Source organism: Streptomyces sp. NPDC058653, from assembly GCF_042716895.1.
In the GTDB taxonomy this organism is placed as follows: Bacteria; Actinomycetota; Actinomycetes; order Streptomycetales; family Streptomycetaceae; genus Streptomyces.
The window spans coordinates 1-57671 of the sequence record NZ_JBHXRM010000008.1 but is presented as its reverse complement, the minus strand read 5'-3'; the positions used below and the strand labels follow the sequence as shown (position 1 = coordinate 57671).

Here is a 57671-nt window from a genome sequence, read left to right as displayed (position 1 = left end):
GAAGGCCGACGCGTCGCCCACGCCGAGCGGCTCGGCCGACGACAAGCCCAGTCCCTCGCCGAGCGAGCCCGCGACACCGCCCGCGGACCCCGCGACGGAGAAGCTCCAGGCGGACTTCGCGGCGCTCGACTGTACGAACGAGAAGGCGCGCGGCGTCCTCGGCGACACCGCCAAGCCGGACCAGCCGACCCTCGCCTGCGGTGAGAACGACGGCGTGTGGGAGAAGTACGTCCTCGGCCCGGCCGAGGTGGGCGGCAAGGACGTCGACGACGCCAACGCCACCATCAACCAGCAGACCGGCCAGTGGATCGTCCAGATGGACTTCACGGGCGGCGGCTCGAAGAAGTTCCAGGCGATCACCAGCAAGCTCTCGCAGCAGCAGGCGCCGCAGAACCAGTTCGCCATCGTTCTCGACGGCGAGGTCGTCTCCGCGCCCTCGGTGCGCCAGACGCTGAGCGCCAACGCCGAGATCTCCGGCAACTTCACCCAGGAGTCCGCGCAGGACCTGGGCAACATCCTGTCGTACGGCGCGCTCCCCCTGACCTTCCAGGAGGAGACCGTCACCACGGTCACCGCCGCTCTCGGCGGTGAGCAGCTGCACGCCGGTCTGATCGCGGGCGCCATCGGCCTCGCACTGGTGATCATCTACCTGGTGCTCTACTACCGGGGCCTCGCCATGATCGCCATCGTCAGCCTGCTGGCCTCGGCCGTCATGACGTACGCGATCATGACCCTGCTCGGACCAGGTATCGGCTTCGCCCTCAACCTCCCCGCGGTGTGTGGTGCGATCGTTGCGATCGGTATCACGGCAGACTCGTTCATCGTGTACTTCGAACGAATCCGTGACGAGATCAGAGAAGGCCGTACGCTGCGGCCGGCCGTCGAACGGGCCTGGCCGCGTGCCCGGCGCACGATCCTGGTGTCCGACTTCGTGTCGTTCCTCGCCGCGGCCGTGCTGTTCACCGTCACCGTCGGCAAGGTGCAGGGCTTCGCGTTCACGCTGGGCCTCACCACGGTCCTCGACGTCGTCGTGGTGTTCTTCTTCACGAAGCCGATCATGACCCTGGTCGCCCGCACGAAGTTCTTCTCGCGCGGCGGCTCCTGGTCCGGTCTCGACCCGAAGCGCCTCGGAGCGAAACCACCGCTGCGCCGCACCCGCCGTTTCAGCGCCCCCACCGACCCGAAGGAGGCGTGAGATGTCGCGACTCGGCGATCTCGGCGCCCGGCTCTACCGCGGCGAAGTCGGTTACGACTTCGTCGGGAAGCGGAAGTTCTGGTACGCGCTCTCGATCCTCATCACCATCACGGCCATCGCGGGCCTGGCGGTACGAGGGCTCAACATGGGCATCGAGTTCAAGGGCGGTGCCGTCTTCAACACCCCCAAGACGAGCATCTCCGTGTCGGAGGCCCAGGAGCACGCGGAAGCGGCGTCCGGCCATGACGCGATCGTGCAGAAGCTCGGCAACGGCGGCCTGCGTATCCAGGTCACCGAGCTGAACACGGCGCAGGCCGACAAGACGCAGACCCAGCTCTCCGAGGACCTGAACATCCCCAAGGAGAAGATCAACGCCGACCTGGTCGGGCCGAGCTGGGGCGAGCAGATCGCCAACAAGGCCTGGACGGGACTCGGGATCTTCATGATCCTGGTGGTGATCTATCTGGCGATCGCCTTCGAATGGAGAATGGCGGCCGCCGCGCTCATCGCGCTGATCCATGACCTCACGATCACCGTCGGTGTGTACGCGCTGGTCGGCTTCGAGGTCACACCGGGCACGGTGATCGGTCTGCTGACCATTCTCGGTTACTCCCTCTACGACACGGTCGTGGTCTTCGACAGCCTCAAGGAGGGGTCGAAGGACATCACCAAGCAGACGCGCTTCACCTTCAGCGAGGTGGCCAACCGCAGCATCAACTCGACCCTGGTGCGTTCCATCAACACCACCGTGGTCGCGCTGCTGCCGGTCGCCGGTCTGCTCTTCATCGGTGGCGGGTTCCTCGGCGCCGGCATGCTGAACGACATCTCGCTGTCGCTCTTCGTCGGCCTCGCGGCCGGCGCGTACTCGTCGATCTTCATCGCCACTCCGCTGGTCGCCGACCTCAAGGAGCGCGAGCCGCAGATAAAGGCACTGAAGAAGCGCGTGCTGGCCAAGCGGGCAGCCGCCGCGGCCAAGGGCGAGTCGGCCGACGCCGTGCAGGAGGACTCGGACGAGCCGGGTGACGACGAGCCGCACGACGAGGTGGTGGCGCCCCGCGCCGCCACGCCCGCCGCCGCGGTCGCGGGTCCCCGGAGCCACGGCGGCCGTGGCAGGGGCCGCCCTTCGGGGAAGCGTCGATGATCGACGACAGCACGAAGGAGCTGCTGCTCAGCCGTATCCGCGATGTGCCCGACCATCCGAAGCCGGGGGTGATGTTCAAGGACATCACCCCGCTGCTCGCGGACCCGAAGGCCTTCACGGCGCTCACCGACGCGCTCGCCGAGCCGGTCGTACGGCACGGGGCCACGAAGATCGTCGGTCTGGAGGCGCGCGGCTTCATCCTGGCCGCGCCGGTCGCGGTCCGCGCGGGCATCGGCTTCATCCCCGTCCGCAAGGCGGGGAAGCTGCCCGGGGCGACGCTGTCGCAGACGTACGACCTGGAGTACGGCAGCGCCGAGCTGGAGATCCACGCCGAGGACCTCCAGGAGGGCGACCGCGTCATCGTCATCGACGACGTGCTCGCCACCGGCGGCACCGCCGGGGCCTCGGTCGAACTGGTACGCCGGGCCGGCGCCGACGTGGTGGCCGTGGCCGTCCTGCTGGAGCTGGGCTTCCTCGGCGGCAGGGCCCGTCTGGAGCCCCATCTGCGGGACGCTCCGCTGGAGGCCCTGATCACGGTCTGAGCACCTCCGCCGCTACCTGGCAAAACCGAATAAAACGGACACCCCGGGAATTCCGCCCGGGGCGTCCGCGTTCTCACACTCGTCACCTCGGAAACTCTCCATGTCCCCGCGCCGTCAACGGTCCCGTGAGCAGCCGCGGCACGAGGTCGATACCATGGCCGTTCCGCACCCGACCGGGGGACCCCGGAAACCCACGAGGAGCGCTCTTGCCGGACGAGGCCCAGCCACTCGCCGCCGCCCAGCCCGATCCCCACACAGACCAGGCCATGGCGGCGCCTGCCCCGCCGCAGGATCAGGCGGACGGGTCGAGGACGGCTGCGCGGACGTCTGCCGAGCGCGACGGGTCCGGGCCGGGCGGCTCCGAGCACGGGACCACCCGGCACGAGAGCTCCGACCGCTCCGACCGCAACGCGTCCGAGCCCGTGCGGAGCCCGTCGAAGCCGGTGGACCCGGCTCCCGCCCCACCCTCCGCAGCCGCGGCCGGACCCGGCTCCGCCGCCAAGAGCCGGCTCCCGGTCCCCGTCACCGCGCCGAAGCCCCCGCCGGCCGCCCCCTCGCGCACCGGCGGCTCCTCCAACCGCGTACGCGCCCGGCTGGCCCGCCTCGGTGTGCAGCGCTCGTCGCCGTACAACCCGGTCCTCGAACCGCTGCTGCGGACCGTACGGAGCAACGACCCCAAGATCGACACCGCCGTCCTGCGCCAGATCGAGCGCGCCTACCAGGTCGCCGAGCGCTGGCACCGGGGCCAGAAGCGCAAGAGCGGCGACCCGTACATCACGCACCCCCTCGCCGTGACCACGATCCTCGCCGAGCTGGGCATGGACCCGGCCACCCTGATGGCGGGGCTGCTGCACGACACCGTCGAGGACACCGAGTACGGCCTGGACACCCTGCGCAAGGACTTCGGCGACCAGGTCGCCCTCCTCGTCGACGGCGTCACCAAGCTCGACAAGGTCAAGTTCGGCGAGGCCGCCCAGGCCGAGACCGTACGCAAGATGGTCGTCGCGATGGCCAAGGACCCCCGGGTTCTCGTCATCAAGCTCGCCGACCGGCTGCACAACATGCGCACCATGCGCTACCTCAAGCGGGAGAAGCAGGAGAAGAAGGCCCGCGAGACGCTGGAGATCTACGCGCCGCTGGCCCACCGCCTGGGTATGAACACCATCAAGTGGGAGCTGGAGGACCTCGCCTTCGCGATTCTCTACCCCAAGATGTACGACGAGATCGTCCGGCTCGTCGCCGAGCGGGCCCCCAAGCGCGACGAGTATCTGGCCATAGTGACCGACGAGGTCCAGTCCGATCTGCGCGCCGCCCGGATCAAGGCGACCGTCACCGGCAGGCCGAAGCACTACTACAGCGTCTACCAGAAGATGATCGTGCGGGGCCGGGACTTCGCCGAGATCTACGACCTGGTGGGCATCCGGGTCCTCGTCGACACGGTCCGCGACTGCTACGCGGCGCTCGGCACCGTCCACGCCCGGTGGAATCCGGTCCCGGGGCGGTTCAAGGACTACATCGCGATGCCCAAGTTCAACATGTACCAGTCGCTGCACACGACGGTCATCGGGCCCAGCGGCAAGCCGGTCGAGCTCCAGATCCGTACGTTCGACATGCACCGCCGCGCCGAGTACGGCATCGCCGCGCACTGGAAGTACAAGCAGGAGGCCGTCGCCGGAGCCTCCAAGGTCCGTACCGACGTCCCCAGGAACACCGGCAAGGGCGGCCAGGACACCGTCAACGACATGGCGTGGCTGCGCCAGCTGCTCGACTGGCAGAAGGAGACCGAGGACCCCAGCGAGTTCCTGGAGTCCCTGCGCTTCGACCTCTCGCGCAACGAGGTCTTCGTCTTCACGCCCAAGGGCGACGTCATAGCGCTGCCCGCCGGGGCCACCCCCGTCGACTTCGCCTACGCCGTCCACACGGAGGTCGGCCACCGCACCATAGGGGCGCGGGTCAACGGCCGGCTCGTCCCCCTCGAATCGACCCTCGACAACGGCGACCTGGTGGAGGTCTTCACCTCCAAGGCGTCGGGCGCGGGCCCCTCACGGGACTGGCTGGGCTTCGTCAAGTCGCCCCGGGCCAGGAACAAGATCCGCGCGTGGTTCTCCAAGGAACGCCGCGACGAGGCGATCGAGCACGGCAAGGACGCCATCGCCAAGGCGATGCGCAAGCAGAACCTGCCGATCCAGCGGATCCTCACCGGCGACTCCCTCGTCACGCTCGCGCACGAGATGCGCTACCCCGACATCTCCTCGCTCTACGCGGCGATCGGCGAGGGCCATGTCGCCGCGCAGGGCGTCGTCCAGAAACTCGTCCAGGCGCTCGGCGGCGAGGAGGCCGCCAACGAGGACATCGCCGAGAGCGCGCCGCCCTCGCGCGGACGCTCCAAGCGCCGCTCCAGCAGCGACCCCGGCGTGGTCGTCAAGGGCGTCGAGGACGTGTGGGTGAAGCTCGCCCGCTGCTGTACCCCGGTCCCGGGCGACCCGATCATCGGCTTCGTCACCCGTGGCAGCGGCGTCTCCGTCCACCGCGCGGACTGCGTCAACGTCGACTCGCTCTCGCAGCAGCCCGAGCGGATCCTCGAAGTCGAGTGGGCGCCCACCCAGTCCTCCGTCTTCCTCGTCGCCATCCAGGTCGAGGCGCTCGACCGGTCCCGGCTGCTCTCCGACGTCACCCGGGTCCTCTCCGACCAGCACGTCAACATCCTGTCGGCGGCGGTCCAGACCTCCCGCGACCGGGTCGCCACCTCCCGCTTCACCTTCGAGATGGGCGACCCGAAGCACCTCGGACATGTGCTGAAGGCCGTACGGGGTGTGGAGGGCGTGTACGACGTCTACCGCGTCACCTCGGCCCGCAGGCCCTAGGACACCCGGCGACGGAGCGCGAGCGGCCCGGCGGTGACTCCCACCGCCGGGCCGCTCCCTCGTAAGCGCGCGGTGTCAGCCGCCGAACTCCTGGAGACCCTTCAGAGCCTGGTCCAGCAGCGCCTGGCGGCCCTCGAGCTCCTTGGCCAGCTTGTCGGCCCTGGCGTTGTTGCCCGAGGCGCGCGCCGTGTCGATCTGCGTGCGCAGCTTGTCCACGGCCGCCTGGAGCTGGCCCGTCAGACCCGCGGCACGCGCACGCGCCTCCGGGTTCGTACGGCGCCACTCGTTCTCCTCGGACTCCTGAAGAGCCCGCTCGACCGTCTGCATCCGGCCCTCGACCCTGGGCCTGGCGTCGCGCGGCACATGCCCGACCGCCTCCCACCGCTCGTTGATGGCCCGGAACGCGGCGCGGGCCGCCTTCAGGTCCTTCACCGGGAGCAGCCGCTCGGCCTCGGCCGCCAGCTCCTCCTTGAGCTTCAGGTTCTCCGTCTGCTCCGCGTCCCGTTCGGCGAAGACCTCACCACGCGCGGCGAAGAAGACGTCCTGGGCGCCGCGGAAGCGGTTCCACAGGTCGTCCTCGGCCTCGCGCTGCGCGCGGCCCGCCGCCTTCCACTCGGTCATCAGCTCCCGGTAGCGCGCGGCCGTCCCGCCCCAGTCCGTCGAGCCCGACAGCGACTCGGCCTCGGCGACCAGCTTCTCCTTGGCCTTACGGGCCTCCTCGCGCTGGGCGTCCAGCGAGGCGAAGTGCGCCTTGCGGCGCTTGGAGAACGCCGAGCGCGCGTGCGAGAAGCGGTGCCACAGCTCGTCGTCGGACTTCCGGTCCAGCCGCGGCAGCCCCTTCCAGGTGTCCACCAGCGCGCGCAGCCGCTCACCGGCGGAGCGCCACTGGTCGCTCTTGGCCAGCTCCTCGGCCTCCGCGACCAGAGCCTGCTTCGACTCACGGGCCGCGTCCGTCTGCTTGGCCTTCTGGACCTTGCGCTCCTCACGGCGCGCCTCGACCGTCGCGACGAGGCCGTCGAGACGCGTACGCAGGGCGGCGAGATCGCCGACGGCGTGATGCTCGTCCACCTGCGCCCGCAGATGGTCGATGGCGGCCTGCGCGTCCTTGGACGAGAGATCGGTGGTCCTCACCCGCCGTTCGAGAAGGCCGATCTCGACCACCAGGCCCTCGTACTTGCGCTCGAAGTAGGCCAGAGCCTCTTCGGGAGAGCCTGCCTGCCACGATCCGACGACCTGCTCGCCCTCGGCCGTGCGCACGTACACGGTGCCTGTCTCATCGACACGGCCCCACGGGTCGCTGCTCACAGCGCCTCCTCCACCTGATGCCTGCGAGGGGTGCCCCCCGGGCATCATCCACAGTTTCCTGGACGGGCCTCGCCCGTCTTCCGCGACGCGAAAGCGGATCCGCAAAGACGGCCCCGCGCGTCGCACAACGCCAATCTAGGTGACCGGCGGCCCGGCTGTCCGCACTCCGCACGGCCGAAATTCGCGGGGTACCGCGCGGGGCCTTCGAAGGCCCCGCGCCGCGGGCCGTGCCGCCGGTCCACCGTCGTCACGTCTTGTCGACCGTGCCCTTCTCGATCGTGACGGTCTTCTTCGGTGCGCCGTCACCCTTGTTGTCACCGGTGACGCCGCCCGCCGCCACGGCCTTCACGGTCTTCAGGCCCTCGGCGTCCATCGTGCCGAAGGGCGTGTACGAGGGCGGCAGCTTGGTGTCCTTCCACACCAGGAAGAACTGGCTGCCGCCACTGTTCGGCTGGCCGGTATTCGCCATCGCCACCGACCCCGCCGGGTAGGTCACCGAGCCGTCCGCGCCGGGCTTGCCGAGGGCGTCGAGGTTCTCGTCCGCGATGGTGTAGCCCGGACCGCCCGTGCCGTCGCCCTTCGGGTCGCCGCACTGGAGCACGAAGATGTTCTCCGTGGTCAGACGGTGGCACTTCGTACCGTCGAAGAACTTCTTGTCCGCGAGGGACTTGAAGGAGTTCACCGTCTCGGGAGTCTTCGCGGCGTCCATCGCGATACCGATGTCGCCCTGGTTCGTCTTGAGGGACATCGTGTACTTCGCCTTGGCGTCGATCGCCATCTTCGGCCCCGCCGGCTTGCTCTCGGTCGGCGACGGGGGCGCGGACGGGCTGTCCTGCGCGACGTCCTTCTCACCGTTGTCGTCCGTCAGGCCCGCGATGGCCCACGCGCCGCCCGCCGCCGCCAGTACGACGGCCAGCGCGGAAGCGATGATCGCGTTACGGCGCCTGGCGCCCCTGCGGATCTCCGCCCGGCGCTGCTGCTGCCGCTCGAACTTCTCCCTGGCAAGCTGGCGCCGGCGCTGCTCGCTGTTGACCACCGGGTCGTCTCCTCGTGTCTTCGTGGGCCCTGTCGGGGCGGTGCTCGGACCGTGCTCGGAACTAAGTCCTACGAACGCTGACTAGCCCCGTACGGTATATGGGTTACCTGTGGAATGAGGAGCGCCGGTAGGCTCTGATCTGCTGCAATCTCCCGACGGACGACATTTGAGGACGATCGTGCTTATTGCCGGTTTCCCCGCCGGGGCCTGGGGGACCAACTGCTATCTGGTCGCCCCCGCCGCGGGTGAGGAGTGCGTGATCATCGACCCCGGCCACCAGGCGACGGAGGGCGTCGCGGAGACGGTCAGGAAGCACCGCCTCAAGCCGGTCGCCGTGATGGTCACCCACGGCCACATCGACCACGTCGCGTCGGTCGTCCCCGTCTGCGGCGCCCACGACGTGCCGGCCTGGATCCACCCCGCGGACCGGTACATGCTGAGCGATCCCGAGAAGGGCCTCGGCCGCGCCATCGGCATGCCGCTCATGGGCGAGCTCACGGTGGGAGAGCCCGACGACCTCAAGGAGCTGACCGACGGCGCCGAGCTGGAGCTCGCGGGTCTGCGCTTCGGCGTCGCGCACGCGCCCGGCCATACGAAGGGGTCGGTGACCTTCGGGCTGCCCGAGGCGGCGGACATCCCGCCCGTACTGTTCTCGGGGGACCTGCTGTTCGCCGGCTCCGTCGGACGATCGGACCTGCCCGGCGGCGACGCGGCCGAGCTGCTCGAGTCACTGGGCCGCGTGTGCCTGCCGCTCGACGACTCGACCGTGGTGCTGTCCGGCCACGGCCCCCAGACGACCATCGGCCAGGAGCGAGCCACCAACCCCTTTCTGCGCGAGGTGGCCGCAGGCCCCGGCAGCGGCCCGAGCGCCGCTCCGCGACGAGGAATGTGACGCAGCGAACCTCATGAACACCTTTCAGGCCCCCAAGGGCACGTACGACCTGCTCCCCCCGGATTCCGCCGTCTTCCTCGCGGTGCGCGAGGCGATCTCCGCGCCGCTGAAGAACTCCGGTTACGGCTACATCGAGACGCCCGGCTTCGAGGACGTCGAGCTCTTCGCCCGCGGCGTCGGCGAGTCCACCGACATCGTCACCAAGGAGATGTACACCCTCACCACCAAGGGCGGCTCGGAGCTGGCGCTGCGCCCCGAGGGCACGGCCTCCGTGCTGCGCGCGGCGCTCGAAGCCAATCTGCACAAGGCGGGCAACCTCCCCGTCAAGCTCTGGTACTCCGGTTCGTACTACCGCTACGAGCGCCCGCAGAAGGGCCGCTACCGCCACTTCTCGCAGGTCGGCGCGGAGGCCATCGGCGCCGAGGACCCGGCGCTCGACGCCGAGCTGATCATCCTGGCCGACCAGGCGTACCGCTCGCTCGGACTGACCGGCTTCCGCATCCTGCTGAACTCGCTGGGCGACAAGGAGTGCCGCCCCGTCTACCGCGAGGCGCTCCAGACCTTCCTCCGCGATCTCGACCTGGACGAGGACACCCGGCGGCGTATCGAGATCAACCCCCTGCGGGTCCTCGACGACAAGCGCCCGGCCGTACGGAGCCAGCTCACCGACGCCCCGAGGCTGCGCGACTATCTGTGCGACGCCTGCCGGGAGTACCACGCGGAGGTGCGCGCTCTGCTGACCTCGGCGGGTGTCGCGTACGAGGACGACGAACGGCTCGTACGGGGGCTCGACTACTACACCCGCACGACCTTCGAGTTCGTCCACGACGGTCTCGGCGCGCAGTCGGCCGTGGGCGGCGGCGGGCGCTACGACGGGCTCTCCGAGATGATCGGCGGCCCCGCGCTGCCGTCCGTGGGCTGGGCGCTCGGAGTGGACCGTACGGTGCTGGCTCTGGAGGCCGAGGGCATCACGCTCCAACTGCCGCCCGCCACCAGTGTGTTCGCGGTACCGCTCGGCGAGGAGGCGCGCCGGCTGCTGTTCGGCGTGGTCACCGAGTTGCGCAGGGCCGGGGTCGCGGCCGACTTCAGCTACGGCGGCAAGGGACTCAAGGGCGCGATGAAGAACGCCAACCGCTCGGGCGCGCGGTTCACGGTCGTCGCCGGTGAGCGCGATCTCGCCGAGGGCGTGGCGCAGGTCAAGGACATGGAGAGCGGCGAGCAGAAGCCCGTACCGCTCGACGGCCTGGTGGCCGACCTGACCGCCAGACTCGCCTGACCGACCCGGCATTGGACGACGGGCCCCGGACGCCTCAGGCGTCCGGGGCCCGTTCCGTGAGCCGTCAACCCGGCGGGCGCCGATTCGTCCTGCCGCACGCCTCGGATTCCGGAGCGCGCCGCCCGCCGCCGGGGCCGGAATCCCCGTGCCCGGCCGCCTCTCCCGGACGAGTGTCCGTACGTCCTTATGTCCGCCGAACGGTGGACACGGGGCCGAGTACGGCAGAATTGACCGGACCCCTCCGCAGGCCGCGGACCACGAGGCATGGAACGGCGATATGACGAGTACAGCGCTGGACGACGTGACCGCCGACCGGGCGGAGCACGGCGGCGCCCCCGGGCATTTCGGTGCGGGGCGGGTGCTGGCGTGGTTGTTGGTGGTGACGGGTGCGGCGGGTGTGGTGGCGTCGTGGGTGATCACGGTTGACAAGTTCAGGCTGTTGGAGGATCCGGGGTTCACGCCGGGGTGCAGTCTGAATCCGGTGGTGTCGTGCGGGAACATCATGAAGAGCGATCAGGCGTCGGTGTTCGGGTTTCCGAATCCGATGCTGGGTCTGGTGGCGTACGCGGTGGTGGTGTGTGTGGGTGCGGGGCTGCTGGCGGGGGCGCGGTTCCGGCGGTGGTTCTGGGTGGGGCTGAACGGCGGGATGCTGTTCGGTGTCGGTTTCTGTACGTGGTTGCAGTACCAGTCGCTGTACAGCATCGGGTCGCTCTGTCTGTGGTGCTCGCTGGCGTGGGTCGCGACGATCGTGATGTTCTGTTACGTGACGACGTTCAACGTCACGCACCGGGTTCTTCCCGCGCCGAGGTGGCTGCGCGGTGGGCTGGGGGAGTTCCACTGGGTGCCGCCGGTGCTGTGGATCGGGATCATCGGGATGCTGGTCCTGACCCGCTGGTGGGACTTCTGGACCAGCTGACCGGCCCGTACCGGGATCGCCCGGCCATCGGCGCCGATCACACTGTCGGTGGGCTGGCATAGGCTCTGAGATGTGGAGCCCGACCTCTTTACCGCAGCGGCCGAAGACCGCCAGGAGAAGGACCCGTCCAGCAGCCCGCTGGCCGTCCGGATGCGTCCGCGCGTCCTGGACGAGGTGGTCGGCCAGCGGCATCTGCTCAAGCCCGGCTCCCCGATGCGACGCCTGGTCGAACAGGCCGCCCAGGGCAGGGGACCCGCGGGCCCCTCGTCCGTGCTCCTCTGGGGCCCTCCCGGCACGGGCAAGACGACCCTCGCCCATGTCGTCTCCAAGGCCACCGACGCGCGTTTCGTCGAGCTGTCCGCGATCACCGCCGGTGTCAAGGAGGTCCGCGCCGTCATCGACGGCGCCCGGCGCGCCTCCGGCGGCTTCGGCAAGGAGACCGTCCTCTTCCTGGACGAGATCCACCGGTTCAGCAAGGCCCAGCAGGACTCCCTGCTGCCCGCCGTGGAGAACCGCTGGGTCACGCTCATCGCGGCCACCACCGAGAATCCGTATTTCTCGATCATTTCCCCGCTGCTCTCACGTTCCCTGCTGCTGACGCTGGAGCCGCTCACCGACGACGACCTGCGCGCCCTGTTGCGCCGCGCGCTCACCGAGGAGCGCGGTCTCGGCGGCGCGGTCTCCCTGCCCGACGACTCCGAGGCACATCTGCTGCGGATCGCCGGAGGGGACGCCCGCCGGGTCCTGACCGCCCTGGAGGCGGCGGCGGGCGCGGCGATCTCCAAGGGCGAGAAGGAGATCAGCCTCGCCACGGTGGAGGAGACGGTCGACCGCGCCGCCGTGAAGTACGACCGGGACGGAGACCAGCACTACGACGTGGCGAGCGCCCTCATCAAGTCGATCCGCGGCTCCGACGTGGACGCGGCGCTGCACTATCTGGCGCGCATGATCGAGGCGGGCGAGGACCCCCGGTTCATCGCCCGCCGGCTGATGATCTCCGCCAGCGAGGACATCGGCCTCGCCGACCCGACGGCCCTGCCCACGGCCGTCGCGGCGGCGCAGGCGGTGGCGATGATCGGCTTCCCGGAGGCCGCGCTCACCCTCAGCCACGCGACCATCGCCCTGGCGCTGGCCCCGAAGTCGAACGCGGCGACGCTCGCGATCTCCGCCGCGCTGGAGGACGTGAAGAAGGGGCTGGCCGGGCCCGTACCCCCGCATCTGCGCGACGGCCACTACAAGGGGGCGGCCAAGCTCGGCCACGCGCAGGGGTACGTCTATCCGCACGACGTGCCCGGCGGTATCGCCGCGCAGCGGTATCTCCCGGACGAGGTGGGGGACCGGCGGTACTACGCACCGACGCGGTACGGCGCGGAGGCGCGCTACGCGGACGTGGTCGAGAAGGTCCGCGAGCGCCTGCGCGGCGACGCCCCGTCGAACTGAGCCCTTCGACCGGGGACGAGCGGGGACGACCGGGGACGCGTGCGGGCGCCGATGCCCGGACGCCGGCCGGCGGGGCTCAGCTGCTCGCGGCCTCGAACAGCGCGTGCATGGCGCGGCGCAGTTCGGCCACGTCACGCACCGGCTCGGGGAAGTCGAAGCGGGCGTCGAAGCAGTTGACGCCGGTGAAGCGGACCCGGAGTCCGAAGCGGTCCACGCCGACCGGCACGGCCGCCGTCCCGCCGGTCCGCGCGCCGAGCAGCGAGCGCAGTGTCCCCACCTCGGCGCTGTGCGCGGCGTGCAGATGCTGGAGGAGCTCGGCCTCGTGCTCCGACAGCGGGTCCGGCAGGGCCGCGGCGAACGCGTCCGCCTCCACCGACTCCGCGCCCCACAGGTCGTCCACGTACGCCTCGCCGACCTCCAGCCGCAGTGTCGTCCGGCCGGGCTCGGCAGTCCCCGGTGCGCGGGTCAGCCAGCCGGAGACCCAGGCCCGGCCCCGGATACGGTGGGGGACGGAGACCGGGGCGACATCGGTGATCTCCAGCACCGCGGCCAGCTCGTCGGCCTGTGCGTGGGTCGCCGCCCGGACGACGGGGGAGTCCGCGGCGAAGGCCAGCAGCACGTCGCCCTCGCCGTCCACGCCCCGCGCGTCGGGCATCAACTGGTCGGGTCGGGGGGCGTCCAGGCCCGGGACGAGCAGCACGGATGAGCATGTACTCTGTACGAGAGTTCGTGTGCGCTCGGCTGCTGACGGCATCCGGGCGATTTCAAGCCCGCTGGGACGCGGCTGACCATGAGCTGATCGGACCTCCGTCGTATCGATGCCCTGCGCGTCGAGACTGTCTGTGATGCGCGTGGTGTTCCCAGGGCGACGAGACATGCGATCTCCTTTGAGTAAGGTGAGCCTAACCTAACCTACAACGGAGGTCTGGAGAACGTGCCTAACCAGTCGCGTCCCAAGGTCAAGAAGTCACGCGCGCTCGGTATCGCGCTGACGCCGAAGGCCGTGAAGTACTTCGAGGCCCGTCCCTACCCGCCGGGCGAGCACGGCCGCGGCCGCAAGCAGAACAGTGACTACAAGGTCCGTCTGCTGGAGAAGCAGCGTCTGCGTGCCCAGTACGACATCAGCGAGCGCCAGATGGCCCGCGCCTACGACCGCGCTCGCAAGGCCGGCGGCAAGACCGGCGAGGCCCTGGTCGTCGAGCTGGAGCGTCGTCTCGACGCCCTGGTCCTGCGTTCGGGCATCGCCCGCACCATCTACCAGGCCCGTCAGATGGTCGTCCACGGCCACATCGAGGTCAACGGCGGCAAGGTCGACAAGCCGTCCTTCCGCGTCCGTCCCGACGATGTCGTGATGGTCCGCGAGCGCAGCCGCGAGAAGGTTCCCTTCCAGGTCGCCCGCGAGGGTGGTTACGACACGGACGGCGAGACCCCGCGCTACATCCAGGTCAACCTGAAGGCGCTGGCGTTCCGTCTGGACCGTGAGCCGCTGCGCAAGGAGATCCCGGTCATCTGCGACGAGCAGCTCGTCGTCGAGTACTACGCCCGCTGATCACCCTCTGATCCAGGTGTGGTCGGCGCGGTCACTCGCGCCCAGCCCGCCGCTTCCCCGCCGATCCGGCAGGGGGAGCCGGCGGGCTCTCGCGTCTCCCGACCGCTCTCCCGACCGGCTTCGCGGCCTCCCCGCCGGCCGGTTCGACTCCCCGTCCCCGCCGCGGCCGGCGAGGTGGGTCCGCGACCGCCGTAAAGCGGTACGGGGAGTCACTCCGGGCGCGATAGGGTCGAGGGAGACCTTTCTCGGGTCGGCCGGGTCGTTCGAGATCCGGTGTGACCCGATCGACCCACAACAGACGCAGAGAGCGGTGCAGCGTGACCGGTGGAGAGGTTGCCGGGATCCTGGTGGCCGTCTTCTGGGCGGTTCTGGTCACCCTCCTCGCCGTGGTGCTCGTGAGGCTGGCGCAGACGCTCAAGGCGACCACCAGACTCGTCGCGGACGTGACCGACCAGGCCGTACCGCTGCTGGCGGACGCGTCGGCGACCGTACGCGCGGCACAGACCCAGCTCGACCGGGTCGACGCCATCGCCACGGACGTCCAGGAGGTCACCTCCAACGCCTCCGCGCTCTCCACGACCGTGGCGTCGACCTTCGGCGGCCCCCTGGTGAAGGTCGCGGCCTTCGGCTACGGCGTGCGGCGGGCGATGGGCCGCAAGACCCCCGCCGAGCCGGCACCCGCCGAGCGCAAGGCATCGGTACCGGCCGCGCGTGGCCGGCGCACGGTCATCGTGGGCAGGACCGTTCCGTCCGCCCGACGCAGCAGGAAGCAGAAGGGCTGAGGCAGCGATGTTCCGCCGTACGTTCTGGTTCACCGCGGGCGCGGCGGCCGGGGTCTGGGCCACCACCAAGGTCCACAGCAAACTCCGGCGGCTGGCGCCCGAGAGTCTCGCCGCGCAGGCGGCCGACAAGGCCGTCGACGCCGGACACCGGCTCAGGGACTTCGCCCTCGACGTGCGCGCGGGCATGGCCCAGCGCGAGTCCGAACTGGGCGAGGCGCTGGGGCTCGACACCCCCGTCGACCGCGAACTCCCCGCCCAGCGCCGCCTCGCCGTCGAAGGCCGTGTCGAACGCCGCCGCGACGACCACGGGCCCGGCGCCGACGCGTACGACCACCACGACCACAGCGACAGACTCGACTCGCGTACACCGCACAACCGGAATGAGGACCACTGATGGAGTCGGCCGAAATCCGCCGCCGCTGGCTGAGCTTCTTCGAGGGGCGCGGGCACACCGCGGTCCCCTCGGCGTCGCTCATCGCGGACGACCCGACTCTCCTGCTGGTCCCCGCGGGCATGGTCCCCTTCAAGCCGTACTTCCTCGGTGAGGTCAAGGCCCCCGCCCCCCGGCTGACCAGCGTGCAGAAGTGCGTCCGCACGCCGGACATCGAAGAGGTCGGCAAGACCACCCGGCACGGCACGTTCTTCCAGATGTGCGGCAACTTCTCCTTCGGCGACTACTTCAAAGAGGGCGCCATCACCCTCGCCTGGGAGCTGCTGACCACCCCGGTGGCCGACGGCGGCTACGGCCTCGACCCCGACAGGCTCTGGGTCACGGTCTATCTGGACGACGACGAGGCCGCCGACGTGTGGACGGACAAGGTCGGCTTCCCCGCCGAGCGCGTCCAGCGGCTGGGCAAGAAGGACAACTACTGGTCCATGGGCGTGCCCGGCCCCTGCGGTCCCTGCTCGGAGATCTTCTACGACCGCGGCCCGGAGTTCGGCGAAGAGGGCGGCCCGGCCGTCAACGACGAGCGCTACGTGGAGATCTGGAACCTGGTCTTCATGCAGTACGAGCGCGGCGCCGGCGAGGGCAAGGAGGACTTCCCGATCCTCGGCGAGCTGCCGTCCAAGAACATCGACACCGGCCTCGGCCTCGAACGTCTCGCCATGGTCCTCCAGGACGTCCACAACATGTTCGAGATCGACACGTCGATGGCCGTCATCGACAAGGCGACCGAACTGACCGGCGTCCGTTACGGAGCCGACGAGGCCTCGGACGTCTCCCTGCGCGTCGTCACCGACCACATGCGCACCTCCGTGATGCTCATCGGCGACGGTGTCACGCCCGGCAACGAGGGACGCGGGTACGTCCTGCGCCGCATCCTGCGCCGCGCCGTGCGCAACATGCGGCTCCTCGGCGCCACCGGACCGGTTGTCGCCGACCTGATCGACGTGGTCATCAGGTCGATGGGCCAGCAGTACCCCGAGCTGATCACCGACCGCAAGCGCATCGAGACCGTCGCCCTCGCCGAGGAGGCCGCCTTCCTCAAGGCCATCAAGGGCGGCACCAACATCCTCGACACGGCCGTCACCGAGACCAAGGCCGCAGGCGGCTCGGTCCTGGCCGGCGACAAGGCGTTCCTGCTCCACGACACCTGGGGCTTCCCGATCGACCTCACCCTCGAAATGGCCGCCGAACAGGGCCTCTCCGTGGACGAGGACGGCTTCCGCCGGCTCATGAAGGAGCAGCGGGACCGGGCCAAGGCCGACGCCAGGTCGAAGAAGACCGGTCACGCCGACCTCTCCTCCTACCGCGAGGTCGCCGACACCTCCGGCGCCACCGAGTTCACCGGGTACGTCAGCACCGAGGGCGAGTCGCGGATCGTCGGCCTGCTCGTCGACGGTGTGCCGTCACCCGCCGCCACCGAGGGCGACGAGGTCGAGGTCGTCCTCGACCGCACCCCGTTCTACGCCGAGGGCGGTGGCCAGCTCGCCGACCAGGGACGGATCCGGCTCGACACCGGCGCGGTCATCCAGGTCCGTGACGTCCAGCAGCCGGTCCCGGGTGTCTCCGTGCACAAGGGGTCCGTGCAGGTCGGTGAAGTCACGGTGGGCGCCCCGGCGTTCGCCGCCATCGACACCCGCCGCCGCCGCGCCATCGCGCGCGCCCACAGCGCGACCCATCTGACCCACCAGGCGCTGCGCGACGCCCTCGGCCCGACGGCCGCCCAGGCCGGCTCCGAGAACTCGCCCGGCCGCTTCCGCTTCGACTTCGGCTCGCCCGCCGCCGTACCGGGCACGGTGCTCACCGATGTCGAGCAGAAGATCAACGAGGTGCTCGGACGGGAACTCGACGTCCAGGCCGAGGTCATGTCCATCGACGACGCCAAGAAGCAGGGAGCCATCGCCGAGTTCGGCGAGAAGTACGGCGAGCGCGTCCGCGTCGTCACCATCGGCGACTTCTCCAAGGAGCTGTGCGGCGGCACGCACGTGCACAACACCGCCCAGCTGGGCCTGGTGAAGCTGCTCGGCGAGTCCTCGATCGGCTCCGGCGTGCGCCGTATCGAAGCGCTGGTCGGCGTGGACGCCTACAACTTCCTCGCCAGGGAGCACACCGTCGTCGCCCAGCTCCAGGAGCTGGTCAAGGGCCGCTCCGAGGAACTGCCGGAGAAGATCGCCGGGATGCTCGCCAAGCTGAGGGACGCCGAGAAGGAGATCGAGAAGTTCCGCGCGGAGAAGGTGCTGGCCGCCGCCGCCGGACTGGTCGAGGGCGCCAGGGACGTACGCGGTACGGCCCTGGTCACCGGCCAGGTGCCGGACGGCACCTCGGCCGACGATCTGCGCAGGCTGGTGCTGGACGTGCGCGGCCGGATCACCGGTGGCCGCCCCGCGGTCGTCGCGCTGTTCACGACCGTGGGCGGGCGCCCGCTGACGGTCATCGCCACCAACGAGGCGGCGCGTGAGCGCGGGCTCAAGGCCGGCGAACTGGTCCGCGCCGCCGCCAAGACCCTCGGTGGCGGAGGCGGCGGCAAGCCGGACGTCGCCCAGGGCGGCGGTCAGAATCCCGAGGCCATCGGCGACGCCGTGGCCGCCGTGGAGCGCCTCGTCGAGGGGACGGCCTGAGGACATGCCCGAGGACGCGGCCGAGGCCATGGCCGGAGAAGCGGCCGGAGACGTGGCGGGGTGACCGCCCTCGTGCGCCGGGGCCGAAGACTCGCCGTCGACGTCGGGGACGCCCGCATCGGGGTCGCCTCGTGCGACCCCGACGGGCTCCTCGCGACGCCGGTGGAGACGGTGCCGGGACGTGATGTCCAGGCCGCCCACCGCCGGCTCGTGCAGCTGGTGGAGGAGTACGAGCCGATCGAGGTCGTCGTCGGACTGCCGCGTTCGCTCAGCGGCGGCGAGGGCCCGGCGGCCGTCAAGGTGCGGGCGTTCGCGGAAGAGGTCGCCCGTAGGATCGCACCGGTCCCCGTGCGGCTCGTGGATGAGAGAATGACGACGGTGACCGCCGGCCAGGGACTGCGCGCCTCGGGTGTGAAGTCCAAGAAGGGCAGGTCCGTCATCGATCAGGTGGCGGCCGTCATCATCCTGCAGAACGCGCTGGAGTCCGAAAGAGCGTCGGGAGCGCCGCCCGGTGAGGGTGTGCGGGTTCAGACCTGAGACGCCTGATCGGGCGAAACCGGAACATACTTACGGTTATCTGTGTGCGAGGATGAAGGCCGCCTGATCGCGATACGGTAACGTTCCGCGCGATGCGGCGGGGATTCGAACAACTGCCGCACAGAGAGAGGCGTTACGGACACCGGGCCATCCGCGCCCGGCACCGCTCGCCTCGCGGCTCTAGGGGATCGATGACTGACTATGGCCGGGGTCGAGGCCCTGAACCGTGGCACCCCGAGGACCCCTTGTACGGGGACCAGGGGTGGGGAGCGCAGCAGGCCGCCGACGGCCACACTCCTTACGACGCTCAGCCTCAGGCTCAGCAGCCCCATCCGCAGCAGCAGTACGACCCCCAGTACGACGGTGGCGGCTGGGACACCGGCCAGCAGCAGTACGCGCAGCAGCCTCAGCAACAGCACCCCCAGCAGGGGCATCCGCAGCAACAGCAGTACAACCCCCAGTACGACGGCGGTGGCTGGGACACCGGCCAGCAGGTGTACATCCCGCAGCAGCACCAGCCGCAGCAGCACCCTCAGCAACACCCGGGGCACCAGCAGCAACACCCCCAGCAGCAGCCCCATTACCAGCAGCAACAGCAACAGCAGCAGTACAGCGAGCCGCAGTACGACCAGCAGCAGTACGCCGGACAGGGGCCCAACGACCCCCAGTACGGCGGGGGTTGGGACACCGGCCAGCAGGGGGCCATGCCGTACGGCGAGGGCCAGGGCGACCCCTACGCGGCCCCGCAGGGCGGCGGTTACGGCGGCGAGAGCCCCGACCCGTACGGCAACTCCGAGGCGTACCCCCAGCCCGGCCCCCCGGGACCCCGTCAGGCGGCGCCCCCGCCGCCTCCCCGGCCCGAGCCCGAGAACGACTGGGACGGTCCGCAGCCGGAGGAGACCCATCCGTTCTTCACCGGCGAGGACGGCGACGACGGCGGCCGGCGCCGTGAGCGGGACGACGACCGGAACGACGAGACGGACGACCGCGCGTACGACGACGAGGACGACGGCCGTCGCGGAGGCGGCGGACGTGACCGCCGCGGCCCGTCGAAGAAGAAGCGGCGCGGCGGCGGTGCCTGTCTGGTGGCCGGTCTGGTCCTCGTCGGCGCCACGGCGGGCGGCGGGTACTACGCGTACCAGTTCTGGCAGGAGCGCTTCGGTCCGCCCCCCGACTTCGCGGGCGCCGGTACCGGCTCGGTCCAGGTCGAGATCCCGCAGGGCGCGGGTCTCAGCGAGATGGGCAACCTGCTGAAGGCGAGCGGGGTGGTCAAGAGCGCGGGCGCGTTCGTCGAAGCGGCGGGCGAACACCCGAAAGGCAAGGCCATCCAGCCGGGTGTCTATCCGCTGAAGAAGGAGATGTCGGCCAAGGCCGCCGTCGAGCTGATGACCAACCCGGCCAATCTGAATTCGCTGACCATCGGTGAGGGCACGCGCGCGGTAAAGGTCTACGAGTTCATCGACACGAAACTCAAGCTCGAACCCGGTACTACCGCCGGTGTCGCCAAGGCGCAGGCCGGCAAACTCGGCCTGCCCGCCTGGGCGGACGACAACGAGGACATCAAGGACCCGCTCGAAGGATTCCTCTATCCCGCGCGGTACGACATCGGGGAGAAGACCAAGCCGGAGGACGTCCTCAAGCAGATGGTCGCCCGGTCCAACCAGGAGTACAAGAAGTACGATCTGGAGAAATCAGCCGCTGACCTCGGTCTGGAGTCCCCGCTCGATGTCGTCACCGTCGCCAGCCTGGTGCAGGCCGAAGGCATCACCCACGACGACTTCAAGAAGATGGCGGCGGTCGTCTACAACCGGCTCAAGCCGACGAACACCGACACCAACCAGAAGCTCGAATTCGACTCGACCTTCAATTACTTGAAGAACGAGAGCGAGATCGACATCTCCACCGCGGAGATCAGGAACCACGACGACCCGTACAACACGTACTTCTACAAGGGTCTTCCGCCGGGTCCGATCGGAAATCCGGGTGCTGACGCGCTGAACGCCACCAAGGCGCCGGACTCTGGTGGTTGGATGTACTTCATCTCCATCGACGGCAAGACCACCGAATTCACCAAGACCCTGGCCGAGCACCAGAAGCTGGTCGACAAGTTCAACGAGCGACGGAAGAATGCCAACGACTAGCACCACCGGGCGCAGGGCGGCCGTCCTCGGCTCGCCCATCGCCCACTCCCTCTCCCCGGTGCTGCACCGGGCCGCGTACGCGGAACTGGGTCTCACCCACTGGTCGTACGACCGCTTCGAGGTGGCCGAGGCGGGGCTTGCCCCGTTCCTCGCCGGTCTCGACGCGTCCTGGGCCGGGCTCTCGCTGACCATGCCGCTGAAGCGGGCCGTCATCCCGCTGCTCGACGGGATCAGCGGGACGGCGTCGTCCGTCGAGGCCGTCAACACTGTTGTCGTCGACGCCGACGGTCGACGCACCGGTGACAACACCGACATCCCCGGCATGCTCGCCGCGCTGCGCGAGCGCGGTGTCGCCGCGGTGGAGTCCGCGGCCGTCCTTGGCGCGGGGGCGACGGCGTCGTCCGCGATCGCCGCGCTCTCGCACGTCTGCGAGGGTCCGGTCACCGCCTACGTACGCAGCCGGGACCGCGCCGCCGAGATGAGCGGCTGGGGGACCAGGCTCGGCGTCGACGTCCGCACCGCCGACTGGGCGGAGGCCGCCGACGCGTTCGGCGCCCCGCTGGTGATCGCCACGACCCCCGCGGGCGCCACCGACGCGCTGGCCCCGCACGTCCCCGACCGTCCCGGCACCCTCTTCGACGTGCTGTACGACCCCTGGCCCACCGCGCTCGCCGCCGCCTGGTCCGCCCGGGGCGGTTCCGTGGTCGGCGGTCTCGACCTCCTCGTGCACCAGGCCGTCCTCCAGGTCGAGCTGATGACCGGCCGCGCGCCCGCGCCGCTCGCCGTGATGCGCGACGCCGGCGAGCAGGCGCTCGGGGCGCACAGCGTCTGACCAGCGGGCCCCGCGGAGCGCGGCGGCTCCGGCCGCCGCGCCCGTATCCGCAGGCTGGACGGAGTCACGGAGCGGGCGGCCGGTCATGGCAGGATCGGGACCCGAGGATGCGTACCGCAGTCGTACCGTCGAAGATGTCGAGATTCACCGAGGAGCACCGTTGAGCAGGTTGCGCTGGCTGACAGCGGGGGAGTCGCACGGACCCGCACTCGTCGCGACGCTGGAGGGCCTTCCCGCGGGTGTGCCGATCACCACCGAGATCGTGGGCGATCACCTCGCCAGGCGCCGTCTGGGCTACGGGCGCGGCGCGCGGATGAAGTTCGAGCGCGACGAGGTCACCTTCCTCGGCGGCGTACGGCACGGGCTGACCATGGGATCGCCGGTCGCGATCATGGTCGGCAACACCGAGTGGCCCAAGTGGGAACAGGTCATGGCGGCCGACCCGGTCGACCCCGAGGTGCTGGCGGGTCTCGCCCGCAACGAGCCGCTGACGCGTCCGCGCCCCGGCCACGCCGACCTCGCGGGCATGCAGAAGTACGGCGCGTCCGAGGCCCGGCCGATCCTGGAGCGCGCCAGCGCCCGGGAGACGGCGGCCCGGGTCGCCCTCGGCGCGGTCGCCCGCTCGTACCTGAAGGAGACGGCCGGGATCGAGATCGTCTCCCACGTCGTCGAACTGGCCACCGCCAAGGCGCCGTACGGCGTCTACCCGACCCCCGGCGACGTCGAGCGGCTCGACGCCGACCCCGTCCGCTGTCTGGACCCGGAGGCGAGCGAGGCGATGGTCGCGGAGATCGACCAGGCCCACAAGGACGGCGACACTCTCGGCGGTGTGGTCGAGGTGCTGGCGTACGGCGTGCCCGTCGGCCTCGGCTCGCACGTCCACTGGGATCGCCGGCTCGACGCCCGGCTCGCCGCGGCCCTCATGGGCATCCAGGCCATCAAGGGCGTCGAGGTCGGCGACGGCTTCGGCCTCGCCCGGGTGCCCGGCTCCCGGGCGCACGACGAGATCATGGTGACCGACGAGGGCATCAGGCGCGCCTCGGGCCGCTCCGGCGGCACGGAGGGCGGACTGTCGACGGGCGAACTGCTGCGCGTACGGGCCGCGATGAAGCCCATCGCGACCGTGCCCCGCGCGCTCGCCACCGTCGATGTCGCCACCGGCGAGGCCGCGAAGGCGCACCACCAGCGCTCCGACGTCTGCGCGGTGCCCGCCGCGGGCATCGTCGCGGAGGCCATGGTCGCGCTGACCCTCGCGGACGCCGTGGCCGAGAAGTTCGGCGGCGACAGCGTCCCCGAGACCCGGCGCAACGTCGAGTCGTACCTGAAGAATCTGGTGATCCGATGAGCGGCCCCCGGATCGTCCTCGTCGGCCCGATGGGGGTCGGCAAGACCACCGTGGGCGCGCTGCTCGCCGAACGTCTCGACACCGACTACCGGGACACCGACGCCGACATCGTCGCCGCCGAGGGCCGGGAGATCTCGGACATCTTCTTCGACGAGGGCGAGCGGCACTTCCGGGATCTGGAGCGGGAGGCCGTACGCACCGCGCTCGCCGAACACCGCGGTGTCCTCGCGCTCGGCGGCGGGGCGGTTCTCGACAAGGACACCCGCGAACTGCTCGCGGACCTGCCCGTCGTCTATCTCTCGATGGAGGCGAACGAGGCGGTCCGGCGCACCGGTCTGGGCCTGGCCCGGCCGCTGCTCGCCATCAACCCCCGCCAGCAGTGGAAGCTGCTGATGGAGGAGCGGCGCTCCCTCTACACGGAGGTCGCGCGCGCGGTCGTGCCGACCGACGAGCGGGCGCCCGAAGAGGTCGCCGAAGCCGTCATCGAGGCACTGGAGCTGGGCGCGGAGGCCGTCCCCGGCCCCGACCCGTCCACCAACCCGACCACCTCCGGCGCCGACCCTTCGGCCGGCGCGGGCACGGCCGGCACCGCTCCCGGCACCGGCACCGCTCCCGGCAAGGAGAACCAGGCATGACGACGGACCAGGACCGGACGGTCACCCGTATCCAGGTCGGCGGCGCCGGCCACGACCCTTACGAGGTGCTGGTCGGCCGGCAGTTGCTGGGCGAACTGCCCGCGCTCGTCGGCCCCCGGGCCAAGCGCGTCGCCGTACTCCACCCCGAGGCGCTCGCGGAGACCGGCGAGGCGCTGCGCCAGGACCTCGCGGACCAGGGGTTCGAGGCGGTCGCCATCCAGCTGCCGAACGCCGAGGAGGCGAAGACCGTCGAGGTCGCCGCCTACTGCTGGAAGGCGCTCGGACAGACCGGATTCACCCGCAGCGATGTCATCGTCGGCGTCGGCGGCGGCGCCACCACCGATGTCGCCGGCTTCGTCGCCGCGACCTGGCTGCGCGGGGTGCGCTGGATCGCCGTACCGACGACCGTCCTCGGCATGGTCGACGCGGCGATCGGCGGCAAGACGGGCATCAACACGGCCGAGGGCAAGAACCTCGTGGGCGCGTTCCATCCGCCCGCCGGGGTGCTGTGCGACCTCGCGGCGCTCGACTCGCTGCCGGTGAACGACTACGTGAGCGGTATGGCCGAGATCATCAAGGCGGGATTCATCGCCGATCCGGCCATTCTCGATCTCGTGGAGTCCGACCCCGAGGGGGCGCGTTCGCCCGCCGGACCGCACACCGCCGAGCTGATCGAGCGTTCCATCCGGGTCAAGGCCGAGGTCGTGTCCAACGACCTCAAGGAGTCCGGCGTACGCGAGATCCTCAACTACGGCCACACCCTCGCCCACGCCATCGAGAAGAACGAACGCTACAAGTGGCGGCACGGCGCCGCCGTCTCCATCGGCATGGTCTTCGCCGCCGAACTGGGCCGCCTCGCGGGCCGGCTGGACGATGCCACCGCCGAACGGCACAGCGCCGTGCTGAAGTCGGTCGGACTCCCGCTGACCTACCGCGGCGACCAGTGGCCCAAGCTGCTGGAGACCATGAAGGTCGACAAGAAGTCCCGCGGTGACCTGCTGCGTTTCATCGTTCTCGACGGTCTGGCCAAGCCGACCGTGCTGGAGGGGCCCGACCCGGCGGTGCTGCTCGCCGCGTTCGGGGAGGTGTCCGAGTGAGCCGTCGGGTCCTGGTCCTCAACGGCCCCAATCTGGGCCGCCTCGGTTCCCGCGAACCGGACGTCTACGGCTCCGTCTCTTACGCCGGTCTTGTGGAGACCTGCCAGTCGACCGGCAAGGAGCTGGGCCTCGACGTCGACGTACGCGAGACGAACGACGAGGGCGAGCTGATCCGCTGGCTGCACGAGGCCGCCGACGGATCGCTCCCGGTGGTGCTCAACCCCGGGGCTTTCACCCACTATTCGTACGGAATGCGTGACGCCGCAGCGCAGCGCACCGCGCCGCTGATCGAGGTGCACATCTCGAACCCGTACGCACGCGAGGAATTCCGCCACACCTCGGTCGTCGCGGCGGTCGCCAGTGGCACGATCGCGGGGTTCGGCATGGGCTCGTACCGGCTGGCGCTCCGCGCGGTCGCCGAGGAACTGGACGGCTGACGGGCAGGCCCGGCGGGCGGCCGGGCACTCGGGGCGGGCCCGGGACGTTACCTACGGAAGCGGCCGGGAACGGTACCGTTCGAAAGCAAGTCGGCCTGGCGGCCGAGCGATCAGCGTCAGACGTACGAGACGGAGTGGCACCGGATGCAGCACGCGATGGGGGCTCCGCTGCCGCCTCCCCATGGTTCGGCGCCCGGAGCGGGCGGACAGGGCGCGGGCGCGTGGGCGCACGGCTCCCCGCCGCACGGTCCGCCACCGCACGGCGCACCACACTCCGGCCCGCCGGCCGGCCCCCCCGCGCCCCACGGGCAACCACCCGTACCGGGCGCGGTGCCGTACGGCCCCCCGTCCGGGCCCGGCGGGCACCCGGGGCCCCACCCGCACGGCGGGCCCCGGCAACACGGCGCACCTCACCCGCACGGCGCACCACAGCCGCCTCAGGGGCCCCCGCCGCCCGGTCGGCCCACCGGGCCCCAGCACGTCCCCGGGGCGCCCCAGCAGGCGCCGGTGCCCCCGCAGGGCCCCCCGGTACCCCAGGCCCCACCGCCGCCGGACTCGACCGGGCACATCCAGCTGCCGCCCGGCGGCCCCGTTCCCCTGCCCGTGCCGCATCTCGCCGACAGCGGGACGGGCGCCGCCACCCTGGCCGTCCTGCTGATCGGCCCTGCCGGCGCGGGCAAGACGACCGTCGCCCGGCACTGGGCCGCGCGCCGGCAGGTCCCCACCGCGCACATCAGCCTCGACGACGTACGCGAGTGGGTCTGCTCCGGCTTCGCCGACCCGCAGTCCGGGTGGAACGAGCACTCCGAGGCCCAGTACCGCCTGGCCCGCCGCACCTGCGGCTTCGCCGCCCGCAACTTCCTGGCCAACGGCATCTCCTGCATCCTCGACGACGCCGTCTTCCCCGACCGCCCGGTCGTCGGACTCGGCGGCTGGAAGCGCCACGTCGGCCCCGGACTGCTGCCCGTGGTCCTCCTGCCCGGCCTGGAGATCGTCCTGGAGCGGAACGCGGAGCGCAGCGGCAACCGCCGGCTCTCCGACGAGGAGGTGGCGGGCATCCACGGCCGGATGGCCGGCTGGTACGGCTCCGGACTGCCGATCATCGACAACTCGAAGTACGACGTCGAGACGACGGCCCGGGTCCTGGACGACGTGCTCGCCCGGTCGATCGCCAGCCCGCCGGCCTGGTAGCGGGGACACCGGCTCTCCCCGCCCACCGGAGGGGGCCGCCTCCCGGCTCCCGGTGTCCCTTCCGTACGGCGTCCACGCCGCCCCGGTCGGACGCGTCGGCCGCGCCGAGCCGGGCCCGCGCTCATAGGCTCGATACATGTCAGAGGTGTATGCGGTCCGTCGCGGGCGGCTGCGCGACCGGTGCGCCGCGGCCGGCAGCGATGCCGCCCTGGTCTCCCTGCCCGCCAACGTCCGCTATCTCGCGGGCGGCGCACCACCGGGGGCGGTCCTGCTCCTCGGCGTCGCCGACCAGCGGGACGTACTCCTCTGCCCCCGCACCCCCAGCGGCGCTCCCGCCGACGGCCGCCCCGACGAAGGCCTGCGGCTGAGCGTCCTTCCCACCGCCGCGGGTGATCCGGCCGTCGCCGCCGCCGACCTCCTCGACTCGTCCACGGTCCGGACCCTCGCCGTCGAGGAGCACCATCTGACCGTCGCCCGCCACCGCGCCATCGGCTCGGTGGCACCCCGGCTGCTCCTCGGGGACCTCGGCTGCGCCGTGGAACAGGAGCGCACGGTCAAGGACGAGGGGGAGATCTCCCAGCTGCGGATCGCCGCCGAGATCTCCGACCAGGCACTGGGCGAACTGCTCGAATCGATCCTCGTCGGCCGCACCGAACGCCATCTCGCGCTGGAGCTCGAACGCCGGCTGGTCGACCACGGCGCCGACGGACCGGCCTTCCGTACCTCGGTCGCCACCGGTCCCAACGCGGGCCGCGCGGGCCACCGGCCCTCGGACCGCAGGGTCGAGGAGGGAGATTTCCTCTCCGTTCGCCTCGGCGCCAACTACCACGGATACCGTTGCGAGATCGGCCGCACGTTCGTCATCGGAACGTCGCCCGCCGACTGGCAGATCGAGCTGTACGACCTCGTGTTCACCGCACAACGAGCAGGTCGGGAGGCTCTGACGCCCGGTACCGCCTACCGCGACGTGGACCGCGCGGCCCGTCAGCCGCTGGAGTCCGCGGGGTACGGCGAGGGGCTCGCGGCCCGTACGGGACACGGTGTGGGGCTCGAAATCGACGAGGACCCGCAGTTGGCGCCCGCCGCCATGGGTAAACTGGACGCTTGTGTGCCGGTCACCGTCGAACCGGGGGTCCACCTTCCGGGCCGGGGCGGTGTCCGGATCGATGACACGCTCGTCGTCCGCCCCGAGGCGGACGGCGGACCCGAGCTACTCACCATCACGACCAAGGAACTGCTCGCGCTCTAGCCGTCCGGCAGGCTCTGCCGGCCGCGCCGGCGGCGCGCAACCGTGGTCCCACCCAGCTTCAGTCCAGGAGATTCCGCAACCGTGGCTTCCACGAACGACCTCAAGAACGGCATGGTGCTCAAGCTCGACTCTGGCCAGCTCTGGTCCGTCGTCGAGTTCCAGCACGTCAAGCCTGGCAAGGGCCCGGCCTTTGTGCGTACCAAGCTGAAGAACGTGCTCTCCGGCAAGGTCGTCGACAAGACCTTCAACGCCGGCGTGAAGGTCGAGACGGCCAGCGTCGACCGCCGCGACATGCAGTTCTCGTACATGGACGGCGAGTACTTCGTCTTCATGGACATGGGCACCTACGACCAGATCCACATCAGCCGGGAGATCGTCGGCGACGCCGCGAACTTCCTCCTGGAGGGCTTCGAGGCCACGGTGGCGATGTACGAGGGCAGCGCGCTCTACGTCGAGCTGCCCGCCGCCGTCGAGCTGGTCATCGAGCACACCGACCCCGGGGTGCAGGGCGACCGTTCCACCGGTGGCTCCAAGCCCGCCAAGCTGGAGACCGGTTACGAGATCGGTGTCCCGCTCTTCATCACGACCGGCGAGAAGATCAAGGTCGACACGCGCTCCGGTGAGTACCTCGGCCGGGTGAACAGCTAACCGTGGCTGCTCGTAACAAGGCCCGTAAGCGCGCCTTCCAGATCCTTTTCGAGGCCGACCAGCGCGGGGCGCCCGTGCGGACGGTCCTCGCGGACTGGCTTCGGCACGCCCGGACCGACGACCGCCAGCCGCCGGTCAGCGAGTACACGATGGAGCTCGTCGAGGGGTACGCGGAGTACGCCGAGCGCATCGACGAACTCATCTCCACCTACTCCGTGGGCTGGACGCTCGACCGGATGCCGGTCGTCGACCGGAACATCGTGCGGCTCGGCACGTACGAGCTGGTCTGGGTCGACGGAACACCCGACGCCGTGGTGATCGACGAGGCGGTACAGCTCGCCAAGGAGTTCTCCACCGACGACTCGCCGTCCTTCGTGAACGGTCTCCTCGGCCGCTTCAAGGACCTCAAGCCGAGCCTGCTGCGCGTCGACTAGCGCACGCCCCCAGCGGGGTCGGCACGGTCGATCGTGTCCTCAAGCGCCGGACGGGCCGCACACGCGGGCCGTCCGGCGCTTGAGTGCGGGTATCGGACGCCGTGCCCGGGCGGATCGTGGACGGAGAACCGGCGGCCTCCGGGTCCCGATCATGCGCCGTTGAGCCGAACGGGTGACACGCGGCCCCGGGGCACACCGTGCTCGGGGCCGTATCCGCGTTCGATCCGGGCGCTGCGCGAGGGTGATATCTCTCTCGCTCGGCCCGGGCCCCCGAAAGGGCCTCGGCCCCGCCCGGAGGGGCCTCGGCGGGGCCGGCAGAAGCCTTCGACACGCCGGAAGGGCGGCCCGCCGATCGCGGCCCGCCCTTCCGGATGTGACGTTTCTGCTGTTCTGTACCGCGGTGTCAGCCCTCCTCGTGGGCCACGGCACGGCGCGCGTCCGCGTCCAGCACACCCCAGCTGATCAGCTGCTCGGTCAGGACCGAGGGCGACTGGTCGTAGATGACCGCGAGGGTGCGCAGGTCGTCCTGGCGGATCGACAGCACCTTGCCGTTGTAGTCGCCGCGCTGGCTCTGGATGGTCGCCGCGTAACGCTGGAGAGGGCCGGCCTTCTCCTGCGGGACATGGGCGAGACGCTCCAGGTCCAGGACGAGCTTCGGCGGCGGCTCGGCGGCCCCGCCCGGCGTGGTGCCCGGCAGGAGCTCCTGGACCGGCACACCGTAGAAGTCGGCCAGCTCGGCGAGGCGCTGCACGGTCACGGCGCGGTCGCCGCGCTCGTACGACCCCACCACCACGGCCTTCCAACGGCCCTGGGACTTCTCCTCCACGCCGTGGAGGGAGAGGCCCTGCTGGGTGCGGATGGCGCGGAGCTTGGCCCCGAGCTGCTTTGCGTATTCGCTGGACATAAGGCTCCCCGGACGCTGGGACAATCTGCGGCTCCGCCGCGTGGCTGGTGACTCACTGTGAGGTTACGCAGCGTGACTTGGATGCGTCAAGCCGAATGGTCCGGACCCGCCCCGCCACAAGTCCGGAAAAGGCCGTTGGACCTGGTAATGTCGACGGCGCAAATCCGACGTCCTTTAACGTCCGTCCCGTGAGGCGGAGAAGGAGGTCCGTTTCTTATGGACACGCACAGCTCTGATGCCGCCCGCCCCGTGCTGGAGGCGCCCGACATCGCACGGGCACTGACCCGTATCGCCCACGAGATCGTCGAACGCGCCAAGGGCGCCGACGACGTGGTTCTGCTCGGCATTCCGACCCGTGGCGTCTTCCTGGCCCGGCGGCTCGGCGACAAGCTCGAAGAGATCACCGGCGGCAAGATCCCGGTCGGCTCGCTCGACATCACGATGTACCGGGACGATCTGCGGATGCGGCCCGCCCGCGCGCTGGCCCGTACCGACATCCCGGCCGACGGCGTCGACGGGCGCCTCGTGGTCCTCGTGGACGACGTGCTCTTCTCCGGCCGCACCATCCGCGCGGCCCTCGACGCGCTCGGCGACATCGGACGGCCACGCGCGGTCCAGCTCGCCATCCTCGTCGACCGAGGCCACCGCGAACTGCCCATCCGCGCCGACTACGTGGGCAAGAACCTCCCCACCTCGCTGCGCGAGACGGTCAAGGTGCTCCTCGCCGAGGAGGACGGCCGCGACACCGTGCTGCTGGGCCTGAAGAAGCCCGCCCCGGGGGAGCCCGCCCCGGCCGGCGAGCGGTAGCGCCGACACCCGCACGCCGCGGGCCGGTCCCCGGCCGCGGCGTCGGCGCGCCCCGATGCCGCCGAGCCCGTCCGGAACAGCCCGGACCCCGGAACCCGGAACCACCTCCACACAACGGAGCACCACCGATGCTGCGCCTTCCAGGGGCAAGCCCCCGTACCCCCGGCCATCTGATCTCCGCCGCCGACCTCACCCGCGACGACGCCGTGCTGATCCTCGACACCGCCGAGGAGATGGCCCGCGTCGCCGACCGGCCCATCAAGAAGCTGCCGACGCTGCGCGGCCGTACGGTCGTCAACCTCTTCTTCGAGGACTCGACCCGCACCCGGATCTCCTTCGAGGCCGCAGCCAAACGCCTCTCCGCCGATGTCATCAACTTCTCGGCCAAGGGCTCGTCGGTCTCCAAGGGAGAGTCGCTCAAGGACACCGCGCTGACGCTGGAGGCGATGGGCGCCGACGCCGTCGTCATCCGCCACGGGTCCTCCGGCGCCCCCTACCGGCTCGCCAACTCCGGCTGGATCGACGGCGCCGTCATCAACGCCGGTGACGGCACGCACGAACACCCCACCCAGGCGCTGCTCGACGCCTTCACGATGCGCCGCAGGCTGGTCGGCGCCGACGCGGGCATCGGCAGGGACCTCGAAGGGCGCCGGATCACGATCGTCGGCGACATCCTGCACAGCCGGGTCGCCCGCTCCAACGTCCTGCTGCTGGACACGCTCGGCGCGCTGGTCACGCTCGTCGCACCGCCGACCCTGCTGCCGATCGGCGTCGAGAAGTGGCCCTGCGAGGTGTCGTACGACCTCGACCAGGTGCTGCCCAAGTCCGATGCCGTGATGATGCTCCGGGTCCAGCGCGAGCGGATGAACGCCGCCTTCTTCCCCACCGAGCGCGAGTACTCACGGCGCTACGGGCTCGACGGCCAGCGCATGGCGCGGATGCCCGACAACTCGATCGTCATGCACCCCGGCCCGATGAACCGCGGTATGGAGATCACCGCCGAGGTCGCCGACTCCGACCGCTGCACCGCCGTCGAGCAGGTCGCCAACGGCGTCTCGACGCGGATGGCCGTCCTGTATCTGCTGCTGGGCGGCGCTGTGTTCAATTCAACGAGTGCGCCCGCCGTCACCCATTCCCGCGCGTCGTCCGCCACCGAGGAGAGCAAGTAACCATGAGCAAGACCCTGATCCGTGGCGCCAAGGTGCTCGGCGGCGAGGCGAGCGACGTCCTCATCGACGGCACGGTCATCGAGCGGGTGGGCATCGGCATCGACGCGGGTGACGCCACCGTCGTGGAGGCCGAGGGGCAGATCCTGCTGCCCGGTCTGGTCGATCTGCACACGCATCTGCGCGAGCCGGGCCGTGAGGACTCCGAGACCGTCCTCACCGGCACCAGGGCGGCGGCGGTGGGCGGCTTCACCGCCGTGCACGCCATGGCCAACACCTTCCCCGTCGCCGACACCGCCGGTGTCGTCGAGCAGGTCTGGCGGCTCGGCCGGGAGTCCGGCTACTGCGACGTGCAGCCCGTCGGCGCCGTCACCGTCGGCCTGGAGGGCAAGCAGCTCGCCGAACTCGGCGCCATGCACGACTCGGCCGCCGGTGTGCGGGTCTTCTCCGACGACGGCAAGTGCGTGGACGACGCGGTGATCATGCGCCGGGCCCTGGAGTACGTGAAGGCCTTCGACGGGGTCATCGCCCAGCACGCCCAGGAGCCCCGGCTCACCGAGGGCGCCCAGATGAACGAGGGCGTCGTCTCGGCGGAGCTCGGGCTCGGCGGCTGGCCCGCCGTCGCCGAGGAGTCGATCATCGCCCGGGACGTCCTGCTGGCCGCCCATGTCGGCTCCCGCGTCCACATCTGCCATCTCTCCACGGCCGGTTCGGTCGAGATCATCCGGTGGGCCAAGTCGAAGGGCTGGAACGTCACCGCCGAGGTGACCCCGCACCATCTGCTGCTGACCGACGAGCTCGTACGGTCCTACAACCCCATCTACAAGGTGAACCCGCCGCTGCGTACCGAGGCCGACGTCCTGGCGCTGCGCGAGGCCCTCGCCGACGGCACCATCGACTGCGTCGCCACCGACCACGCCCCGCACCCGCACGAGGACAAGGACTGCGAGTGGGCCGCCGCCGCCATGGGCATGGTCGGCCTGGAGACCGCCCTGTCCGTGGTCCAGCAGACGATGGTCGACACCGGTCTCATCGACTGGGTGGGCGTCGCCGACCGGATGTCCGTACGGCCCGCGCAGATCGGCCGTCTCGCCGGACACGGCCGTCCCGTCTCGGCAGGTGAGCCCGCCAACCTCACGCTCGTCGATCCCGATTACCGTGGAGTGGTGGACCCCGCGGGCTTCGCCTCCCGCAGCCGCAACACCCCCTACCAGGGCCGCGAGCTGCCGGGACGTGTCACGCACACCTTCCTGCGGGGCCGTGCCACGGTCGTCGACGGGAATCTGGCGTGAGCGCTGCACTGATCAATCTGGCCGCCGAGCAGAGGTCGGCGGAGGTGACCGACTGGTCCGCCCGGATCGGCTGGGTGGTGGGCCTGCTCCTCTTCGTCGCGCTCGTGTACTGGCTGATGCGCCAGGGCTGGAAGTGGCGCGGGAGCCTCCAGTCCGATCTGCCGGAGCTGCCCCAGGCGCCCGGAGGTTCGACGGCCGGGGACGTACGGCTGCGGCTCAGCGGCCGCTACCACGGCTCCACGACCGCCGGGCAGTGGCTGGACCGGATCGTCGCCCACGGCCTCGGCGTGCGCAGCCGGGTGGAGCTGACGCTCACCGACGCGGGCGTCGACGTCGTACGGCCCGGGGCCACCGACTTCTTCGTCCCGGCCGGCCGACTGCGCGCCGCCCGGCTCGACAAGGGCATCGCCGGCAAGGTCCTCGCCGAGGGCGGACTTCTGATCCTCACCTGGCAGCACGGCGACCGGCTGCTCGACTCCGGCTTCCGATCGGACCACGCGGCCGAGCACACCGCCTGGGTCGAGGCCGTCGACCTCATGAACCGGTCCACGACGACGCACGACGCACCGGTCCCGGCCGCCCACGCGCCGGCCGCCCCGCACACCGCACAGATCACGACGGAAGGCACCGCACGATGACCCTCTCCACCCGGGGAGCCGCCCAGGCTCCCGCCGTACTCGTCCTGGAGGACGGCCGCGGCTTCCGCGGCCGTGCCTACGGGGCCGTGGGGGAGACCTTCGGCGAGGCGGTGTTCTCCACCGGTATGACCGGCTACCAGGAAACCCTCACCGACCCCTCGTACCACCGCCAGGTCGTCGTCATGACCGCCCCGCACATCGGCAACACCGGTGTCAACGACGAGGACGACGAGTCCGGCCGGATCTGGGTCGCCGGCTATGTCGTACGCGACCCCGCCCGCACCCCGTCCAACTGGCGCTCCCGGCGCCCCCTGGACGAGGAGCTGGTACGGCAGGGCGTCGTCGGCATCAGCGGGATCGACACCCGCGCCCTCACCCGCCATCTGCGCGAGCGCGGCGCGATGCGCGTCGGCATCTTCTCCGGCCCCGCCCTGCCCGACGGATCTCCGACCGACCACGCGGCACTGGCCGAGCGCGTACGCCGGGCACCCGCGATGAAGGGCGCGAACCTCTCCGCGGAGGTCGCCGCCACCGAGACGTACGTCGTCCCGGCCATCGGCACCAAGCGGTTCACCGTCGCCGCCATCGACCTCGGCATCAAGGGCATGACGCCCCGCCGGATGGCCGAGCGCGGTATCGAGGTGCATGTCCTGCCCGCCACCGCGACCGTCGACGACGTCTACGCGATCGAGCCCGACGGCGTGTTCCTCTCCAACGGTCCCGGCGACCCGGCCACCGCGGATCTCACGGTCGTCAAGGCCGTGCTGGAGCGCGGCACCCCGCTCTTCGGCATCTGTTTCGGCAACCAACTCCTGGGCCGCGCCCTGGGGTTCGGCACCTACAAACTCAAGTACGGTCACCGCGGCATCAACCAACCCGTGCAGGATCGTTCCACCGGCAAGGTCGAGGTCACCGCGCACAACCACGGGTTCGCCGTCGACGCCCCGCTCGACCGGATCTCCGACACTCCCTACGGCCGCGCCGAGGTCTCCCACGTCTGTCTCAACGACAACGTGGTCGAGGGGCTCAGACTGCTCGACCGGCCGGTCTTCAGCGTCCAGTACCACCCCGAGGCGGCGGCCGGCCCGCACGACGCCGCGTACCTCTTCGACCGCTTCACGTCCTTGATGAACACCGTCCCGATGGAGGACCCGCGTGCCTAAGCGCTCCGATATCCGGTCCGTCCTGGTCATCGGCTCGGGCCCGATCGTCATCGGCCAGGCGGCCGAGTTCGACTACTCCGGTACCCAGGCCTGCCGCGTCCTCAAGGCCGAGGGCCTGCGCGTCATCCTCGTCAACTCCAACCCGGCCACGATCATGACCGACCCGGAGATCGCCGACGCCACCTACGTCGAGCCGATCACCCCCGAGTTCGTCGAGAAGATCATCGCCAAGGAGCGCCCCGACGCGCTCCTGCCCACCCTCGGCGGCCAGACCGCGCTCAACACCGCGATCTCCATGCACGAGGCCGGCGTCCTCACCAAGTACGGTGTCGAACTCATCGGCGCCAACGTCGAAGCCATCCACAAGGGCGAGGACCGCGACCTCTTCAAGGGCGTCGTCGAGGCCGTCAACGCCAAGATCGGCCACGGCGAGTCCGCCCGCTCCGTCATCTGCCACTCGATGGACGACATCCTGGCCGGTGTCGACGAACTCGGCGGCTACCCCGTCGTCGTACGCCCCTCCTTCACCATGGGCGGCGCCGGCTCCGGCTTCGCCCACGACGAGGACGAGCTGCGCCGGATCGCCGGACAGGGCCTGATGCTCTCGCCGACCACCGAGGTGCTCCTGGAGGAGTCCATCCTCGGCTGGAAGGAGTACGAACTGGAGCTGATGCGCGACAGGAACGACAACGTCGTGGTCGTCTGCTCCATCGAGAACTTCGACCCGATGGGCGTCCACACCGGCGACTCCATCACCGTCGCGCCCGCCATGACCCTCACCGACCGCGAGTACCAGCGGCTGCGCGACATCGGCATCGCGATCATCCGCGAGGTCGGCGTCGACACCGGCGGCTGCAACATCCAGTTCGCCGTCGACCCGGCCGACGGCCGGATCATCGTCATCGAGATGAACCCGCGCGTCTCGCGCTCCTCCGCGCTCGCCTCCAAGGCCACCGGTTTCCCGATCGCCAAGATCGCGGCGCGTCTCGCCGTCGGCTACACGCTCGACGAGATCCCCAACGACATCACCGAGAAGACCCCGGCCTCCTTCGAGCCGACCCTCGACTACGTCGTGGTGAAGGTCCCGCGTTTCGCCTTCGAGAAGTTCCCCGCCGCCGACGCCACCCTCACCACCACCATGAAGTCGGTGGGCGAGGCGATGGCCATCGGCCGCAACTTCACCGAGGCGCTCCAGAAGGCGCTGCGCTCGCTGGAGAAGAAGGGCAGCCAGTTCGACTTCACCGGCGACCTCGGTACCAAGGCCGAGCTGCTGGAGCTGGCGAAGGTCCCCACCGACGGCCGCGTCAACACCGTCATGCGGGCGATCCGCGCCGGTGCGAGCCAGGAGGAGGTCTTCGACGCGACGAAGATCGACCCCTGGTTCGTCGACCAGCTCTTCCTGATCAAGGAGTACGCGGACGAGCTCGCCGCAGCCGACCGGCTCAGCCCCGAACTCCTCGCCGAAGTCAAGCGCCACGGCTTCTCCGACGCCCAGATCGCCGAGATCCGGGGGCTGCGCGAGGACGTCGTACGCGAGGTACGGCACGCGCTCGGCATCCGCCCCGTCTACAAGACGGTCGACACGTGCGCCGCCGAGTTCGCCGCCAAGACGCCGTACTTCTACTCCTCCTACGACGAGGAGAGCGAGGTCGCGCCGCGCGAGAGGCCCGCGGTGATCATCCTCGGCTCGGGCCCCAACCGCATCGGCCAGGGCATCGAGTTCGACTACTCCTGCGTGCACGCCTCCTTCGCGCTGAGCGCGGCCCCGACCCCCGCCGGCGGCTACGAGACCGTGATGGTCAACTGCAACCCGGAGACCGTCTCCACGGACTACGACACCTCCGACCGGCTCTACTTCGAGCCGCTCACCCTGGAGGACGTCCTGGAGATCGTCCACGCGGAGACGCTGGCCGGGCCCGTCGCGGGCGTCATCGTCCAGCTCGGCGGCCAGACACCGCTCGGTCTCGCCCAGGCGCTGAAGGACAACGGCGTCCCCGTCGTCGGCACGCCCCCGGAGGCGATCCACGCCGCCGAGGACCGCGGCGCCTTCGGCCGGGTCCTCGCCGAGGCCGGGCTGCCCGCCCCCAAGCACGGCACGGCCACCACCTTCGACGAGGCCAAGGCCATCGCCGACGAGATCGGCTACCCGGTGCTGGTCCGGCCCTCGTACGTGCTGGGCGGGCGCGGCATGGAGATCGTGTACGACGAGACCCGGCTCTCCTCGTACATCGCCGAGTCCACCGAGATCAGCCCCACCCGGCCCGTCCTGGTCGACCGCTTCCTCGACGACGCCATCGAGATCGACGTCGACGCGCTCTACGACGGGACCGAGCTCTACCTCGGCGGCGTCATGGAGCACATCGAGGAGGCCGGCATCCACTCCGGCGACTCGGCGTGCGCCCTGCCCCCGATCACCCTCGGCGGCTTCGACATCAAGCGGCTGCGCGCCTCCACCGAGGCCATCGCGCGCGGGGTCGGCGTACGCGGTCTGATCAACATCCAGTTCGCGCTGGCCGGTGACATCCTGTACGTCCTGGAGGCCAACCCGCGCGCCTCGCGCACCGTGCCGTTCACCTCCAAGGCCACCGCCGTGCCACTGGCCAAGGCCGCCGCCCGGATCTCCCTGGGCGCCACCATCGCCGACCTCCGTACGGAGGGGCTGCTGCCCTCGGCCGGCGACGGCGGCACGCTGCCCCTGGACGCGCCGATCTCCGTCAAGGAGGCCGTCATGCCGTGGTCGCGCTTCCGCGACATCCACGGACGCGGCGTCGACACCGTCCTCGGCCCGGAGATGCGCTCCACCGGCGAGGTCATGGGCATCGACTCCGTCTTCGGCACGGCGTACGCCAAGTCGCAGGCGGGGGCGTACGGTCCGCTTCCCACGAAGGGCCGCGCCTTCATCTCCGTCGCCAACCGCGACAAGCGCTCGATGATCTTCCCCGCGCGGGAACTGGTGGCGCACGGCTTCGAACTGCTCGCCACCTACGGCACCGCCGAGGTCCTGCGGCGCAACGGCATCAACGCCACGATCGTGCGCAAGCAGTTCGAGGGCACCGGCCCGAACGGCGAGAAGACCATCGTCCAGCTCATCCACGACGGCGAGGTCGACCTCATCGTCAACACCCCCTACGGCACCGGCGGCCGGCTGGACGGCTACGAGATCCGTACGGCGGCCGTGGCGCGCGGCGTCCCCTGTCTGACGACGGTGCAGGCACTCGCCGCGGCCGTCCAGGGCATCGACGCCCTCAACCACGGCGACGTGGGCGTCCGTTCGCTCCAGGAGCACGCCCAGCACCTCATCGCGGCCCGGGAGGACTAGGCCCTGTGGGGAGAGTCGCGCCGCCGGGCAGGGCCCGCGGCGCGACTCACCCCGCACGCCCCGGAGCGCGTCCGGGGCAGTTCCCCCGGCGCGGGAGGGTGCTCTTTGCGTCGTCGGGGTCATTCGAGTGCGCCCGGTACGAGAATGATCCCTTCGACAGACGACGCCACGCGCCGGCGCCGCGCCCCGCCGCGTGCGCGGACGGTGCCATTCGTCAGACACGACCCAGAGGAGCCCCGCTCATGTACCGACTCTTCTTCCGGCTCTTCTTCCGGCGGATGGACCCGGAGCAGGCCCACCAACTGGCCTTCCGCTGGATCCGGTTCGTCGTCGGCGTCCCCGTCCTGCGTACCTTCGTCGCCGCCGCGCTCGCGCCCCGTTACGAGGAGCTGCGCACCGAGGCCTTCGGGCTGCGCATGCACGGCCCCTTCGGCCTAGCCGCGGGCTTCGACAAGAACGCCGTCGCCATCGACGCCATGAGCATGCTCGGCTTCGACCACGTCGAGATCGGCACGGTCACCGGCCGGCCGCAGACGGGCAATCCGCCGCAGCGTCTGTTCCGGCTGCCCGCCGACCGGGCGCTGATCAACCGCATGGGCTTCAACAACGACGGATCGGCCACCATCGCCCTGCGCCTCGCCACCCGCCGACCGGTCTTCCGTACCACCGTCGGCGTCAACATCGGCAAGACCAAGGCCGTAGGCGACGACGGGGCGATCGGCGACTACGTGACGTCGACCGAACGCCTGGCCGCCCACGCCGACTACCTCGTCGTCAACGTCTCGTCCCCCAACACCCCCGGTCTGCGTGACCTCCAGGCCGTCGACCAGCTGCGACCGCTTCTGACGGCCGTGCGCGAGGCCGCCGACCGCGTCGTCACCGAGCGGCGCGTCCCGCTGCTGGTGAAGATCGCGCCCGATCTCGCCGACGAGGACATCGACGCCGTCGCCGACCTGGCCGTCGAGCTGGGCCTCGACGGCATCATCGCCACCAACACCACCGTCGCCCGGCACGGCCTCGGCCTGAGGACGGCCCCGTCCCTGCTCGCCGAGGCCGGAGGACTCTCCGGCGCGCCCCTGAAGAAGCGCTCGCTGGAGGTCCTGCGCCGTCTCTACGCACGGGTGGGGGACAGGATCACCCTCGTCGGCGTGGGTGGCATCGAGAACGCCGAGGACGCCTGGCAGCGCATCCTGGCCGGCGCGACGCTCGTCCAGGGCTACAGCGCCTTCATCTACCAGGGACCGTTCTGGAGCCGGGGCATCCACAAGGGGCTCGCCGCCCGGCTGGCCACCAGCGGGTACGCCACTCTCGCCGAGGCCGTCGGCGCGGACACCAGGAAGGTACGCGCGTGAACACCGCCCACGTATCCGCAGCGACGACCGACGCCGAGCCCTTCGGCGCACGCCTGCGCCGCGCCATGGACACCCGGGGCCCGCTCTGCGTGGGCATCGACCCCCACGCCTCCCTGCTGCGCGACTGGGGCCTGAACGACGACGTCGAGGGGCTGACGGCCTTCACACGGACGGTCGTCGGGGCACTGGCCGACCGCGTCGCCGTACTGAAACCGCAGTCCGCGTTCTTCGAACGGTTCGGCTCGCGCGGTGTGGCCGTCCTGGAGAACGCGGTCGCCGAGGCGCGAGCCGCCGGGGCGCTCGTGCTGATGGACGCCAAGCGGGGCGACATCGGCTCCACCATGGCCGCGTACGCCGCGACCTACCTCGACAAGGACAGCCCGCTCTTCTCGGACGCCGTCACCGTCTCGCCGTACCTCGGCTTCGGCTCGCTGCGCCCCGCACTGGACGCGGCGGCGATCAGCGGCTCGGGTCTCTTCGTCCTCGCCCTCACCTCCAACCCGGAGGGCGCCGAGGTCCAGCGGGCCACCACCGCCGGCGGCCCCTCGGTGGCACAGGCGATGCTCGACCACATGGCGGCCGAGAACGCGGGCGCGGCTCCGCTCGGCTCGGTCGGCGCCGTCGTCGGGGCGACCCTCGGCGAGGCCGGGGTGAATCTCGCGATCAACGGTCCGCTCCTCGCCCCCGGCATCGGGGCGCAGGGCGCGACCCCCGCGGATCTTCCGGGAGTCTTCGGCGCGGCCGTCCGAAACGTGGTGCCGAGTGTGAGCCGGGGTGTACTGCGTGCCGGTCCCGATGTTTACGCCCTGCGTGCGGCCGCGGAGCGGTTCGCGGACGAGGTCCGGACGGCGGTCGGGGGCGCAGAAGCAGCGCGCTGAGGCGGGTCGAACGCGGATTCTGCGTTGATCCGGCGCGGATCCAGGAAGAAAAGCGGGTTGTTTTGCCAGGAATGTCCTGGTCGGGCGATGCTGACCAGGACTTTTCGGCTGTTCTCGCTGACGAGAGCGGTCTTCAACGCTAGTCTCCGTCGAGAGCCAACGTGCGGAGGTTTCGCTCGTTGCTCCCCTGGTGTGGGGCGTCCCCGTTCCTCACCGGTCCGTATCCGACAGTTCGACATCCGAGGTGACGTAGGCGTGGCTCTTCCGCCCCTTACCCCTGAACAGCGCGCAGCCGCGCTCGAAAAGGCCGCCGCGGCTCGCCGGGAGCGGGCCGAGGTCAAGAATCGACTCAAGCACTCCGGCGCCTCCCTCCACGAGGTCATCAAGCAGGGACAGGAGAACGACGTCATCGGCAAGATGAAGGTCTCCGCCCTCCTCGAATCCCTGCCCGGCGTGGGCAAGGTGCGCGCCAAGCAGATCATGGAGCGACTCGGCATCTCCGAGAGCCGCCGTGTGCGGGGTCTCGGCTCCAACCAGATCGCGTCGCTGGAACGCGAGTTCGGCGGCGGTGCCGCCTGACGTTCCCGGGCACTCCCGGGAACCTGGATAATCGCTGCATGGCACCAGAGGTACGTCCGCGGCTGACCGTGCTCTCCGGCCCCTCGGGGGTCGGCAAGAGCACGGTCGTCGCCCATATGCGCAAGGTCCACCCCGAGGTATGGCTCTCGGTGTCGGCCACCACCAGAAAGCCGCGCCCCGGCGAACGCAACGGCGTCCAGTACTTCTTCGTGGGCGACGAGGAGTTCGACAAGCTGGTCGCCAACGGTGAACTGCTGGAATGGGCGGAGTTCGCGGGCAATCGCTACGGCACGCCGCGTCGCGCGGTGCTCGAACGCCTGGAGGCGGGCGAGCCCGTCCTCCTGGAGATCGATCTCCAGGGCGCGCGGCAGGTCAAGGACTCGATGCCGGACTCGCAACTGATCTTCCTGGCGCCGCCGAGCTGGGACGAACTGGTCCGCCGGCTCACCGGCCGGGGCACCGAGTCGGCCGAGGTGATCGAGCGCCGGCTGGCGGCCGCGAAGGTGGAGCTGGCCGCCGAGTCGGAGTTCGACACCAGCCTGGTCAACACCTCCGTCGAGGACGTCGCTCGCGAGCTGCTAGCCTTGATGGCAGTTGTCTGACCTCTGTCTGCTTTCGCGCAGCCGTCGGCAGCACCCGGTATTTCCTGTATTTCCCTGATTTATCTTCGGAAGGCAAGAGAGTGTCCTCTTCCATTTCCACGCCCGAGGGCATCATCAACCCGCCGATCGACGAGCTGCTCGAGGCCACGGACTCGAAGTACAGCCTCGTGATCTACGCGGCCAAGCGCGCGCGTCAGATCAACGCGTACTACTCGCAGCTCGGTGAGGGCCTGCTCGAGTACGTCGGTCCGCTGGTGGACACACACGTCCACGAGAAGCCGCTCTCGATCGCCCTGCGTGAGATCAACGCGGGTCTGCTGACGTCCGAGGCCATCGACGGCCCGGCGCAGTAACGGCGACAGACTCCCTTCACCACAGGCCCGGCGGCGCGACCGCCGGGCCTGTGGTGTGTCATAGGGGAAGACGCATCCAACCGAACACGGGGAGACACGGTGGACCAGACGGAGCGGTCGGGAGGCAGGCCGAGGGTCGTCCTCGGGGTGAGCGGCGGGATCGCCGCGTACAAGGCGTGCGAGCTGCTGCGCCGTCTCACCGAGTCGGGCCATGACGTACGGGTCGTACCGACCGCGTCCGCCCTGCATTTCGTCGGCGCCGCGACCTGGTCCGCGCTCTCCGGCCACCCCGTCTCCACCGAGGTCTGGTCGGACGTCCACGAGGTGCCGCACGTGCGCATCGGCCAGTCCGCCGATCTCGTCGTCGTCGCCCCCGCCACCGCCGACATGCTCGCCAAGGCCGCCCAGGGTCTGGCGGACGACCTGCTGACCAACACCCTCCTCACCGCGCGCTGCCCGGTCGTCTTCGCGCCGGCCATGCACACCGAGATGTGGGAGCACCCCGCCACGCAGGCGAACGTCGCCACCCTGCGCGAGCGCGGAGCCGTCGTCGTCGAGCCCGCCGTCGGCCGTCTGACCGGCGTCGACACCGGCAAGGGGCGGCTGCCCGACCCCGACGCGATCTTCGAGGTCTGCCGCCGGGTCCTGGCGCGCGGGGTGGCCACGGCCGACCTGGCGGGGAGGCATGTCGTGGTCTCGGCCGGTGGCACGCGAGAGCCGCTCGACCCCGTGCGTTTCCTCGGCAACCGCTCCTCCGGGAAGCAGGGGTACGCGCTGGCCCGTACGGCGGCCGCCCGGGGCGCCCGCGTCACCCTTGTCGAGGCCAACACCGGGCTGCCCGACCCGGCCGGTGTCGACATCGTGCGCGTCGGTACCGCCGTACAACTGCGCGAGGCGGTCCTGAAGGCCGCCGCGGACGCCGACGCCGTGGTCATGGCGGCGGCCGTGGCCGATTTCCGCCCCGCGGAGTACGCCGCCGGAAAGATCAAGAAGAAGGACGGCGAGGAGCCCGCGCCGATCGTGCTGGTCCGCAATCCGGACATCCTCGCGGAGATCGGCGCCGACCGGCCGAGGCCGGGACAGGTGATCGTCGGATTCGCCGCCGAGACCGACGACGTGCTGGCCAACGGCCGCGCCAAGCTCCGCCGCAAGGGCTGTGATCTGCTGGTCGTCAACGAGGTGGGAGAGCGCAAGACCTTCGGCGCCGAGGACAACGAGGCCGTGATCCTCGCCGCGGACGGCGGTGAGACGCCGGTGCCGCGCGGTCCCAAGGAGGCGCTCGCCGACACGGTCTGGGACCTGGTCGTACCCTCGCTCGGGTCCGTCTAGACGAACGGAAAGTTAATTCTTGGTTCCCTCTTCCGGGTGGCCAAAAATAGCCCAAACCAGGTCTTCCAGGTCGGGATGGGGGGCGATCGGCGTAACGCAGGACGGAGTGAGCGCCTCAACTCGACTCCCAGAGTCCGAGACGCCTGGACCTTCTGGGCGACAGGGCGGATAAACTGGCCCAGGAACGACGACGGGGCGCAGCTCCTCCGGTCGTTCCGACAAGGATCTAGCCAGCAGCCGCTGCAACCCCAGGGAGCGATGTGTCGCGCCGTCTGTTCACTTCGGAGTCCGTGACCGAAGGTCATCCTGACAAGATCGCTGACCAGATCAGCGACACGATCCTCGACGCTCTCCTGCGTGAGGACCCCACCTCCCGGGTCGCTGTGGAGACGCTGATCACCACGGGTCTGGTCCATGTGGCCGGTGAGGTCACCACCAAGGCGTACGCGCCGATCGCGAAGCTCGTGCGCGACAAGGTGCTGGAGATCGGCTACGACTCCTCCAAGAAGGGCTTCGACGGCGCCTCCTGCGGCGTGTCGGTCTCCATCGGAGCGCAGTCCCCGGACATCGCGCAGGGTGTCGACACCGCGTACGAGAAGCGGGTCGGGGGTGTGGAGGACGAGCTCGACAAGCAGGGCGCCGGCGACCAGGGCCTGATGTTCGGCTACGCGTGCGACGAGACGCCCGAGCTGATGCCGCTCCCGATCCACCTCGCCCACCGGCTCTCCCACCGGCTCTCCGAGGTCCGCAAGAACGGGACCATCCCGTACCTGCGCCCCGACGGCAAGACCCAGGTCACCATCGAGTACGAGGGTGACAAGGCCACCCGCCTCGACACCGTCGTCGTCTCCTCGCAGCACGCGTCGGACATCGACCTGGACTCGCTGCTCGCACCCGACATCCGCGAGTTCGTCGTCGAGCACGTGATCAAGCAGCTCCTCGAGGACGGCATCAAGCTGGAGACCGAGGGCTACCGCCTGCTGGTCAACCCCACCGGCCGCTTCGAGATCGGCGGCCCGATGGGCGACGCCGGACTGACCGGCCGCAAGATCATCATCGACACCTACGGCGGCATGGCCCGCCACGGCGGCGGCGCCTTCTCCGGCAAGGACCCGTCCAAGGTCGACCGCAGCGCCGCCTACGCGATGCGCTGGGTCGCGAAGAACGTGGTCGCCGCCGGCCTCGCCGCGCGCTGCGAGGTCCAGGTCGCGTACGCGATCGGCAAGGCCGAGCCCGTGGGCCTGTTCGTCGAGACCTTCGGCACCGCCACGGTCGACGTCGAGAAGATCCAGCAGGCCATCACCACGGTCTTCGACCTGCGTCCGGCCGCGATCATCCGCGACCTCGACCTGCTCCGCCCGATCTACGCCCAGACGGCGGCCTACGGCCACTTCGGCCGCGAGGAGCCCGACTTCACCTGGGAGCGCACGGACCGCGTGGACGCCCTGCGCACGGCGGTCGGCCTGTAGGACGGCACAGCCGCTTCGACGGCGACGGGCCCCGGACACCCTGGTGTCGGGGCCCGTCGCCGTGCGCCGGAGCGCCCTGGTGACCAGCCCCGATGTCGGTGCCGTCTGGTAAGAATCTGGCTGTGAGCAGCGACGACGAGCGTCCCGACGAGCCGCCCGGGGAGGAGTCCTCGGAGGAGTCCGCCCTGGACGGCGGGGACGGCGGGGACGGTGGTGACGGGGACGGCGGGCCGGAGCAGCTCGCGCTCATCCGGGAGACCGTGCGGACCGCGAAGGTGCCCCGGGCCAAGCCGCGGACCTGGCGAGGGGCGCCGTTGGCGGGGGAGCTGCCGGTCGCCCGGGTGGTCGTGAACAAGGGCGTGCTGCATCTCGATCAGTTCTTCGACTACGCCGTGCCCGAGGAGCTCGACGAGGCCGCGCAGCCGGGGGTGCGGGTGCGGGTGCGGTTCGGGGCCGGGGCGCACCAGGTGCGCGGCGGGCGGCGCGAGGGCGGGCGGTTGATCGACGGGTTCGTCGTCGAGCGCCGGGCCGAGTCCGACTACGCGGGACCGCTCGCCGCGCTGGCCGGTGTGGTCTCCCCGGAGCGGGTGCTCGACGCCGAGCTGCTCGGGCTCGCGCGGGCGGTCGCCGACCGCTACGCGGGCAGCCTCGCCGACGTACTGCAACTGGCCGTGCCGCCGAGGAACGCGCGCGCGGAGGCCAAGGAGTCGCCCGGCCCGCTGCCCGCGCCCGGCCGCCCGGAGGCGGGCACCTGGGAGCGGTACGGGAAGGGGCCGGCCTTCCTGGAGGCGCTCTCCGACGGCGGCGCCCCGCGAGCGGTGTGGATCGCCCTGCCGGGGCCGCACTGGGCCCAGGAGCTGGCGCGGGCGGTCGCGGCGACGCTCGCGTCCGGGCGCGGGGCTCTCGTCGTCGTACCGGACGGCCGGGTGGCGGCGCGCGTCGACACCGCGCTCACGGAGCTGCTCGGCGAGGGACACCACGCGCTGCTCACCGCCGAGGCGGGGCCCCAGAAGCGGTACGGCCAGTGGCTCGCCGTCCGGCGTGGCTCGGTCCGGGCCGTGGTGGGGACCCGCGCGGCGATGTTCGCCCCCGTGCGGGACCTCGGGCTCGTCGCCATCTGGGACGACGGCGACTCCAGCCACAGCGAGCCGCACGCGCCGCAGCCGCACGCCCGTGAGGTCCTGCTGCTGCGCGCCGCCCACGAAGGGTGCGCCTTCCTCCTCGGCGGTACGGGCTGCACCGTGGAGGCGGCCCAACTGGTCGAGACCGGCTGGGCGTTGCCCCTGACCGCCGACCGTGAGCGGTTCCGGACGGCCGCGCCCCTCGTACGGACCGTCGGCGACGGCGAGCTGGCACGCGACGAGGCCGCGCGCGCGGCCCGGCTGCCGAGCCTCGCCTGGCAGGCCGTCAGGGACGGGCTCAGGACCGGCCCCGTCCTCGTCCAGGTCCCCCGGCGCGGGTATGTGCCCCGGCTCGGCTGCGAGCGCTGCCGCGCGCCCGCCCGCTGCCGCCACTGCGCGGGCCCCCTGGAGGCGTCCGGGCAGCGGGAGTTGCACTGTGCCTGGTGCGGGCGCGACGAGCCCGCGTGGCGCTGCGCGGAGTGCGGCGGTACGCGGCTGCGCGCCAGCGTCGTCGGGGCGCGGCGTACGGCCGAGGAGCTGGGCCGGGCGTTCCCGGCGGTCCCGGTGCGTACGTCCGGCCGCGACCACATCCTCGACTCCGTGCCCGGCCGCCCCGCGCTGGTGGTGAGCACGCCGGGCGCCGAGCCCGTGGCCGAGGACGGCTACGCGGCGGCGCTTCTCCTCGACGGCTGGGCGATGCTGGGCCGGCCCGACCTGAGGGCGGGGGAGGAGGCGCTGCGGCGCTGGCTGCACGCCGCGTCGCTGGTTCGGGGCCAGGGCGACGGCGGCACGGTCGTGGTCGTGGCCGAACCGACGCTGCGCCCCGTGCAGGCGCTCGTGCGCTGGGACCCGGTGGGCCACGCCCAGCGCGAGCTCGCGGAGCGGGCGGAGCTGGGTTTTCCCCCGGTCTCCCGGATGGCCGCGGTCTCCGGCAGGCCCGACGCGGTCGCCGCGTTCCTGGCCTCCGCCGAACTGCCGCCCGACGCCGAGGTCTTGGGGCCCGTACCGCTGCCGGTCACCGACCCGGCCCGGCCCCGCAGGACCGGCGATCCGCCGCCGGGCGAGATCTGGGAGCGCGCGCTGCTGCGGGTGCCCCCGGGCAGCGGCGCGGCGCTGGCGGCGGCCCTGAAGTCGGCCCAGGCGAGCCGTATGGCACGCGGTGGCGGCGACCCGGTCCGGGTCCGCATCGATCCCCCGGACATCGGCTGACCGGGCCGGGGCCGGGCCGGACGATCCGTCGTCGGGCGCCCGCACCGCCGCCCGGTGTCCGGGACCGACCCGACCGGCGGTGTCAGCCGTTGCGCGGCCCGGGGAACGCCCCCGGGCGGGCCTCCTCGCGCAGCGGCTGCGCGGCGGCGGCCACCGTCGGCTGCGGTGGCATCGACCTGGCCGCCGGTACGGCCGGGACGGCGCCGGGCGCCGGGGCCCCCAGGGGCGGCGCGGCGTCCTGCGGGCGGTCGCCCTCGGCGGCGGCGGCCTGCTGGGCCGCCCGCCTCGTACCGTAACGGCGGTGCACCGCCTGCTTGGTGACACCGAGCGCCGAGCCGACCGCGTCCCACGAGAAGCCCAGCGAGCGATCGAAGTCCACGGCCGCCGTCACCAGGCTCTCGACACTGTCCCGCAGCTCCTGCGCGAGACGGACGGTCGGGGCCGGCGCGCGGCCGTAGACGACGAAGCCCGTCGAGGGGCCTGAACGGCGCGGTCGGTAGACGTTGCCCAACTGGGCTGTGAGAGTGCGCAATGCGTCCACCTGCCGGCGGACGCGCTCGATGTCCCGCACCAACAGGTGCAGATTTGCCCGGGCTTGTGCGTCGTGGGTTGCGTGGTCGGCCATGAACAAGCCTCTCGAACCGGCGTTGAAACGGATCGGGCCGCACCGGGCGGCCCGTTTGTGGTCAATCTCCCTTGACAACGCGCCACCCGCCGTTGTGGTCACGCTGCGGGGGCGTATACGCACAAGTGCGGGGCGCGCGGGCTCCCGTACGCCCCCATCCGTCCGACGCCCGTCGGGCCCATAGACTGGTGCGCCGTCCGTCGTCGACCGCGCCGCCACCCCGCCGCCCGCACGACTGGCTCCGAGCCGCACGAGAGAGCGAGGAAGTCCCGCAGTGAAGCTCGTCTTCGCAGGCACCCCCGAGGTCGCAGTCCCAGCCCTGGACGCGCTGATCGCCTCCGACCGGCACGAGGTCGCCGCCGTCGTGACCCGCCCCGACGCGCCCTCCGGACGCGGCCGCAGGCTCGTCGCCAGCCCCGTCGCGGAGCGCGCCGAAGAGGCGGGCATCGAGATCCTGCGGCCCGCCAAACCCCGCGACGAGGAGTTCCTGGCCCGGCTGCGGGAGATCGCGCCCGACTGCTGCCCCGTCGTCGCCTACGGGGCGCTGCTGCCCCGGGTCGCGCTCGACGTGCCCGTCCACGGCTGGGTGAATCTGCACTTCTCTCTGCTGCCGGCCTGGCGCGGGGCGGCCCCCGTGCAGCACGCCGTCATGGCCGGTGACGAGACGACCGGCGCCGCCACCTTCCTCATCGAGGAGGGGCTGGACTCGGGTCCGGTGTACGGCGTGATCACCGAGGACGTACGGCCCACCGACACCAGCGGTGACCTGCTGACCCGCCTCGCCTTCGCCGGCGCCGGGCTGCTCGTCGCGACCATGGACGGCATCGAGGACGGCACCCTCAAGGCCGTACCGCAGCCCGCCGAAGGCATCACCCTCGCCCCCAAGCTCACCGTCGAGGACGCGCGGGTCGACTGGGCCGCGCCCGCGCTGCGCGTCGACCGTGTCGTACGCGGCTGCACCCCCGCCCCCGGCGCCTGGACGCTCTTCCGCGGCGAACGCCTCAAGCTCATCCAGCTCGCGCCGGTGACCGACCGCACCGACCTGGCGCCGGGGGAGCCCGCCGTCGGCAAGAACTCCGTGCACGTCGGGACCGGTTCGTACGCCGTCGAACTGCTCTGGGTCCAGCCGCAGGGCAAGAAGCCGATGCGGGCCGCCGACTGGGCGCGCGGCGTCCGCATCGCGCCCGGCGAGCGGCTCGGCGCGGCCGACGGGGCCGCGGACGTACGCTGAACGGGTGACGCGCAGGTGTGCGGCATGATCGACCCACACGCGTAGCACCTTTGCGGAAGCGCCTTTCCAACTGCGGAGCACCTTTGAACGAGCAGGCCCGTCGCCGTCCCCCCAAGCCCTACCGCCGTCCCAAGAAGGATCCCGTGCGGATCCTCGCCTTCGAGGCGCTGCGGGCCGTCGACGAACGCGCCGCCTACGCCAACCTCGTCCTGCCGCCCCTCCTCAAGAAGGCCAGGGAGGCGGGCGATTTCGACACGCGCGACGCGGCGCTCGCGACCGAGCTGGTCTACGGCACGCTCCGCCGCCAGGGCACCTACGACGCGATCATCTCCGCCTGCATCGACCGTCCGCTGCGCCAGGTCGACCCGCCCGTCCTCGACGTGCTGGCCCTCGGCGCGCACCAGTTGCTCGGCACCCGCATCCCCACCCACGCCGCCGTGTCGGCGAGCGTGGAGCTGGCCCGCGTGGTGCTCGGCGACGGGCGGGCGAAGTTCGTCAACGCCGTCCTGCGGAAGATCGCCAAGGACGACCTCGACGCCTGGCTGGAGCGGGTCGCACCGCCGTACGACGAGGACGCCGAGGACCATCTCGCCGTCGTCCACTCGCACCCCCGCTGGGTCGTCTCGGCGCTCTGGGACGCGCTCGGCGGCGGCCGGGCGGGCATCGAGGACCTGCTGGAGGCCGACAACGAGCGCCCCGAGGTGACGCTCGTCGCCCGCCCCGGCCGGATCTCGCCCGACGAACTGCTCGACACCCTGGGCGAGGACTCCGGCCTGCCCGGACGCTGGTCCCCCTACGCGGTCCGGCTCACCGAGGGCGGGGAGCCGGGCGCCATCGACGCCGTACGCGAGGGCCGGGCAGGGGTCCAGGACGAGGGCAGCCAGCTCGTCGCCCTCGCGCTCGCCAACGCGCCGCTGGAGGGCACCGACACCCGGTGGCTCGACGGCTGCGCGGGACCCGGCGGCAAAGCGGCACTGCTCGGCGCGCTGGCGGCCGGGCGCGGCGCGCGGCTGCTCGCCTCGGAGAAGCAGCCGCACCGGGCGCGCCTCGTGGAGCGCGCGCTCGCCGGCAACCCCGGCCCGTACCAGGTGATCAGCGCCGACGGCACCCGCCCGCCGTGGCGGCCCGGCGTCTTCGACCGGGTGCTGGTCGATGTCCCGTGTACGGGACTGGGCGCCCTGCGCCGCCGCCCCGAGGCCCGCTGGCGGCGCCGCCCCGAGGACCTGGAGGGCTTCGCGCCGCTCCAGCGCTCACTGCTGCGCGAGGCGCTGAACGCCGTACGCGTGGGCGGAGTCGTCGGCTACGCCACCTGCTCCCCGCACCCCGCGGAGACACGCGCCGTCGTGGAGGACGTGCTGAAGGGCCGGGGCGGTCCCGCCGTGGCGGCCGAGTGGGTCGACGCGCGGCCGCTGATGCCCGGTGTCGCGGCGCTGGGCGAGGGACCCGACGTCCAGCTGTGGCCGCATCTGCACGGCACGGACGCGATGTACCTGGCGCTGCTGCGCCGTACGGCCTGAGAGCCGCTCCGCCGGGCCCGGGAACGGGCACTCAGCCGAGTGTCTCCATCAACTCCGTGACATAGGCGGCCAGCCGCTCCTCCACCACGCGCGTCGTCAGCTCCGTCCTCCCCGCCTCCCGCCACGGCCGCGACACCGGCCCCACTTCCTCGGAGAACGCCAGCCCGTCCCGCACCAGCCAGTACAGCCGCTCGCCCGAAGTCGCCGCCAGGACCCCGCCGGCCTCCTCGTACGCCTCGGCGAACCGCATCCCCCACGCCGGGCCGTGCAGCAGCGCCAGATTGGTGGAGCAGTGCGCCACATCGAGATCCGCCGGACCCCAGGAGGCCGCCGCCCAGTCGACGACGCCGGTGATCCGCGCGCCCGCCGGCCCGGAGGGCGGCATGTCGAACAGCACATTGCCGGGGTGGAAGTCCCGGTGCAGGAAGCGCCCTTCGTACGGCGGCGCGGGCCCGCGGATCACGTCGACCGCCGCCGCCCAGGCCGCCGCGTCGGCGCCCTCGGGGGTCACGACGGTGTCGGCGGTCGTCGACGTCACGTACCTCCCGGGCCGCTCGACGGGCCGCAGCGCGTGGATCGCCACGAGCTGACGGGCCAGCAGCGGGACGCGCTTCTCCACCGCCTCGTCATCCAGGACCGTCCGGCCCGCCAGATGCGTCATGAGGAGCGACGGGTACTCGCCGTGCGCGGCGGTCGGATCCACCGCGACCAGCCCGGGAGCCGGCACGCCGGTCCCCGCGAGCTGGGTCAGGGCGCCGGCCTCCCGGTCCAGCGAGTCCTCGGCGTGCTCCACGTCGACGAAGGTCCGCAGCACCAGGTACCGGCTGCCGCCGTCGGGCGCGGCGACGGTGAGCCTCCGCATCTCGGCGGTGATGCCGCCGTGCAGCGCCTCGCTGCCCACGATCCGTTCGCCGGCCTCCAGGTGCCGGTTCACCCAGGCCAGCGCCCGTGGCCGGAGGCCCGCCGTCTCGTCGTGGTCGGTCACCGTGGCACCCCATCATCCGGACGGCGGCACGCGCAAAGGCATTCCCCGGAGGACGTCGCGGCCCAGATACGCCGCCAGCCGGTCGTTCCCGTCGGCGTGCTCCGGCGCACGCTGTTCGGGTGCGAACGAACCGCCCGCCGTCCGGGGGAGCGAGCCGTAGATCTCCCGCACCGACGGCAGTACGGCGGCGGCGATCCCCGGCGCGAAACCGGTCGGCTGCCCCGTCGCTCGCGCGAGGTCCCAGCCGTGGACCAGCATCTCGATGAGCAGCTGCTCCACCATCCGCCAGCCGGGGGCGGGACCGAAGCGCTCCTCGGGCAACCCGGGCCTGCGGAACGCCGTCAGCGTCTTCCCGGCGGCCTCCCGGAAGGCGGCCACATGGTCCGTGCCCAGATGGTCCGCCTCGGGGCCGGCCTCCGGCGGGGCGCCCGTCGCCAGTCCCGTCCACATCAGGTTCTCCCACACCAGATGGTCGAGCAGCGCGCGTACGTCCCACCCCGCGCACGGCGTGCGATCGCCGAACCGGTCCGGACCGACGCCCGCCACCAGCTTCTCGACCTCGCCCAGCACCGTTGCGCAGGTCTCCACGATCCGGTCCGGCCGCAGGAACTCCGCCACGTCCCCCTCCTGGGAAGGAGCGCTCCCGTAGAGGGCCTCGTGCCGGGCGGCGAGCGCCCCCGGCGCCGGATTCGCCCGCAGGGCCGTCATCAGCCACTCGCCCGCCGCCGCCAGACCGGGCCGTACCGGCAGGCCGTTGATGAGGCAGGTCAGCTGCCAGTACCGCTCGACCCCGGGATCGGACGCCATCTCCAGCTGCGCCAGCAGCAGCCCGCGCGCCTCCGTGCCGTCCGCCGCCGGTACGCTCCCGTCGGCCCCCGGCGTGCCCTTCTGGGCGGGCAGCCACTCGGCGACCACCGCGGCGACCACCTCGTCCGCCGCGGGCGAGTCCGCAGGAAGCCCCTGCGCCAGGGCCGCCGACACCGTCCGTACCCAGAAGTCCGTCACCCGCTCGGCCTCCCGCACCTGGTCCTCCTCGTACACCGAGGGGGAGTGCTCGGCGGCGTACGCGGCCATCCCGCGCAGCCCCGCCGACACCGCCGGATCGCGGACCAGGGAACTGAGCTCGAACCACGCGTCGACCTGCTCGGCCGTGGGATCGGCGGGCAGCTCGGGCATCGCGGCCAGCAGGGCGCCGCGGTAGCCGGGCGCGTCGATCCCGTTCAGCGCACCCGTCACGAAGGAGCGGACGGTCTCCTCGCGCTCGGCCGCCGACATCCGCGCCAGCTCGGTCAGCACCCTCAGCTCCTCGGCCGTCGACCCGCGCCGCCCGGCCGAGCGCAGCACCGCCTGCTGGAGCCGGAGCGTACGGATCCGCGCTTCGAGCGCGTCGGCGTGGACGGCCGCCGTCTCGGCGAGGCCCCGCTCCCGGTCGAGCACGCTCCGGATCTCGGGCAGACCGAGACCCAGCTCGCGGAGCGTGCGGGCGAGGTCGAGCCGGGCCACGGCCTCCGGGCCGTACTTCCGGTAGCCGGACGGCGAGCGGCCGGCCGGCGGCGCGATGCCGAGATCCGACCAGTGGCGGACGAGTTTGACCGGCAGACCGGTGCGGGCGGCGAGCTCGCCGATGCCGAATTCCGGAGGTTCGGGTGCGGTGTCGTTGCGCATACGGCCACTCTCGGGTCTCCCACGGAGGGAGAGTCAACGGCGCATCGGGCCCACGGCCCGCCCGAGGACAGCGACTGTCCCGCTGAATCGCGAGGTTTGCGCGGACTGTGCCCCTCCCTCCGGCCCGATGCCGCACATCGGGCCGGGAAGGGGCCGAGAACGGGCGGGGAAGCCGCCCGGAGCATGGCAGGCTTGGCACATGGCCCAGATCAACCCCAGCATCCTGTCCGCCGATTTCGCACGACTGGCCGAAGAGGCGCGAGCCGTCGAGGGCGCCGACTGGCTCCACGTCGATGTCATGGACAACCACTTCGTGCCCAATCTGACCCTCGGTGTGCCGGTGGTCGAGGCACTCGCCCGCGCGACGGAGACCCCGCTGGACTGCCATCTGATGATCGAGGAGCCCGACCGCTGGGCGCCGCGGTACGTCGAGGCGGGAGCCGGCTCCGTCACCTTCCACGTGGAGGCCGCCGCCGCCCCCGTACGGCTGGCGCGCGAGATCCGCGCCAAGGGCGCCCGCGCGTCGATGGCACTGAAGCCCGCGACGCCGATCGAGCCGTACGAGGACCTGCTTCCCGAGCTCGACATGCTGCTGATCATGACCGTGGAGCCCGGCTTCGGCGGCCAGGCCTTCCTGGACATCATGCTGCCCAAGATCCGCCGCACCAGGGAGCTGATCTCCAAGCACGGTCTGGAGCTCTGGCTCCAGGTCGACGGCGGTGTCTCCGCCGAAACGATCGAACGGTGCGCCGACGCGGGCGCCGATGTCTTCGTCGCCGGTTCCGCGGTGTACGGGACGGACGACCCGGCGGCGGCCGTACGAATGCTGCGCCACCAGGCCGACGAGGCGACCGCCTCGGCCGGCTGGGCATGCGCCCACTGACCCACAACTTCACACGGCCACCTGGCCACAGCTAAATGAACGCCGCCCAACCGGGCTGATCAAGGACCGCCGAATCTGACAGGATGAGAGCGCGTCCAGTGTGAACAGCAGTGAGGAGATCGCGGTGCCTGGTATGTCGGCGGGTCGGCCGGCCCTGCGCATGGGACCCGCGGAATTGGTGCAGGCGGCGGCCATGGCCCGGCGCTTCTATCTGGAGGGCAAGTCCAAGATCCAGATCGCCGAGGAGTTCGGCGTCAGCCGCTTCAAGGTGGCCCGGGTCCTGGAGACCGCCCTCGAACGCGATCTCGTGCGCATCGAGATCCGCGTCCCCGCCGAACTGGACGCCGAGCGATCCGACGCCCTGCGCGCCCGCTACGGGCTGCGGCACGCCGTCGTCGTGGAGTCGCCCGCCGAGACCGCCGACGAGTCGCCCGACCCCGAGAACCTCGGCGAGGTCGCCGCCGACCTCCTCGGCGAGCTGGTCGTGGAGGGCGACATCCTCGGCCTCGCCTGGGGCCGCTCCACCATCCACATGGCTGCGGCCCTCGACCGGCTGCCGCCGTGCACCGTCGTCCAGCTGACCGGCGTGTACGACGCGGGCACCGCCGAGCGCGGCTCGGTCGAGGCCGTACGGCGCGCCGCCCAGGTCTCCGGCGGCGAGGCGCACCCGATCTACGCCCCGATGTTGCTGCCCGACCCGGCGACGGCGGCGGCTCTGCGCGCCCAGCCCGGTATCGCCCGCGCCTTCGACTACTTCGACAAGGTGACCGTCGCCGCCGTCTCCATCGGCTCCTGGGAGGCGGGGATCTCCACGGTCCACGACATGCTCACCGACGAGGAGCGCTCGCACTACGCGTCCCTCGGCGTCGAGGCCGAGATGTCCGCGCACCTCTTCGACGCGGAGGGCCGACGGGTCGGACGCGACCTGGGCGAGCGGTGCATCACCGTCGAGGCCGACCGGCTGCGCCGTATCCCCGAGGTCGTCGCGATCGCCGGGGGCCAGCGCAAGGGCGCGGCCATCGGCTCCGTCCTGAGGTCCGGACTGGTGACGAGCCTGGTCACCGACACCGCGGCGGCGGACTTCCTGCTGAACGAGTTCGAGCCCGGCCCGCGCCCGGCCCTGGAGCGCGCGGACCCCGACGGCGAGTAGATCCCCCGCCCGCGGCTCACGGCGCCCTCGGCCGAGGCCCGACGCCCCGCAAGGCCACGAGGGCCACGAGGGCTACGAAGGCCCCGAGAACCACGAGCCACGAAAGCTACGAACGGCATCGACGCCGGTCGGCCGATGATACGGAAAGCACTCCGCCGGTTCGCCCAAAGCGCCCGCCATCGGCGATGATGACGTAGGAGCCGCAGCCGGGACCCTCACCGGTCGGGGCTGACTCCCCACCCGCCCTTCCGATCGACCGCAGGTGAGAGAGTCCCTATGCGTTTCCTCAATGATCTGAAGCCGCCGTACGACCTGACGTACGACGATGTGTTCATGGTGCCGAGCCGCTCGGCCGTCGGCTCCCGGCAGGGCGTGGACCTCACCGCCCCCGACGGCACCGGCACCACCATCCCGCTCGTCGTCGCCAACATGACCGCGATCGCGGGCCGACGGATGGCGGAGACCGTCGCCCGGCGCGGGGGACTCGTCGTCATCCCGCAGGACATTCCGATCGAGGTCGTCACCGACGTCGTCTCCTGGGTCAAGAGCCGGCATCTGGTGCTCGACACCCCGATCGTCCTCGCCCCGGCACAGACCGTGGGTGACGCCCTCTCCCTGCTGCCCAAGCGGGCGCACGGCGCCGGAGTGGTGGTGGACGAGGGGCGGCGCCCCGTCGGCGTCGTCACCGAGCACGATCTGACCGGGGTCGACCGCTTCACCCAGCTCTCCGAGGTCATGTCGAAGGACCTGCTCCTCCTCGACGCCGACATCGACCCGGCCGAGGCGTTCGACCGGCTCGACGGCGCCAACCGCAAGCTGGCCCCGGCCGTCGACGCCGAGGGCGGACTGATCGGCATCCTCACCCGTAAGGCCGCCCTGCGCGCCACGCTCTACACGCCCGCCACCGACGCGGAGGGCCGGCTCCGTATCGCCGCCGCCGTGGGGATCAACGGCGACGTCGCGGGCAAGGCCAAGCAGCTTCTCGACGCGGGCATCGACACCCTCGTCGTCGACACCGCGCACGGCCACCAGGAGTCGATGCTCACGGCGATCAGGGCCGTGCGGGCTCTCGACCCGAGGGTGCCGGTCGTCGCGGGGAACATCGTGGCCGCCGAGGGAGTGCGCGATCTCGTCGAGGCGGGCGCCGACATCGTCAAGGTCGGTGTCGGCCCCGGCGCCATGTGCACCACCCGCATGATGACCGGCGTCGGCCGGCCGCAGTTCTCCGCCGTACTGGAGTGCGCGGCCGAGGCGAGGAAGTACGGCAAGCACGTCTGGGCCGACGGCGGAATCCGCCACCCGCGCGATGTGGCGATGGCGCTGGCCGCCGGCGCGTCGAACGTGATGATCGGTTCCTGGTTCGCCGGTACGTACGAGTCGCCCGGCGACCTCCAGCAGGCCGCCGACGGACGGCTCTACAAGGAGTCGTTCGGCATGGCGTCCGCGCGCGCCGTACGGAACCGTACGAGCGAGGAGTCGGCGTACGAACGGGCCCGCAAGGCGCTCTTCGAGGAGGGCATCTCGACCTCGCGGATGTTCCTCGACCCGGCGCGGCCGGGTGTCGAGGACCTGATCGACTCGATCATCGCCGGGGTCCGGTCCGCGTGCACCTACGCCGGGGCGAACTCGCTGGAGGAGTTCGCGGAGAAGTCGATCGTCGGTGTGCAGAGCGCGGCGGGTTACGCGGAGGGCAAGCCCCTCCACGCGAGCTGGAGTTAGGGACCGGGCCGGGCGGTTCCGAAAAAAATCTGCCGCCCGGCAATCGATGTTCGAGTCCCTGCGCCCACCCCCTCTGACCAGGCAACTTTCCGTCTTGTACGAGCCGTGGCGGCGCTCCTCGGGCCCCGTCGACCCCGATTGGCATATCCCGGTCACGATCTGGGGGACATGAGCGGGTTGGGTCTGGGTACACGCGCTGTGCACTGTCCAAGAGAGCAGGGGAGGACACAGTGGCCACGGCGAGCGCAGTCCCGACCGACACCACTCGGTACGGAACCCATCAGGCCGATATGGCGGAATTGGGGCTTCCGTATGTGGAATGCCCAGGAGACGTGGCCCCCAAGGACGCACGGGAGATCTCCCGGGTCTTCTTCGTCCGGCTGGCGGAGCTGGAGGAAGGCACCCACGAGCACCAGTACGTCCGCAACACCCTGATCGAACTCAACCTGGCCCTGGTGCGGTACGCGGCGACGCGCTTCCGCAACCGCTCGGACCAGATGGAGGACATCGTCCAGGTCGGCACCATCGGCCTCATCAAGGCGATCGACCGCTTCGAACTCAGCCGCGAGGTGGAGTTCGCGACCTTCGCCGTCCCTTACATCGTCGGTGAGATCAAGCGCTTCTTCCGGGACACGAGCTGGGCCGTCCATGTGCCGCGCCGTCTTCAGGAGCTGCGGATCGACCTGGCCAAGGCGACGGACGAACTGTCGCAGCGGCTGGACCGCGCCCCGACCACGGCCGAACTCGCGGAGTATCTCGACCTCGACACCGAAGAGGTCATCGAAGGCGTCGTCGCGAGCAACGGCTACACGGCCGGTTCGATCGACATGCCCTCCGACGACAGCGTGGAGTCCTCGTCGCCCCTCTCCGACCGACTCGGCGCGCCCGACGCGCAGTTGGAGGTCGCGGAGAACGTACAGGCGCTCAAGCCGCTGATCGACGAACTGGACGACCGCGAGAAGTGGATCCTCCAGATGCGGTTCGGCGCGGAGATGACGCAGTCGGAGATCGGGCGGGAGCTCGGCGTCTCCCAGATGCATGTGTCGCGACTGCTGTCCCGGATCACCGGACGGCTGCGCGAGGGGTTGCTGGCCGTGGAGTGAGCGGGCGGCCGGCGTCCGCCGGTCACGCTCGCCGACCACGTGCGGACGGTGGAGGGGATGCCCCG

At 71.3% G+C, this 57671-nt stretch carries 50 protein-coding genes (1 of these 50 running past the window's edge); 43 read left to right on the top strand and 7 right to left on the bottom strand.

The genetic code is table 11. From position 1 onward, the window contains the following. The 4 genes from secD to ACFWU9_RS09560 all read left to right on the top strand — a co-directional run. Positions 1-1195 carry the 3' portion of a protein translocase subunit SecD gene (gene secD / locus ACFWU9_RS09575; protein ID WP_384316058.1) on the top strand. 584 nt of this gene lie to the left of the window's left edge, so only the last 1195 of its 1779 coding nucleotides appear in the window; its start codon lies off the left edge, out of view; it ends in the stop codon at positions 1193-1195. Position 1196: 1 nt separating this feature from the next. Beyond that, positions 1197-2336 carry a protein translocase subunit SecF gene (secF, locus tag ACFWU9_RS09570; RefSeq protein ID WP_384316056.1) on the top strand — a complete coding sequence of 380 codons (1140 nt, stop codon included), beginning with the start codon at positions 1197-1199 and terminating at the stop codon, positions 2334-2336. Beyond that, positions 2333-2878 (top strand): adenine phosphoribosyltransferase, encoded by a 546-nt coding sequence (locus tag ACFWU9_RS09565; RefSeq protein WP_384316054.1) that lies wholly within the window; start codon positions 2333-2335, stop codon positions 2876-2878. The genes secF and ACFWU9_RS09565 overlap by 4 nt, the downstream gene beginning before the upstream one ends. Positions 2879-3084: 206 nt before the next feature. Continuing rightward, complete coding sequence (locus ACFWU9_RS09560; RefSeq protein WP_384316052.1) at positions 3085-5742, top strand: RelA/SpoT family protein; 2658 nt, start codon at positions 3085-3087, stop codon at positions 5740-5742. Positions 5743-5817: 75 nt separating this feature from the next. On the opposite strand, the gene ACFWU9_RS09555 is transcribed toward ACFWU9_RS09560, so the two are convergent. Next, positions 5818-7047: a DUF349 domain-containing protein gene (locus tag ACFWU9_RS09555; RefSeq protein ID WP_384316050.1), complete on the bottom strand. Its 1230-nt coding sequence runs from the start codon at positions 7045-7047 to the stop codon at positions 5818-5820. A 247-nt stretch (positions 7048-7294) separates the two neighbouring features. Continuing rightward, positions 7295-8083 (bottom strand): peptidylprolyl isomerase, encoded by a 789-nt coding sequence (locus ACFWU9_RS09550; protein WP_384316048.1) that lies wholly within the window; start codon positions 8081-8083, stop codon positions 7295-7297. Positions 8084-8261: 178 nt separating this feature from the next. On the opposite strand from ACFWU9_RS09550, the gene ACFWU9_RS09545 reads away from it, so the two are divergent. The 4 genes from ACFWU9_RS09545 to ACFWU9_RS09530 all read left to right on the top strand — a co-directional run bounded on the left by ACFWU9_RS09545 (position 8262) and on the right by ACFWU9_RS09530 (position 12607). Continuing rightward, positions 8262-8975 (top strand): MBL fold metallo-hydrolase, encoded by a 714-nt coding sequence (locus ACFWU9_RS09545; RefSeq protein ID WP_384316047.1) that lies wholly within the window; start codon positions 8262-8264, stop codon positions 8973-8975. 13 nt (positions 8976-8988) lie between these two features. Beyond that, complete coding sequence (gene hisS, locus ACFWU9_RS09540) at positions 8989-10251, top strand: histidine--tRNA ligase (RefSeq protein WP_384316045.1); 1263 nt, start codon at positions 8989-8991, stop codon at positions 10249-10251. A 277-nt stretch (positions 10252-10528) separates the two neighbouring features. After that, entirely contained in the window at positions 10529-11167 is a 639-nt protein-coding gene (locus ACFWU9_RS09535) for a vitamin K epoxide reductase family protein (protein WP_384316043.1), read from the top strand. A gap of 72 nt (positions 11168-11239) precedes the next feature. After that, positions 11240-12607: a replication-associated recombination protein A gene (locus ACFWU9_RS09530; protein ID WP_384316041.1), complete on the top strand. Its 1368-nt coding sequence runs from the start codon at positions 11240-11242 to the stop codon at positions 12605-12607. Positions 12608-12683: 76 nt separating this feature from the next. Here ACFWU9_RS09530 and ACFWU9_RS09525 read toward each other — a convergent pair whose 3' ends face one another. Beyond that, positions 12684-13361 (bottom strand): DUF2470 domain-containing protein, encoded by a 678-nt coding sequence (locus ACFWU9_RS09525; RefSeq protein WP_384316039.1) that lies wholly within the window; start codon positions 13359-13361, stop codon positions 12684-12686. A 180-nt stretch (positions 13362-13541) separates the two neighbouring features. Between ACFWU9_RS09525 and rpsD the strand changes: the two genes are divergently transcribed. The 15 genes from rpsD (at position 13542) to nusB (ending at position 28547) form a co-directional block, all read left to right on the top strand. After that, positions 13542-14156 (top strand): 30S ribosomal protein S4, encoded by a 615-nt coding sequence (gene rpsD / locus ACFWU9_RS09520; RefSeq protein ID WP_189109226.1) that lies wholly within the window; start codon positions 13542-13544, stop codon positions 14154-14156. A gap of 317 nt (positions 14157-14473) precedes the next feature. Further along, on the top strand, positions 14474-14938 hold the full coding sequence (locus ACFWU9_RS09515) for a DUF948 domain-containing protein (RefSeq protein ID WP_384316037.1): 465 nt from the start codon (positions 14474-14476) through the stop codon (positions 14936-14938). Positions 14939-14945: 7 nt separating this feature from the next. Further along, entirely contained in the window at positions 14946-15332 is a 387-nt protein-coding gene (locus ACFWU9_RS09510) for a hypothetical protein (protein ID WP_384316035.1), read from the top strand. Next, positions 15332-18001: an alanine--tRNA ligase gene (gene alaS / locus ACFWU9_RS09505; protein ID WP_384316033.1), complete on the top strand. Its 2670-nt coding sequence runs from the start codon at positions 15332-15334 to the stop codon at positions 17999-18001. Before ACFWU9_RS09510 ends, alaS begins: the two co-directional genes overlap by 1 nt. A gap of 60 nt (positions 18002-18061) precedes the next feature. Then, complete coding sequence (gene ruvX, locus ACFWU9_RS09500) at positions 18062-18538, top strand: Holliday junction resolvase RuvX (RefSeq protein WP_384316031.1); 477 nt, start codon at positions 18062-18064, stop codon at positions 18536-18538. Positions 18539-18729: 191 nt separating this feature from the next. Continuing rightward, positions 18730-20679 carry an endolytic transglycosylase MltG gene (gene mltG, locus ACFWU9_RS09495; RefSeq protein WP_384316029.1) on the top strand — a complete coding sequence of 650 codons (1950 nt, stop codon included), beginning with the start codon at positions 18730-18732 and terminating at the stop codon, positions 20677-20679. Further along, a complete protein-coding gene (locus tag ACFWU9_RS09490) occupies positions 20666-21511 on the top strand; it encodes a shikimate dehydrogenase (RefSeq protein ID WP_384316027.1) in 846 nt (281 codons plus the stop codon). The genes mltG and ACFWU9_RS09490 overlap by 14 nt, the downstream gene beginning before the upstream one ends. Before the next feature lie 160 nt (positions 21512-21671). Then, the gene (gene aroC / locus ACFWU9_RS09485; RefSeq protein WP_384316025.1) at positions 21672-22856 is read left to right on the top strand and encodes a chorismate synthase; all 1185 of its coding nucleotides are present in this window, start codon (positions 21672-21674) and stop codon (positions 22854-22856) included. Beyond that, positions 22853-23491 (top strand): shikimate kinase, encoded by a 639-nt coding sequence (locus ACFWU9_RS09480; RefSeq protein WP_384316023.1) that lies wholly within the window; start codon positions 22853-22855, stop codon positions 23489-23491. Before aroC ends, ACFWU9_RS09480 begins: the two co-directional genes overlap by 4 nt. Next, entirely contained in the window at positions 23488-24588 is a 1101-nt protein-coding gene (gene aroB / locus ACFWU9_RS09475) for a 3-dehydroquinate synthase (RefSeq protein WP_384316021.1), read from the top strand. Before ACFWU9_RS09480 ends, aroB begins: the two co-directional genes overlap by 4 nt. After that, positions 24585-25025: a type II 3-dehydroquinate dehydratase gene (aroQ, locus tag ACFWU9_RS09470; RefSeq protein WP_384316020.1), complete on the top strand. Its 441-nt coding sequence runs from the start codon at positions 24585-24587 to the stop codon at positions 25023-25025. The genes aroB and aroQ overlap by 4 nt, the downstream gene beginning before the upstream one ends. 144 nt (positions 25026-25169) lie before the next feature. Beyond that, entirely contained in the window at positions 25170-26216 is a 1047-nt protein-coding gene (locus ACFWU9_RS09465; RefSeq protein WP_384316018.1) for an AAA family ATPase, read from the top strand. Between the two features lie 136 nt (positions 26217-26352). Beyond that, positions 26353-27465: an aminopeptidase P family protein gene (locus tag ACFWU9_RS09460; RefSeq protein WP_384316016.1), complete on the top strand. Its 1113-nt coding sequence runs from the start codon at positions 26353-26355 to the stop codon at positions 27463-27465. Positions 27466-27546: 81 nt separating this feature from the next. Further along, positions 27547-28113, top strand: a complete 567-nt coding sequence (gene efp, locus ACFWU9_RS09455; RefSeq protein ID WP_384316014.1) for an elongation factor P — start codon at positions 27547-27549, stop codon at positions 28111-28113. A 2-nt stretch (positions 28114-28115) separates the two neighbouring features. After that, on the top strand, positions 28116-28547 hold the full coding sequence (gene nusB, locus ACFWU9_RS09450; RefSeq protein ID WP_384316012.1) for a transcription antitermination factor NusB: 432 nt from the start codon (positions 28116-28118) through the stop codon (positions 28545-28547). A gap of 403 nt (positions 28548-28950) precedes the next feature. Here nusB and bldD read toward each other — a convergent pair whose 3' ends face one another. Beyond that, the gene (bldD, locus tag ACFWU9_RS09445; RefSeq protein ID WP_030355502.1) at positions 28951-29451 is read right to left on the bottom strand and encodes a transcriptional regulator BldD; all 501 of its coding nucleotides are present in this window, start codon (positions 29449-29451) and stop codon (positions 28951-28953) included. 216 nt (positions 29452-29667) lie between these two features. Here bldD and pyrR point away from each other — a divergent pair, with 216 nt between their 5' ends. From pyrR to ACFWU9_RS09375, 14 genes are all read left to right on the top strand, one after another. After that, positions 29668-30258 carry a bifunctional pyr operon transcriptional regulator/uracil phosphoribosyltransferase PyrR gene (pyrR, locus tag ACFWU9_RS09440; protein ID WP_384316010.1) on the top strand — a complete coding sequence of 197 codons (591 nt, stop codon included), beginning with the start codon at positions 29668-29670 and terminating at the stop codon, positions 30256-30258. 128 nt (positions 30259-30386) lie between these two features. Next, positions 30387-31427 carry an aspartate carbamoyltransferase catalytic subunit gene (locus ACFWU9_RS09435; RefSeq protein WP_384316008.1) on the top strand — a complete coding sequence of 347 codons (1041 nt, stop codon included), beginning with the start codon at positions 30387-30389 and terminating at the stop codon, positions 31425-31427. 2 nt (positions 31428-31429) lie between these two features. Beyond that, positions 31430-32716 (top strand): dihydroorotase, encoded by a 1287-nt coding sequence (locus ACFWU9_RS09430; RefSeq protein ID WP_384316006.1) that lies wholly within the window; start codon positions 31430-31432, stop codon positions 32714-32716. After that, the gene (locus tag ACFWU9_RS09425; protein ID WP_384316004.1) at positions 32713-33354 is read left to right on the top strand and encodes a hypothetical protein; all 642 of its coding nucleotides are present in this window, start codon (positions 32713-32715) and stop codon (positions 33352-33354) included. Before ACFWU9_RS09430 ends, ACFWU9_RS09425 begins: the two co-directional genes overlap by 4 nt. After that, on the top strand, positions 33351-34517 hold the full coding sequence (gene carA, locus ACFWU9_RS09420; protein ID WP_384316002.1) for a glutamine-hydrolyzing carbamoyl-phosphate synthase small subunit: 1167 nt from the start codon (positions 33351-33353) through the stop codon (positions 34515-34517). The genes ACFWU9_RS09425 and carA overlap by 4 nt, the downstream gene beginning before the upstream one ends. Then, complete coding sequence (carB, locus tag ACFWU9_RS09415; protein WP_384315999.1) at positions 34510-37836, top strand: carbamoyl-phosphate synthase large subunit; 3327 nt, start codon at positions 34510-34512, stop codon at positions 37834-37836. Before carA ends, carB begins: the two co-directional genes overlap by 8 nt. Positions 37837-38078: 242 nt before the next feature. Further along, entirely contained in the window at positions 38079-39188 is a 1110-nt protein-coding gene (locus tag ACFWU9_RS09410; protein ID WP_384315997.1) for a quinone-dependent dihydroorotate dehydrogenase, read from the top strand. After that, positions 39185-40066 (top strand): orotidine-5'-phosphate decarboxylase, encoded by an 882-nt coding sequence (pyrF, locus tag ACFWU9_RS09405; protein WP_384315995.1) that lies wholly within the window; start codon positions 39185-39187, stop codon positions 40064-40066. The genes ACFWU9_RS09410 and pyrF overlap by 4 nt, the downstream gene beginning before the upstream one ends. A 255-nt stretch (positions 40067-40321) precedes the next feature. After that, on the top strand, positions 40322-40645 hold the full coding sequence (locus ACFWU9_RS09400; protein WP_005319887.1) for an integration host factor: 324 nt from the start codon (positions 40322-40324) through the stop codon (positions 40643-40645). A gap of 38 nt (positions 40646-40683) precedes the next feature. Continuing rightward, a complete protein-coding gene (gene gmk / locus ACFWU9_RS09395; RefSeq protein ID WP_384315993.1) occupies positions 40684-41247 on the top strand; it encodes a guanylate kinase in 564 nt (187 codons plus the stop codon). Positions 41248-41327: 80 nt separating this feature from the next. Next, the gene (gene rpoZ / locus ACFWU9_RS09390; protein ID WP_023542989.1) at positions 41328-41600 is read left to right on the top strand and encodes a DNA-directed RNA polymerase subunit omega; all 273 of its coding nucleotides are present in this window, start codon (positions 41328-41330) and stop codon (positions 41598-41600) included. Positions 41601-41699: 99 nt separating this feature from the next. After that, a complete protein-coding gene (gene coaBC / locus ACFWU9_RS09385; RefSeq protein WP_384315991.1) occupies positions 41700-42929 on the top strand; it encodes a bifunctional phosphopantothenoylcysteine decarboxylase/phosphopantothenate--cysteine ligase CoaBC in 1230 nt (409 codons plus the stop codon). A 260-nt stretch (positions 42930-43189) separates the two neighbouring features. Continuing rightward, a complete protein-coding gene (gene metK / locus ACFWU9_RS09380; RefSeq protein WP_384315989.1) occupies positions 43190-44398 on the top strand; it encodes a methionine adenosyltransferase in 1209 nt (402 codons plus the stop codon). Between the two features lie 185 nt (positions 44399-44583). Further along, positions 44584-46728, top strand: coding sequence for a primosomal protein N' (locus ACFWU9_RS09375; protein WP_384316310.1), 2145 nt, complete (start codon positions 44584-44586; stop codon positions 46726-46728). Between the two features lie 82 nt (positions 46729-46810). Here the strand turns inward: ACFWU9_RS09375 and ACFWU9_RS09370 are convergent, their stop codons facing one another. Next, entirely contained in the window at positions 46811-47353 is a 543-nt protein-coding gene (locus ACFWU9_RS09370) for a hypothetical protein (RefSeq protein WP_384315987.1), read from the bottom strand. A 274-nt stretch (positions 47354-47627) separates the two neighbouring features. Between ACFWU9_RS09370 and fmt the strand changes: the two genes are divergently transcribed. Together fmt and ACFWU9_RS09360 are read left to right on the top strand one after the other, a co-directional pair. Next, the gene (gene fmt, locus ACFWU9_RS09365; protein ID WP_384315986.1) at positions 47628-48584 is read left to right on the top strand and encodes a methionyl-tRNA formyltransferase; all 957 of its coding nucleotides are present in this window, start codon (positions 47628-47630) and stop codon (positions 48582-48584) included. A gap of 83 nt (positions 48585-48667) precedes the next feature. Further along, positions 48668-50101, top strand: a complete 1434-nt coding sequence (locus ACFWU9_RS09360) for an RsmB/NOP family class I SAM-dependent RNA methyltransferase (RefSeq protein WP_384315984.1) — start codon at positions 48668-48670, stop codon at positions 50099-50101. A 31-nt stretch (positions 50102-50132) separates the two neighbouring features. Here ACFWU9_RS09360 and ACFWU9_RS09355 read toward each other — a convergent pair whose 3' ends face one another. Further along, a complete protein-coding gene (locus ACFWU9_RS09355) occupies positions 50133-51086 on the bottom strand; it encodes a phosphotransferase family protein (protein ID WP_384315982.1) in 954 nt (317 codons plus the stop codon). A gap of 12 nt (positions 51087-51098) precedes the next feature. After that, on the bottom strand, positions 51099-52751 hold the full coding sequence (locus ACFWU9_RS09350) for a TIGR03086 family metal-binding protein (protein WP_384315981.1): 1653 nt from the start codon (positions 52749-52751) through the stop codon (positions 51099-51101). A 199-nt stretch (positions 52752-52950) separates the two neighbouring features. On the opposite strand from ACFWU9_RS09350, the gene rpe reads away from it, so the two are divergent. The 4 genes from rpe to ACFWU9_RS09330 all read left to right on the top strand — a co-directional run bounded on the left by rpe (position 52951) and on the right by ACFWU9_RS09330 (position 57606). Then, positions 52951-53634: a ribulose-phosphate 3-epimerase gene (gene rpe, locus ACFWU9_RS09345; protein WP_384315979.1), complete on the top strand. Its 684-nt coding sequence runs from the start codon at positions 52951-52953 to the stop codon at positions 53632-53634. 100 nt (positions 53635-53734) lie between these two features. After that, on the top strand, positions 53735-54784 hold the full coding sequence (locus ACFWU9_RS09340; protein ID WP_384315977.1) for a sugar-binding transcriptional regulator: 1050 nt from the start codon (positions 53735-53737) through the stop codon (positions 54782-54784). 276 nt (positions 54785-55060) lie between these two features. After that, complete coding sequence (locus ACFWU9_RS09335; RefSeq protein WP_384315975.1) at positions 55061-56503, top strand: GuaB1 family IMP dehydrogenase-related protein; 1443 nt, start codon at positions 55061-55063, stop codon at positions 56501-56503. Positions 56504-56733: 230 nt separating this feature from the next. Further along, positions 56734-57606 carry an RNA polymerase sigma factor SigF gene (locus ACFWU9_RS09330; protein WP_384315973.1) on the top strand — a complete coding sequence of 291 codons (873 nt, stop codon included), beginning with the start codon at positions 56734-56736 and terminating at the stop codon, positions 57604-57606. Positions 57607-57671 lie beyond the last annotated feature (65 nt).

Bases quoted from the DNA above. Each gene is read 5' to 3' on its own strand.
- ACFWU9_RS09480 (WP_384316023.1), top strand. From the start codon at position 22,853: ATGAGCGGCCCCCGGATCGTCCTCGTCGGCCCGATGGGGGTCGGCAAG.
- ACFWU9_RS09435 (WP_384316008.1), top strand. From the start codon at position 30,387: ATGCTGCGCCTTCCAGGGGCAAGCCCCCGTACCCCCGGCCATCTGATC.
- carA (WP_384316002.1), top strand. From the start codon at position 33,351: ATGACCCTCTCCACCCGGGGAGCCGCCCAGGCTCCCGCCGTACTCGTC.
- ACFWU9_RS09410 (WP_384315997.1), top strand. From the start codon at position 38,079: ATGTACCGACTCTTCTTCCGGCTCTTCTTCCGGCGGATGGACCCGGAG.
- pyrR (WP_384316010.1), top strand. From the start codon at position 29,668: ATGGACACGCACAGCTCTGATGCCGCCCGCCCCGTGCTGGAGGCGCCC.
- secF (WP_384316056.1), top strand. From the start codon at position 1,197: ATGTCGCGACTCGGCGATCTCGGCGCCCGGCTCTACCGCGGCGAAGTC.
- ACFWU9_RS09430 (WP_384316006.1), top strand. From the start codon at position 31,430: ATGAGCAAGACCCTGATCCGTGGCGCCAAGGTGCTCGGCGGCGAGGCG.
- ACFWU9_RS09525 (WP_384316039.1), bottom strand. From the start codon at position 13,361: ATGCCGTCAGCAGCCGAGCGCACACGAACTCTCGTACAGAGTACATGC.
- alaS (WP_384316033.1), top strand. From the start codon at position 15,332: ATGGAGTCGGCCGAAATCCGCCGCCGCTGGCTGAGCTTCTTCGAGGGG.
- ACFWU9_RS09460 (WP_384316016.1), top strand. From the start codon at position 26,353: ATGTCAGAGGTGTATGCGGTCCGTCGCGGGCGGCTGCGCGACCGGTGC.
- mltG (WP_384316029.1), top strand. From the start codon at position 18,730: ATGACTGACTATGGCCGGGGTCGAGGCCCTGAACCGTGGCACCCCGAG.
- aroB (WP_384316021.1), top strand. From the start codon at position 23,488: ATGACGACGGACCAGGACCGGACGGTCACCCGTATCCAGGTCGGCGGC.
- ACFWU9_RS09465 (WP_384316018.1), top strand. From the start codon at position 25,170: ATGCAGCACGCGATGGGGGCTCCGCTGCCGCCTCCCCATGGTTCGGCG.
- gmk (WP_384315993.1), top strand. From the start codon at position 40,684: ATGGCACCAGAGGTACGTCCGCGGCTGACCGTGCTCTCCGGCCCCTCG.
- ACFWU9_RS09510 (WP_384316035.1), top strand. From the start codon at position 14,946: ATGTTCCGCCGTACGTTCTGGTTCACCGCGGGCGCGGCGGCCGGGGTC.
- rpe (WP_384315979.1), top strand. From the start codon at position 52,951: ATGGCCCAGATCAACCCCAGCATCCTGTCCGCCGATTTCGCACGACTG.
- ACFWU9_RS09350 (WP_384315981.1), bottom strand. From the start codon at position 52,751: ATGCGCAACGACACCGCACCCGAACCTCCGGAATTCGGCATCGGCGAG.
- ACFWU9_RS09565 (WP_384316054.1), top strand. From the start codon at position 2,333: ATGATCGACGACAGCACGAAGGAGCTGCTGCTCAGCCGTATCCGCGAT.
- bldD (WP_030355502.1), bottom strand. From the start codon at position 29,451: ATGTCCAGCGAATACGCAAAGCAGCTCGGGGCCAAGCTCCGCGCCATC.
- ACFWU9_RS09335 (WP_384315975.1), top strand. From the start codon at position 55,061: ATGCGTTTCCTCAATGATCTGAAGCCGCCGTACGACCTGACGTACGAC.
- ACFWU9_RS09535 (WP_384316043.1), top strand. From the start codon at position 10,529: ATGACGAGTACAGCGCTGGACGACGTGACCGCCGACCGGGCGGAGCAC.
- ACFWU9_RS09370 (WP_384315987.1), bottom strand. From the start codon at position 47,353: ATGGCCGACCACGCAACCCACGACGCACAAGCCCGGGCAAATCTGCAC.
- ACFWU9_RS09490 (WP_384316027.1), top strand. From the start codon at position 20,666: ATGCCAACGACTAGCACCACCGGGCGCAGGGCGGCCGTCCTCGGCTCG.
- hisS (WP_384316045.1), top strand. From the start codon at position 8,989: ATGAACACCTTTCAGGCCCCCAAGGGCACGTACGACCTGCTCCCCCCG.